A 57,671-nucleotide genomic window follows, 5' to 3' on the forward strand; every position below is an offset into this window, starting at 1 on the left:
ATTAGAAACAATTAACTTTAATATCAATATATCTAAAACCGACTGGGATTCTTTTGAAACTTCTTGGGATTTTAAATATCATCCATTTTTAAATCATATCGCTGAACATAAACAAAATTGGACTTTAGAAGCTGCTTATAAGCAATGGGAAAATGAAGCATTAGAGCGATTTAATCAATTAAAGTCTAACGAAGAAGAATTAAATCGTATTTTTATTGATCTTTATGGTTTGCAAGATGAATTAACTCCTGAAGAAGAAGACAAAGATGTATCTGTACGTAAAGCTGATCAAATTCGTGATGTAAAATCTTTTCTTTCTTATTTTATCGGGTGTGTTTTTGGACGTTATTCTCTTGATAATGAAGGCCTAGCTTATGCAGGTGGTGAGTGGGATGATGCTAAATATCAAACTTTTATGCCTAATGAAGATAACGTAATTGTTTTAACAGATGCCAATTATTTCCATGACCAACGTGATATTATTCAGCGTTTAGAAGAGTTCCTAACTGTTATCTTTGGTAAAGAGAGTTTATATCAGAATTTAGATTTTATTGCTAACACACTGGAGTCTAAGAAATTTGCGAAGGGCGTAGAAGCTACTGATATTATTCGACAATATTTTTTAAATGATTTCTTTAAAAAGGATCATTTAAAAATTTATCAAAAAAGACCAATTTACTGGGAACTAAATAGTGGACGTAATCAAGGATTTAAGGCACTATTTTATTTACATCGTTACAATCAAGATACATTGGCAATGTTTCGTTCTAGTTATTTGCACAATCTTCAAGAATACTATGAGAATACAATCAAAATGCGTCAGGAGCAGATGCAAATTGAAACCGATAAGAAGCAAATTAAGTTACTCAATAAAGAAATAACCAAATTGAAGAAACAAGTTGCAGAGATCATAAAATTTGATCCAATTTTACAGCATGTGGCTAATCAAAGTATTGCGATTGATTTAGATGATGGCGTAGTCATAAATCATCAAAAAATTCAGGCTGATACTAAAATCCTTACAGCTATTAGATAAAAAAAGATCCTCCTTAATTCATATAGGAATTAAGTGAAGGATCTTTTTTGTGCCAACAAAAGTGCCAAAAATTTTGTTTAAAAAGATTTATCTAAAATTGTAATAATTTTATCATTATCTTTGGCTTCTAGTTCTTTAATTATGTGTAGATAAGTGGATTGCGTAGTGGTTGTATTGCTGTGCCCAAGCCTTTTGGACACGGAGAGGACACTTACTCCCTTATACAATAAAATAGAGGCATGGGTATGTCTTAGTCCATGAAAAGTAATGCGCGGTAAATAGAGTGCATTCAATTTATTAGTTAGAAGATTATTAATTTGAGCACTATAGTAAATTTTACCGTGATGCTTGAAAATTAAGTCATCTGCTTGAATATTTTTAGTTTTAATATAATTTTCTAATAGGTGCAAAGTGTGATTGTCAATAGGGATTTTACGTCGAGAAGATTTATTTTTAGTATCTTTAAATCCAGTACGATATTTATAATCCCAGGTACGATTGATATTGATATAGCCATCGATCATATTGATATTATTAGGTGTTAAGCCTGCAATTTCACCATAGCGCATTCCTGTTAATGCGGCTAAATAGATCATTAATTCACCAGTGTGATTACAATTTAAGTTATTAATCAATTTTTGCCAATCTGTATAATTTAAGAATTTTTGTGCTGGCTGATAATCTTTGCCAGTAACCACTGCCTTTCTAGTTGGATCTTTAGTAATAATTCCTTCATCAATGGCATCCAATAAAGCAGCACGAATGTGTTTATGAAAGCAGGATACTGTTCTTTTGGCATGTGTTTTAGCAAAATTATTTAAGCATTCTTGATAAATATCTTTATTCAGGTCTTTTAGTCTAAGATTACCAAAATATTTGTGGATATGCTTGGCTGTGTTTTGATATTTCATAAAAGTAATGTTGGAAACATAATTTTGTTTATATAGCATTATCCAATGGTCAAAATATGATGCTAAGGTTTGGTTAGCAACATTATAACTTGAGAATAGGGGTTGAGTTGCTTGTACTTCTGAAGCGGCCAAAACTGCTTCAGATTTGAGTTTAAAACCTGATTTTCGATACTTTTTGTACTTGCCATCAACATCTTTATAAGATATTTCATATTGCCATACTTTTCCTCTTTTTTGATAACTAACCATAAATACACTCCATTTAGTTCAAATATTGAATTATTTTGCACAAATTTGGCACAATACTTTTCAGAATACCATAAATTAAGGAGGTGATAAATTATGTTCAGCGATATGATTCAAAAATGGATGACATTTAAAATCCCAAGAAGTTTCAAAAGAATCCCAGTCAGTTTTAGATATATTGATATTAAAGTTAATTGTTTCTAATATGTCTAATTCATTATTTTTCAATAAAGGGAACTTTTTAAGACTACCAACTGGTAGGTGTATAGTCGGATTAATTAAATTAAGTATATAATTACCTACACTTGAGTTTAATAATCCTAAAATATTAAAAAGCAATTTTTTATCTTGAATGTCAAATGTAAATGCACACATCCCTGTTACATCATGTATACTCCCTAAATTTCTATATCTAATAGAAAAATTTCCGCTAGTCACGTCAGACCATGTTATAGCTTCACGAAAGTAATATTTTTCATTTCTAACAACCGCCCTATTTCTACCATTAGGCCATTTGAAATTTCTAATATCATATCCATCATTTTCCCAATTAACAATATAATCATAATTTCCGTACCACTTTCTATATTCACCCCCCTTATTATGTGGAAACCATTTCTGTTTTGACTGTAATGCGTCTAATCTATTTACAGCATCAAATTTTATTTTACAATGTGCCACTTCAAACCATTGACGTAAAAATTTGTTATTATCACCAGTTTGTAGCCCAACTCGTGCATCCACAACATCTTCCATTTTGGTTCCTATTTCAAAATCATGAATTAAATTGGCACTAGCCCAATAGGCGATCGGACTGCCAGGAATTTTCGCAAAATTCGCTTGATTTGAACGATTATATCGGTTTCCTTGAATAGGTAAATTGCTAGGAACACTATTAGCTACATCTTTAGTTTTTATTTGATGGTAAGTTCCAATAAAGTTTAATGTCTTAATATTCCTTAAAATAGTAACTGCTGTGCCAAAAGCGATTCCCATGACATTGTTTTCCATATGCATTAGGTTAGAAATCGTATAATTATTTAATAATGAAATTCTCATTTTTTCAAAACTAGATAAAAACATCCATGATTGCATAGTTACCATAGAATTATATCCACCAGGTAATAGATAGCTACTCCATTTTTCTAAAAACATTGAAAATAAATCAGACTTTGAATTAGGAAAATTTTTCTTAGCAAATTTTGTTAATTCTTCATTCATTCTTGCTGATCCCATATATGGTGGGTTAGCAATAATAATATCAAATTTAGTTTTTAAAATTTTAGCAATTTTATAGTATTTTTTTATTAAAGAAATTAAATATATTGCTTCAAATGAAAGTTGGTCTTTTTGACCTTTTTCTAAGATATTAATGCTATCTTTTATTAATTCTAAATTAATATCATCAGCAATTATTAACGAACCTAGCGATGAATTATTATTGAATAGCATTAATATTTTTTTAGTTTCGTTATATTGTTCCGAATCTAAATAACTAGAAAGAATATCATCATAAGAAATTAAGTTTTGCGATGTGCTAGTAATATTAAATAGATTAATAGTATTAGTCTTTTTGAAAATATTTCTGTAATAACTCCTAGCTTTCATCATGATAGCAAAATACGACAATTGATAAGCACGATAATCAATATCCAATCCATAAAGATTATTTTTTAAAATATTTTTTACAGATTCACTGTTAGAGTATCCTTCTGATTTATATATCTGTATTAACAGATCGAAAGCATAGACCAGGATATGCCCTGATCCCATTGCTGGATCAATAAGTTTAATTTTTTGAATTGATAAATCAGCAATAGACTGATCAATACTTTTTATTAAAATACTAGTTTTTTCAGGTTGTGAGGCGTCCTCCATGTAGTATTTCCATTGAAAAGATTGAGCAATTTCCCTTTCACTTCGGGAGTCTCCAGAGGCTAACAAATGATGAATCCAATATTTACCCAAAGAATTTTGCACCATGTATTGAACAATCCAATCAGGAGTAAAGATTTGAGTAGCACTGGCTATTTGGCTTTGGCGATATTTATGAGATTTTGCTAAACTAATAACTTCGTCTTTAGGTTCCGTGTTATAAAATTGATACAGCCAGCCAATAATTTCCACTTGACCTTCTTGCTGCACATCAAAAAAACGTTCCGGAATTTGGTCAATTAAGTTTTTGATGACACCGGTATTATATCTGGGTGTGAACAATAATTTCAGATAATCGGAAGTTAGTTCAAATAATCCTGGAAGAATTTTATTAAGAGCATCAACTTGCTTAAAAAACAACATTTGATACATCTTATCTAAATCACTACCCAATTCGCTGCTCTTAGCTTGATAGATTAATTCCAAGTCACTTTCATCATGAATATTTAATTCTGCTTGCAAATCTACATCTTCAGCGTAATAAATTATATCTGGCTCATTTCGCCCTTCTTCACTTGAAAGTACACGTACACGACTAGGCAAATAGTCATTCACTTCCATAAAACGCACAGCAATTATCCGATTAAACCAAGTATAAGCTGCTTCTTCAACAATATCTTTAAATGCAGTTTGCCAATCAGTTTTTTGAGCATATTCATTTAAGCGTTTCACCAATTTATCACGCCAAACAATCTTGTCGCCCGTAATGCCGACATTATGTTCATCTTTATAAAATTTTATTTCATTAGTTGAACTAGGCAACTCATCTGCTACACCATTTTCGTCAATCCCTAAAAGGTTAGCTTCAATTATAATTTGATCAATTAAATCGCGTCTTGCTTGTATTGCAAACTTTTTTATAGCATTTTTATCCAACATTTGTTTTCCTCATTATCGGGTAATAATTATCTTATTTGATCCCTTTAATTTCTTCTTTAATGTTTCCTTTATCTTGTTCGTCAAATTGTCAATGTCAGCATCACTTTTAACTTCAATATTGTGACTTCCAACTATCTCTGTTGCTAAAAGTGAAATAGAAGTATATATATCTTCTTTTTTATTAATTGTGTTCTCATGTGTCTTTACAGTGACCTTGTTTTTCTGTTCATACTCTTGTACTTTATTTTCAATCTCATGACTGAAGGATTTTCCAATGTTTCTAACAGCTTCACTTCCCCAAACAATTATGTTGAGATCATTATTAGACTTTTCTTCTATTTCTGTTTGTTTATTCTGAATTTTAGAAATAATTCTTTTTTCTAATTCTCCATGAGTACTTGGATCTAGCTTAGCTTGCTCCAATTGGGTTTGCAACAATTGCTGTTGTTGCATACATAATTGTTTGAAGTCGTCCAATTTTTGATCTGCAAAATTATTAAACAATTTGATAAACTTTTCATGTAGTAATTTTAAAGAAGGAACACTATTTTTAGGATTATCTTGGTTAATTAATTCACGTTCTTGTTTAACTGTAGCTTCTAATTCGCTATTATTATTTGCAGCAACTTTAATAGGCTCGTATTTATCCAAATCACGTAAGGCACTATGCCAAATTTCTTGACTATTTTGATTATGATAAAAATCATCAAGGCCACGATCTTCCATCGTATCTTTCCAGTCATATAATTGTTCCAGCATTGAAGCAATTTGGTCGTAAAAACTGTCCTGACTAATAGCTTGTTTTAATTTTGTTAATAATTTAATACCTGTAGCTAAGTATTGATCTCCAGGAAAATCTTTTTGTTTAGTATAACTCTCCAACTGCTTAATTGTCTTATCAATTTCTTGATCAATGCTACTAAGAATTTTTTCCGGATCAGACTCTTCACGGACTATATATTTTTTACCCAATATTTCAGCAGCAAAGTCTTTGGCAGCTTTAATCTGTTTAATTGGTATTTCTTTTTTAGGTTGGAAAGTTATTTTATCCAGATATTGTTTTTTAGTAAAGTAACCCACAACATTCTGGGGGGCATCATGTGCCTTTTTTAAAGTCAGCTTATCGCCATTGACTTCAACTCGCAAATCACCATTAAAAAAACATTTAGCTATAATCCAAGCTATATCTTCATTTGTATAATGATAAGGAATCTTTTCAAATTTACTGATAATGCTCCGCAAAGAGACTTTACCTTCAAAGCCAGCAATTTCAATAATCTTATCTAAAACTGTTCTAACTGCCTGAGCATTATCGTTATCAACAATCAATTCTTTAGAATCAAATAAATGAATGATGTCTTTTTCATTTTTTGCAACATTAATGTAAGAAAGCTGTCGATAAGTGTCATCTACTAGCATTTGTTGAGCTTGTAATAAAGTATTAGCAAAATCTTTATTATGATCTAGCTTTTCTCCATTAACATAAATGTCACTCTCTTCTAACGCATTAACTATTAAATTTTTCACTGAATCTAAAATTTGAACACGCTCTTGGCCTTTACTAGAAATAATCTGTTCGCGCCGTTTATCAACATTACCAACGTTATTTTTTCGTAAGAATTTTGAAATTTGTTCTGCCCGTTTTAAATAGTTAATAAATTCAAAATTTTCACTAGCTAAATCAACTACTATTTTGGGTTTTTCAGGGGACAAGGAAATTCGGCGCAATTCGGATTCATCACCACTATATTGAATATTTAAAGGTGAATATACTTGAATGGTCAATTCATGATTAGAAGCGCCAATAGGAATTTCATCAATGATACGATTGAAATTGAATACATAACGTCCCTTTAATTTAGGATACGTAAACCTTTGGGAAATCATTTGATCGGTAAAGAGATAATTACTTCCTAAAAGCTTAGAAATTTCAGATTCACTGACTTCTTCATTCTTAATTTCATTGTTAACATCTTGTTCCGCATCTGTTAAGAATTCGTAGGTGTTTAGATTTTTTAATATATAGTTTTGACTTTCTAAATCTTTTAAAGCCTGTTGAACATGGGACTCCAATTCCTGGCGATCGGTATCGATCGAATTGAGCAATAAGGTAGTTAAATTATAAACTGTCGCGTCAAAGCCATCTACATATTTAACCATAAATAAAGTTTTCAAAACTTGAACAGCAAAGGGATTAACTTCTTGTTGGGGATTAATTATTTTATCTTCCCTTGCGCGTGTAATTGTCAAAATATGATTATGATCTAAAAATTGTGATAATCCTTCAAAAAATAAGCTAAAAGGAATTAAAGCGCCAACCTCTTGGTCCTCATAACTTTGAGCGGCTTCTTGGAAGGTAGCCAACATTGAACGTTCACCTTCAGATAAGTGCTTACCATCAGATCCATGTAAACGAATAGCATTTAAAACATCTTGCAAAAGATTAAATTGATAAGGAACAAAAGGATAATTAATTGCAAAGCTAGCAGGTGTATCATATTTAGGTCGTTTGATTCCGGAATCAAAATCAATTTTATTATTAATATTATGCCGGTTATCTTGATACAATTCTTCTAAACGCTGTTCACTGCTTTCCTTTTTTTGAAGTATTCGTTTTTTAATTACTTCGTCAACATTAGCAGAACTCATTGAAATACGCGTTTTAAAACGCCCTTGTATTTTAGAAAAATCTTGACCATTAAGATTATCTGTTACTTGATCTATTGCTTGTTGTGAAGTAACAATAACCCATGCTTTGCCCTGAGTTTTGGCGCCTAATTCTTCAACAATAGTTTGTAAATTCAGCATTCGATTAACATCATTGCCAATAAATTGGCCTACTTCATCAGCTAGAAAAACAACATGATGGTCATTACCCTTAGATTCAATATATTGATTTACTCGTTGGGCAAATTCTTCAATAGTAATTTCATAAGGAGTACTTAATAAATTTATGTATCCTTGCGCATTTTCTTCCGAAAGATAATTAATATCAACAAGTGCTTGTTTAATATTTGCTGTTTGAAAACGATAATGATTTACTCCGATTGACCAATCCATATCCGTTAACTCTGCAAACCTATTTTTAAACTGCTGATACATTCCCTTTTGATCTAATTCATGCTCCAAATCGGCAATATATGGACTTGCTGTTGAATAACCTTGCATCTCATTAAAAACTTTCAAAAAAACATTCAATATTGCATTGCGATCATCACCAGAATTACTATTTGCTTTAGAATCAATGTTAAATAAAATCACGTCTGTAGGTATCTGGGTTGCTTGTTCCATCTGTCCTAAGACAAAAGGATCAACAATTTTTTGATCATCCTTAAAATAATCTAAGGCCGTTTTACCAGATACTTCTTCATTGCCTAAAAGATAAGATAAAATTTTTAAAAAATGTGATTTACCGGAACCAAAAAAACCGTCAATCCAAACTCCCATATTATCCGTAGTACTATCAATGCTTTTTTGATATGCATCAAAAAAACTAGCGAAATGCTGTTGCAATTCTTTAGTAACTACATATTCTTCTAATTCTTGCTGTTTAATCGTTTCTTGAGTTTGTCCAACCTTTACTACTCCTTTAATATCACGATCAATTGATTTCTTAAAAATCTCTTTAATTTTCAATATATTTTCCTCCTTAAATACTAAATGCGCGGTAATAGTTACTATCCTCTACCTTACCAAAAGCTTTTAGGTTTAATCCATCATAATTTCCAGGATAAAACATAATAACAGGATACTGATCAATAATTTGTGTCATCGTATTTAAAATTTTATGAGCTCGCAATATGGGATAAATTTGTCCAATACCAGTTAAAAAAATAACTGACTTAGTTGATTGTAAATTACTATTAATATGCTGCACAATAATATTATTATCTTCATCCATTTCTAAAACATTATTAATTTGCACTGATACTTCATTTAAACCATCACTTTTTTCCATCTGGATTAAAGGTTGCTGATATTGAAAATGATTAATATAGTCCATTACAACCTCATAAATATTAAAAATTTTAATAGATAAAGAAGATGACATATTCTTTTGTAAATCTATAATCCGATCGCGCACTTCTAACTCTAACTTTGGATTATAAGTAAAGATATAATAACCTATCTCATTTGATAGGCCAGCATTATTTTGAAAATCTTCTTTTAATATTTTTTTTTCTAAACGCTCAAACTTGTCAGATAAAGTCTCGAATTCTTCCAAAATCATCCCTCCAAAGCACCTAATTCGTAACTTAAGTCCGCTGTTTTCATTGCTTGTACTAGAATAGGATTCAAAAACACAGGGGTGACCACATCAAATTTACGATTATGATCATCACGCACAAGTCCTGCTTCTCGCAAAAGAGATTTAAATGCTGCCTTGAGTCGATGAATTGTTACTTCATGCCATTGAGCAACCTGAGAACTTTCTTCTTGTTTACGAGTTAAAAACGCTTGGATCTCGGTATCCTCTAACCTACAATCACCTAAAATTATTTCATCACGATAAGTTTCATACATAAATTCTCGCAGTATTCGATAAACTAACATAATTCCCAAAAAATCCACTATTTTTTGATTACTAGTGTCTAATTGAAAATAAATGTTCAAAATATTATTAGGAATTGCCTCGATGCGTGTAGCTAAAGCCCTTGATAAGCGTAAAGCCCGGTTAGTAGAGCTTGCCTGAAAAATGTTCTTTTGATCACTTAATTGATTAATCTCTTTAAAAGTTTTTCCTTGATTCAAATGCGATAAATAAATGTCAAATTCATCGTACCATAAACTTTGAGAAACCAATCCCGATTTATAATTTTTCACATAATTACCTCATTGTTATTTATAAGTAGATTGTAACTTAAATATTATTGCCTTGTCTATCAAATCTTGTCAACGTAATAATACTCAATATAAGGTAAATTGCCTAAATCATATAATAAGAAATAGGAGTTGGTTATTATTGAACGATGCGGAACTTAGCTTGTTAATTTTTATGGTTATTTAATAGAAATTTTATTTTTACTGGAATACCTAAAGCGTGATATTGTAAAACCTTATTTATAGGGCAATCTAGGCAAACCAATACCATGAAAAATTTAGAAGTAGATTTCCAATACGTTTATGAAAGTACTGATCTTAATTCCCTCTAGTCCGCCATTTATCTTTTTCTATAGTATCTTTACAATCAAAAAAGCTTACAAAATATTAACTACTACCGGTGATCGGGGTTGATGTTCCTATGTGATTATTAGCTGTATTAATGGAGAGTCTATGAACTGCGTTATCCCAAATGAGTCCATGATTGCTATTAAAAAAATTGATTATATATGGTTTAAAAAATGGCGACATTGTAGTGTTTCAAGATGGTATTTCTATGTCAGTAAAGAAATTTCACAAAAATGATTTAAAACGTACGATTATCTTCTCGCCAGATGTTCGAATAATTGGTAAGGTTGTAATATATATAGTTGAAATATAATATTAAGTCCAAACACTGATCGACTTTAAAAGCTGTACATAATTGGAGGTTGTAACTAGAAATAATAAAGTATTATATTCGTAGATATGTAATAGGAGCTGATTATTATTGGATGATGCGGGACGTAGCTTATTAATTTTTATGGTTATTTTAATAGGAATTTTTATTTTTATTGGAATACCTATTATTATCGTTGTATCAACATATATGAAATCACGACCACCTAAGCAGGTAAGAGACTATCAAAGACAGCAAAAAATAAATTATCAACTACAAAACTTTAGACCACATTGTTTAAGATGTGGCTATCCACTTCTTTATAATGAGCAGTATTGCCCACAGTGCGGAATATTAATTCAATTGTCTCCCGAAGAAATAAATAGACAACAACAGCAGTATTTGCTAGAAAATAGTAAATTGTACAAATTTGGAATTGGTGCTCAATCATTTAGTAATCGCATGCAAAAAGTTGGTAATAGGATGAGTAAATTTGGTACAACTATGACTTTATGGGTTACTCTGCCAATTGTTATTTTATTTATAATTATATTTTTCTTACTTTAAACATAATAAAAAGCCACATCCCCCACTCGCCAAAGCCAAGGATGTGACTAACCGCAAAACACATACATAGAGTATGCCCTTTCGCATACTCAATTTTAATAAAAACAGGAGGTTAATGCAATGCCGATAACTAAGAAAAAGAACGGCAAATATCAGGCACGATTTTTTTATCGTGATGATGAGGGCAAAATTAAGTCCGGTGGCTCCCAAACTTTTGAGCGAAAACGGGATGCACAATCATGGTTACAGCAACAAAAAGATAAATTTAACAGTCAGGGCGAATTTAAGCGGGCTGATATGCCCTTTATAGATTTTTGGATGGATTTGGTTTAATACTTTTAAAAAGCCCTCGCTTAGACCAGTTACGGCTGATAAATGGCTTAATAGCTATTCTGTAATAAAGAAATATTGGAAAAATACACCTTTAAAAAATATGAATAAAACCTCATATCAGCAATTTATTAATTGGTACGGATCTAATCACGCCAAAACTTCCGTAGAAAAAGTCCATGTTCACGCTCATACTGCGATTAAAGCAGCCTATGAGGATAATTATATTGAAAAAGATTTTACACTTCGTCCTGCTCTTTCTGGAGGTGCTAGTAAACCGGATGCCTTAAAATATTTAGAATAGGAGGACTTTTTAAAACTATTAAATTATTTAAACATAACAAATAACGGCTTAAATATGTCTCGATTAATGATACAAATGGCTTGCTATTCTGGTGCTCGCTTATCAGAAATAGCTGGATTAACTATCGATGATATCGATCCCTTGCACGGCAAAATTAATATAGATAAAACGTTCGATTATCGCGATGGCGGATTTGCCCCAACTAAAAATCCACAGTCGATCCGTAAGATTGATATTGAAAAATCTTTTTTAAAACAATTACAGCCAATTGTTACAGAGAAAAAGTTAAAGGGGCAAAAACTGATTTTTGCTAAAGAAATTGATAATCGCCCTCCTTCAAGCAATGGTGTAAATAAGGAATTGAGATCAATACTTAAAAAATTAAACATTCAAAAAGATATTACTTTCCATGGATTACGTCATACACATATATCTTATTTGCTATCTAATGGAGTAGATGTGCAGTATGTCTCCAAACGCGCCGGTCATTCGTCTGTTATGACTACCCTCAAAATATATACCCATATCTTGCAAAAACGTGAGCGCCATGAAGTTAAACGTACTTTAGAATTATTTACTGGTTAGACCCCGTTTTTAGTTATAAATGAACCACCATCCCTACCATATCAATAATTTAGCTGTTAACACCGCTGTAAATACCGTGTTTTTGGTGTGATATTTTTTTAAAAGTGTTAACAAAAACTTTTTCTATAAGATTCTATAAGATTTTGACAAAGAAAAAAGCCTATATAATGGGCTTCCCACATTCTATAAGCTTCTCTAAGATACTCAATTAACATATATACTACCGGTGATCGGGGTCGAACCGATACTCCCTTAACAGGAACTGGATTTTGAATCCAGCGCGTCTGCCAATTCCGCCACACCGGCAAAACTATATCATTTGGCTAAAGCCAAAGGCGGTAACCGGATTTGAACCGGTGATGAAGGTTTTGCAGACCTCTGCCTTACCACTTGGCTATACCGCCAAAAAATTGGGTTAGCTGGATTCGAACCAGCGCATAATGGAGTCAAAGTCCATTGCCTTACCACTTGGCTATAACCCATTAATAAAAGGGCGGTATATGAGACTCGAACTCATGTATGCCGGTGCCACAAACCGGTGTGTTAACCAACTTCACCAATACCGCCAAAATAGTTAACAGGGATAGTAGGAATTGAACCCACACTGACGGTTTTGGAGACCGTAGTTCTACCTTTAAACTATATCCCTATTAAAATGGAAGGGAGTGGATTCGAACCACCGAACCCGAAGGAGCGGATTTACAGTCCGCCGCGTTTAGCCAGACTTCGCTACCCTTCCATAAATGGCGCGGGACAGAATCGAACTGCCGACACATGGAGCTTCAATCCATTGCTCTACCGACTGAGCTACCGAGCCATTATACGGTCCTAACCGGACTTGAACCGGTGATCTCCTGCGTGACAGGCAGGCGTGATAACCAACTACACCATAGGACCAATTGCGGGAGAAGGATTTGAACCTACGACCTTCGGGTTATGAGCCCGACGAGCTACCAGACTGCTCCATCCCGCGATAATATACAACTTCAAGACCCCGCAAAATCTAGTGGACCTTGTAGGACTCGAACCTACGACCGAACGGTTATGAGCCGTTTGCTCTAACCAACTGAGCTAAAGGTCCGAAATAGCGGCGAAGGGGATCGAACCCCCGACCTCCCGGGTATGAACCGGACGCTCTAGCCAGCTGAGCTACACCGCCACAATTAGCAGAATATATATGCTAATCGGGAAGACAGGATTCGAACCTGCGACCCCCTGGTCCCAAACCAGGTGCTCTACCAAACTGAGCCACTTCCCGATAATGCACCCAGTAGGAGTCGAACCTACAACCTTCTGATTCGTAGTCAGACACTCTATCCAATTGCGCTATGGGTGCATATTCATTATAATGCCGAGGACCGGAATCGAACCGGTACGGTAATCACTTACCGCAGGATTTTAAGTCCTGTGCGTCTGCCAGTTCCGCCACCCCGGCAAAATAATGAAAGCGGAAGACGGGATTCGAACCCGCGACCCCCACCATGGCAAGGTGATGTTCTACCACTGAACTACTTCCGCATTTTGTAAAACTGCTTTCACAGTAAATGAGTCGCGTGGGGCTCGGACCCACGACCCACGGCTTAAAAGGCCGTTGCTCTACCAGCTGAGCTAGCGACTCAACAATCATCAGGTCAACCTGACGACTGTTTAATTATAACAATTTAAAAATGAAAATTCAACTAAAAATAATATTTTACACAATTTTTCAAAAATTATTTATCCTCTGGACGTAAAGTGGGGAATAAAACTACGTCGCGAATAGAAGGCGCATCTGTTAGTAACATTACCAAGCGATCCACACCAATACCTAATCCCCCCGTAGGCGGCATGCCATATTCAAGGGCTTCTACGAAGTCTTCATCAACACTTTCTGCTTCATCATTACCAGCTGTTCTTTCTGCTGCTTGCGCTTCAAAGCGTTGACGCTGATCTATCGGGTCATTTAATTCAGTAAAGGCATTTGCGTACTCATTACCTAAAATAAACATTTCAAAGCGGTCGACAAAGCGCTCATCTTTTTCACTTTTTTTAGCTAGGGGTGAAATTTCGATAGGATGACCATAAATAAATGTTGGTTCTTTAATTGTATCTTCAACGAATTCTTCAAAAAAGGCATTGATAATATGGCCAACTTGCCAATAATCTTCATAGTGAACATGATGTTCATCCGCCAATTTTTGTGCCTGTTCTAAGCTCATTTGCGGCCAAAAGTCAACCCCTGTAACTTCTTTAATAGCATCGACCATATGAATACGTTTAAAAGGTTTAGATAAGTCTACTGGCTGTCCCTGATAAGTAAATTGTAAGGTTCCCAAAGCAGCCTGTGCCGCATACCGAAAAATTCCTTCAGTTTCTTGCATTACATCTTCAAAATTAAAATAGGCACTATAAGTTTCTAGCTCAGTAAATTCCGGATTATGCTTGGTGTCAATACCTTCATTTCTAAAAACGCGTCCCAATTCATAAACACGTTCCATTCCCCCAACAATCAAACGTTTTAAGTGGAGTTCCAAGGCAATACGTAAATATAAGTCAATATTTAAAGCATTATGATGGGTAATAAAAGGCCGTGCTGCTGCTCCTCCAGCTTGACTGTGTAAAACTGGGGTCTCAACTTCTAAAAAGCCATTTTCATCTAAATATTTGCGAATGGCTGCAACTATTTTGGTGCGTTTGATAAAGCGATCAAAACTATCCTGATTAGCAATTAAATCTAAATAACGTTGACGGTATTTTTGCTCAATATTGGTTAAGCCATGATATTTATCAGGTAAGGGCCGCAAAGCTTTAGTTAATAAGGTGACATGTTCAGCTTTGACTGTCAATTCGCCCATATCCGTTTTCATAACTGAACCTTCAATGCCGTAAATATCGCCTAAGTCAGCTTTTTTAAAAATTTGATAGTTGTCATCACCGACGGTATCCTTACGTACGTAAATTTGGATTTTGCCGGAGCGATCCTTAATGTCAGCAAAACCAACTTTACCTTTTCCACGCTTAGACATCATCCGACCAGCAATTTTAACCATAGCATTTTGATCGTTAATTTCATCCTTATCTAACGCACCATATTTTTCATGTAATTCTTGAGCAGTTGCAGTTCTTTGATAGCGATGCCCGAATGGGTCAATCCCCTTTTCTCGTAAATCTTCCATTTTCTGGCGTCTAACGCGCAGTTGATCATTCATTTCTTCTTCATTTTTAGCCATACAAATATTTCCTCCTTTAAAAAATTTATTTAGTTAATAATTTTATCAGCAAATTTATCTAATAACTGATCTACTTCTTGTTGTGTAGTAACTTCATTAATAGCTGCTTTAGTACGAGCTGAACGAGGGATGCCCTTCAGATAATAAGACGCCTGCTGCCTAAATTCTGGAACACCAATCCGTTCACCCTTAATTTGTACTAAACGTGCTAATTGTTTTTTAGCAGTTTGAATTTTTTGAATAGGCGTAGGCTCTGGCAACAATTCTCCAGTATCCAGGTAGTGGGCCATCGCCTTTAAAGCCCAAGGATTGCCAATTGCGCCGCGCGCAACCATAACAGCATCTGCCCCCACTTCCTCAATCATTTTTTTGGCATCTTGAGGAGTACGAATATCACCATTACCCATAAATGGAATACTTAAATGTTGAGCTACCTCATGCAATAATTCCCAATCAGCGTGGCCACTATACATTTGGGCACGCGTACGGCCATGCATGGCCACAGCATCAGCACCACCTTCTTGAGCCGCTAGTGCATTTTCCACAGCTAAGATATGATCTTGATCCCACCCAGTTCGCATCTTTACGGTTAAGGGCTTATCAATATTAGCCTTAAGAGCTTTGACTAAGTCATAGATACTATCGGGGTCTAAAAGCCAATGCGAACCAGCACCAGTTTTAACAACTTTTTTAACTGGACACCCCATATTAATATCAATAATATCAGCTTGAGTTTGTTCTGCAACATATTTTACAGCCGGCACTAATGTTTCTTTAGAACCGCCAAATAACTGAATACTGATGGGATGTTCCTGTTCATTAACATAGAGCATTGACAAAGTTTTTTTATTTTTATATAAAATTCCGCGATCGCTAACCATTTCGCACACAACCAAGCCGGCTCCAAATTCTTTGGCTGTCATCCGAAAAGAATAGTTGGAAATACCCGCCATAGGTGCAACTACCACCTGATTAGGAATTGTAACGTTACCTATTTTCCACTTCATTAAGTTCTTCCTTTCTCGTGGTGCTAGTTAAATACATAATAGCAAATCCACGCCCTAAGTTGCAATTACTTCTTCGTAATAATTTGCTGCAAATCAGCAGCACTAAACTGATACTTACGCCCACAAAATCTGCAAACCGTCTCAATTTCCTGCTGTTGCTCCAGTAAGGATTGAAGTTCCGAAGACGGTAATGATTGTAATGACTTAATAAAACGTTGTTTAGAACAGTCACAATTAAAAGCTACTGGTAAAGTTTGTAAAAATTTTACATTTGTTTGTGGAATAATCTTCTTTAAAATTATTTCGGGAGTATCTTTTTTGGTGAATATCCGTTTTAAATTAGGCAATTGCTGCAGTTGTTTACTAAGTTGTTCACTGTCATTAAGAGGGGTTCCAGGCAAAGCCTGAATTAAAAATCCACCAGCACTAGTTACACCATTTTTTTTGTTTAATTTGACCACAAGTCCCATAGCCGCAGGTATTTGTTCAGATTTAGCCAAGTAATAAGAATAGTTTTGCGCAATGTTGCTGCTAATTAAGCCCACTTTACCGGTAAAAGGTTGAGCCAGCTTTTGATCTTTTGTAACACTTAACATTCCTTGATTACCAATAGCGGAAGCAAGATCTACAGCAGCTAAGCCAGGGACCGAATTTTGTAAATAGCCTTTGACCTGGCCTTGAGCATTGCCATCAGCAATAATAGCACCCAAGGGTCCATTACCGACCAAGCGTGTAGTCATCATTTCCTCATTTTTTAATAAGGAAGTACTCAATAAAAGAGTAGCAATCAAGCTTTCACCTAAAGCCTCGGTTGCTAAAGGTGAAGTATGATGAAGCTTTTGGGCTTCTTCCACTAATTTTGTTGCTTTTACAACATAAACTCGAAAATTACCCTGATTAACGAGGGCTTTAACTAAATAGTCTTTCAATCTTAACTTCCTTTTCACAAATTTTTATAGTCATAAAGAAAGGATCTAGGATAAAATTTTTATCCCAGATCCCTACTATTATTAAATAAAATAATTAATTAGCTTAACATTATTTAAAAACCACAACTCACCAGAACATGCTCATTTTAGCTAATGTCAAGGATTAAACGAATCCTTGACATTCCAACCTTTAAAACTATGAGTATTCAATAAATACTATTCATCATCTGAAGTTGGTTTATCTTGATCATCATTGACGTCATCTGGCTGACCTTCTGGATATTCAGTCGTTGTCGGTGAAGATTCAGCCTCACTACTATGACCTTCTTGTGCCTGCTTACGTTCATCACGCAATTGAGCAAATTTCTTAGCTTCTTCAAAAGTCGAAGCTTTTTCTGAAGGAAATTCTTCCTGATTAGTTATAGGCATTTTCCCAGTTTTATATAAACTTAAGATTTGCTTTTCATCTAAAGTTTCATACTTCAACAAGGCCTCAGCGATTGCTTTATGTTGTTCACGATGACTTTGAATGATATCAACAGCAGTCTTATGAGCTTCATCCAAAATTTTTCGAATTTCATCATCGATGACAGTAGCAGTTTCTTGAGAATAATTAGGTTGCCCATAAGCTCCAACGGGTGCTCCGCCTTTTTCTAGCTGAACCATGCCTAAGCGCTCTGACATTCCATATTCCGTAACCATTGCCCGCGCAATTTGAGTAGCTTGCTCAAAGTCGTTAGATGCGCCTGATGATTGACTATGGAAAATAATTTCTTCGGCAGTCCGACCACCCATTAAACCTGCTACTTGTTCCATAAGATCTTTTTTAGTTAAAAGACTTTGGTCTTCTTTAGGTAGCATAATCGCATAACCGCCAGCTCGGCCACGAGGGATAATAGTGACCTTGCGCACTACCCGCGAATCGCTTAAAACTACACCGATAATAGCATGACCTGCTTCATGATAAGCAACCATTTTCTTCTCTTCAGGAGAAATAATTCGGTCTTTTTTGGCTGGCCCAGCAATGACGCGGTCTTCAGCCTCATCAATATCCGCAGCATCAATTTTAGTTTTATTACGTTCAGCAGCTACTAAAGCAGCTTCGTTTAAGACGTTCTCTAAGTCCGCTCCTACAAATCCAGGAGTTTGTTGAGCAATTACTTTTAAATCAATATCGTCGGCTAAAGGCTTATTTTTAGCATGAACTTTTAAGATAGCTTCGCGGCCCTTAACATCAGGCTGTCCTACTAAAATCTTGCGGTCAAAACGTCCGGGACGTAACAAAGCAGGATCCAAAACATCAGAACGGTTTGTCGCAGCAATGACAATAACCCCTTCTTTACCAGTAAAACCATCCATTTCAACTAACAATTGATTTAGGGTTTGTTCCCGTTCATCATTGCCGCCGCCGGTTTTACCATTGCCCCGTTGACGCCCAATAGCATCAATTTCGTCAATAAAAATAATAGCCGGAGCATTCTTTTTTGCATTTGTAAATAAATCACGCACTCTTGAAGCACCAACACCGACAAACATTTCAACAAAGTCTGAACCGGAAATGGAATAAAATGGCACTTTAGCTTCACCAGCAACAGCACGTGCTAATAAAGTTTTACCAGTTCCGGGAGGTCCCTCTAGCAAAACACCTGAAGGTATCCGCGCCCCTAAAGCTAAATACTTACGCGGATCTTTTAAGAAATCAACTACTTCAACTAACTCTTGTTTTTCCTCTTCAGCACCAGCTACATCAGAAAAACGTACTTTATTCTTTTTAGGGTCTACCGGCTTGGTCTGGGACTTACCAAAACTCATAATCTTACCGGCTCCACCGCCGCCTTGACCAGCTTGGCTCATCATCGAATAGAAGAAGAAGAAAACTATTAAGAATGGTACCACAGTAATAGCTAAATTAAGCCACATACCATTTTGTGACTCTTCATGAGTATTCATTTGGGTTTTAGTTTGCTGAGCCGCCTTGCTAATTTGCTGTAAAGAAGCATCATTAGGCAAAACTGTTGCAGAAAATTGCTTAGAGCTATTAGCTTGACTGGATCCACGGCCAAATAGACTCAAACTATTAGCAGAACCCTTAGTTTTTTCTGCTTTTTTCAGGTTACCAGTAACCTTATAAACACCGTTGGAAGGCTGAACAGAAAAGTCTTTCACCTTATTATCACGTAATCGCGCAATAAATTCGCTGGAAGACAGGTTTTCAACTGCTGAAGAACCCTGACCGCCAACAAACCAACTAGTTGCCAAGATTAGTAATATAAAAATAATGATATAAAACAGACTGTTATTTTTCAGTCCATTTCGATTATTTTTCAATCTAATTTTCCTCCACGTACATGACTTATATATATGTTAACACAATACCACAATAATTTATTTGCTTCTATAAATAAACTTCAGGTTTTAAGACCCCAATGTAAGGTAAATTACGATATCGCTCTTGATAATCCATACCGTAGCCAACAATAAATTCATCAGGACAACTCAACCCCACATAGTCCGCCTGAACGCTTTGATTACGATGAGCAGGTTTATCAACTAAGGAGACAATTTTAATGGAATTAGCCTGTCGGGTGGCGAATAAATCCATCAATGCCCGCAAGGTATTACCAGTATCAATAATATCTTCCACAAAAACAATATCACGACCCACTACCGAAACATCTAAGTCCTTAATAATTTTGACATCCCCAGAAGAAGTGGTTCCGCCATGATAACTGGAAACATCCATAAAGTCAATTTCTACGCTATCTGGTATTTGGCGGACTAAATCAGTCAAGAATAAAATGGCACCTTTTAATAAACATACAAATAGAGGATTTTTTCCTTGATAATCTTGGGCTAATTGTTGGCCTAAGCGCTGATTAGCTGCAGCAATATCTTGGGGAGTAAATAATATTTTTTGAATATCTGATTCCATGCTCATTTTTGTTCTCCTATTATAATTTCGAATAAATACGGTGTCGGATAAATTTGATAGCGATAAACACCCGGTACCCAAACAATTTCACCATCAAAAACTACTAACCACAGTTGATTCCGCTGCTTTTGTGGGATCTTTAAATCAATCAACCGCTGCTTTAATTTCTGATGTTGCCCATTTAACAAGCGGATCCGATCTCCCGGCCGTCGAGGGCGCACAATTATTTGTCGGGGTAAATGTTCGAAATAAAAAGTATGATTATTTTCTCGAACGGACTGTTTTATTGTAATCTTTTGTTGCTGATTTGCAAAGACCGTTTGATTTAATTTTAAATTAATTGCTGAAACTTTTTGCAATGAGTGGTCAAATTGTTGAATTATTAAAAGTTGATAACTTTTTTCTAGAATCCACTTATGAGCTAATGTTAATTGACCTTGAGCTCGATTTAATAATTGCTCTAGTTGCTCTAGTTGCCGTGCCTGCAAATCCAATTCCAAATGGCGGTGCAAAACAGATTGAACAAATAAGACAACTGCCTGAGAGCTAAGGTGGGTTAAGGATGATAAATTAATTTTAACTGTCTTAGCTGACACAATGACAGCCTGTTGGCTTAACTGCTGAAAATAATTTTGGGTTATCTGCTGCAATACTTGATTTTGCTGGGCAAATACCGTCCAATGCTGCTGCAGCCGCGGATTTTCAGACTTGAGCAACGGAATCACCTGATTACGCAAACGATTGCGCAAAGTAATATCTGTAAAGTTGGTCTCATCAACTGCAAAATCAATCTGTTGACGCTGTAAATAATTAATTAACTCAGTTTTAGAAAAAGCTAATAAGGGCCGAATAATCTCCCCCACTTGAAAAGGTCGACGAACTGCAATTCCTGTGCTTTCCCAGATACTGCCGCTGCGAATCAACTTCATTAAAATAGTTTCTATTTGGTCATCACCTTGATGAGCTGTCACTAACTTATTTAAATGCTGTTGTTGCATAATTTGTGCAAAAAATTTATAGCGAAACTTACGTGCCTGCAATTCCATCCCCGTAATCGGAGCTGGATGCTGCCAAATTGTCGTGTAAAAAGGCAGTTGGTGTTGCTGGCAAAAATGTTGCACCAACTGTACTTCATTGACACTTTGAGCTCTCAAGTCAAAATCTACGGTAGCTACAGCTATACGAATGCCTAAAGTTGTCGGTAAATGAAGCAATAACGCCAACAATGCCATCGAATCACTGCCGCCCGAAACAGCAACTAATACGCGGTCATTAGCTTGAAATAAATGCTGCTGCTGCACTTGCTGTATAAATTTAATTTCTGTTTGATCCATATTAAATTATAATAAAAAGGTTCGAGCTTAACTCGAACCTAACCGCGACGACCGCCACGGCCACCTCTTTTTCCTTCAGTATTTTTCTTTAATGTAGAGAGCCGATCTTGGCTTTCTTTCATAAAATCAGCCAACAAATCATCAAAGCCTTCAGTAATTGGCTTCTTAGCTGCTGGTTTATGCTGATGGTGATTATTACTGGTGTTTTTCGAAGCTGGGGCTTGTGCTTGTTTCATAGACAAAGCAATTTTACCGTGATTATCGCCCACTACTACCGCAGTAATAATATCACCCACCTTTAACTTATCGTGGATATCTTTAACATAGTCATTAGAAATCTGGCTAATGTGTACCAGACCGCTTTGACCATTACCAATATCAACAAAAGCCCCGAAATCTTTTATTCCGGTAACTTTACCTGTTACTTTTGTTCCTACTGATACGGTCATATTACTTACCTTACTCCTTAAAAATTAAGATTTTTGTTTGACTCATTCGGTATATTATAAATAATTTCACCATCATGCGAATAATTAAAACGATAACGGATTAAATTATCTAAATATTCTGGATCGTGTAGTTGGTGGATCTGATTGCGCAAATCCGTCCGCTGAGCTCGTGCTTGACGCAATTTGTGATGTTGTTGAACTAATTGAGTACGGGTTTGTGCATTAATCTGGTGAGCTTGATAAAGCTGTGAACCTAACAAAGCTGCCACCCCACCTAAAACTAAAAACAGAGCACTTAGTCGCCGCTGATGTACTTGACGCACTCGTTGTTTAAACTTTTTTTCAGCAGATAAATCATTATTATTTATATTTATCGAACGGACATTGTTTAAACGCTGAACTTGTGGCAACTTTATCCCCCCTCAAAAAGCTCCTAAGTTGAGTATAACAACAACAATATTAGCTGTCCAGGGTATATTGGGGTATTTACAGCGATTAATCTAGATTTTTATACATATCAGCAGCCGCGGCTTTTTTAACATTTTCCGCAACTTGCAAAACTTCTACATTCACTGTTTTATCACCATAATGGATAGTAATCCGATCACCAACTTGCACATCGGTAGAAGACTTAGCCACTTTATTGTTAATTTCAATTCGCCCTTTATCAGCAATTTCTTTGGCTAATGTTCTTCTTTTTACTAATCTTGAAATTTTTAGATATTTATCTAAACGCATTATGTTCTCCTAATTTATTTAAAATCCAATTACCGCCGGGAATTAAACGCCATTCCTGCAAAGTAAACAATTGCCATCGATAACTTAAAATTACCACAAAACCTACTGCTAATGCAATACTAATCAGCACTTCCCAAATTGATGTAAGCCGCTGCAGCGGTTCAATCAACCGCCAGCAATAATTCATTCCCCAAACTAAAACTGCTAATGCAACCAATAATTTACTTAGTTTTAAGAGAAAATGATTTGCGAATAAACACTCTCGCAATAAGGGCGGAGAATTATAATGGATTCCCACTGCTAGAACTATACTGGCAATTAAAGTGGATAAACTGGCTCCTAGTGTTCCATAGGTTTCAATCAGCCAGCAATTGCCAACTCCTTTTACAATTAAGGCAAACACTAAAATACTAAAATTTAATTTTTGTTGATGTTGGGCCTGCATAATTGTATTAGTAATTACCGCATAAGCAATAAAAATTACTGCTAAAACATAAATAGAAAGTGTTCCACTTAACTGGGCATCTTTAAACAAAAAAGTGTTAATCTGGGGCATTAAAGTAGCCATTCCCACCGCACAACAAGCTGCTAATGCTAATGCTACATGCAAAATTTGGCTGATAAGCGGCCACTGCTGAGAAGGTTTTTTATCAACTAGTTGGGGCAAAATTGAAGTAGCAAAAGCCACAGCTATTACAATTCCTAATTGCGCGAGCGGTTGGGCCCGATCGTAAATCCCCTTTAATATTTGTGGGTGAGGCCAATGATAATGAATAAGCAGTTGAACCATAGTAAACGAATCAATTGTTTGCAATAAAACTAAAAGTGCTCCAAATAAACTCAACAATAAGCCGTCAGTTAAAAAACGTCTTCCTAGTTGATACCAAGTATCTATAGTGACAGGAAAATTATCAGCCGGAGGAAGATGAAAACTTAGTAAAATAATAATTGCCATTACAGCCGCAATCGTCGCTCCCGCATGGGCCCAAGTACCCATTTTGTAGTAATCTGCACGCCAGACAATTGCAGCAGTAATAATAATACCTACTCGAATAATCTGTTCCATTACTTGCGAGATTGCCGTCGGCAACATTTGCAGATGGCCTTGATAAATACCGCGATAAACTGCTTCAATTGGTGCTAATAAATAAAATCCTGCTAAAACTAAAATTAAGGGTGCTAAACGCCTATCGCCCATCAAAATTGCTAATTGCGTTGCATTAACTCCCAATAATAGAGCACCCACTACACCTAATAGGAAAGCTGCTCTTACTAAAAGCCGCTGACTTATGAATGGATGCTTTTTATTTTCCGCTATTATCTGTGAAACAAACATTGGTAAACCTGTTAAAGCCACAGCAGTACATAATCCATAAAGCGGATACACTTGCTGATAAACGAAAAAGCCCCGATTACCAACAAGATTTTGTAAGGGTACTCGATAAAAAGCACTTAACACTTTCGTAATTAAAGAAGAGGCTGACAATATCCAGGTTTGCTGAAATAAAAATTGGCTTTTTTGTTTTGTCATAAGCTACCGTTTTTAACCTTCAGCAAAGCGGCTTGAGCCCAATGCTCTAGTACCTTATTGAGCTGTTGTAAATAATCTTTTTGCTCTTCTGGATCAAATGTAATAATGAAGTAGCCATGCTCATTAGCCACTTGGGCTTTCATAGAAGTTAACGATAAATCTTGGAAAATTTGTTCGCCCGATAAATATTTATTGGCTTGTGGGCTAAAGGTTAGCTGCAATTTTTGCCCTTGTTGTTTAATTTTGTCAATTAGTGCTTGGTCTGCTAATAACTTCAATCTAGTTAAAATTAAAAGATTTTTCACTTCTATTGGATATTTGCCAAAACGATCATGAAATTCCTGCTGTAAATCCATCAATTCGTCTACAGAATGCACTTGACGCAAACGTTTATACATTTCAATTTTTTGGCGCTCATCAGTAATGTAACTAGCAGGAATATATGCTTCTAGATTTAATTGAACTTGCGCATCAGTTTGGGGATGCTGTTGTTTTTGACCCCGTTTTTTATCCACAGCTTCTGCCAGCATTTGAGTATACAAGTCATAACCGACAGAATCAATAAAGCCGTGCTGCTGTTTGCCTAAAAGATTCCCAGCACCGCGAATTGCTAAATCACGCATAGCAATTTTAAATCCGGAGCCTAATTCCGTGAAGTTTTTAACGGCTTCTAAGCGCTTTTCTCCAACTTCACTAAGTGTCTTATCTTTGCGATACATAAAATAAGCGTAAGCTACACGGCTGGAACGGCCCACTCGCCCTCTTAATTGATAAAGCTGTGATAAACCATATCGATCGGCATTTTCTACAATAAGGGTGTTAGCATTAGAAATATCTACACCCGTTTCAATAATGGTAGTGGTAACTAAAACATCGTAATCGCCATTTAAAAAATCACTCATGACTCCTTCTAATTGAGCTTGGGTCATTTTACCATGAGCAACCGCAATATGGGCATCAGGTACCAGTGAAGCCAACAAATTAGCAGTTTGTTCAATGTCCTCTACCCGATTATGCAAATAAAAAACTTGGCCGTTACGATTTAATTCCCGTTCAATGGCACTGCGAACTACATCATAATTTTGCTCCATTACAAAAGTTTGAATAGGATAGCGATTGGGGGGAGCTGTCTCAATAACCGATAGATCCCGGACACCAATCATGGACATATTTAAAGTCCGTGGTATTGGCGTAGCTGTCAAGGTCAAGACATCAATTTGAGATTTTAATTGTTTTAGACGTTCTTTATGTTTAACTCCAAAACGCTGTTCTTCATCAACAACCAGCAATCCTAGATCCAAAAATTTCACATCTTTAGATAATAATCGATGAGTTCCAACTACGATATCGATTTTTCCCGTTTCTAATCCCTTTTTAACTTCCCGCTGTTGAGCCGGTGATTGAAAACGAGTCAGAATTGCTGCTTCGACAGGAAAACCAGCAAAACGCTCTTGCATCGTTTGAAAGTGTTGCTGGGCTAAAATCGTCGTAGGAGCCAAAAAGGCAACTTGCTTGCCGTCATTAATAGCTTTAAAAGCTGCTCGTAAGGCGACTTCAGTTTTGCCAAAGCCCACATCACCAACCAATAAACGATCCATTGGGTGAGGGCTTTGCATGTCACGCTTAACTTCAGCAATACTGCGGGTTTGATCAGGGGTTTCCACATAAGGAAATTGCGCTTCAAATTGATTTTGTAAATCATCATCCTCAGAAAAAGCATATCCTTTTTCTGCTTCACGTTTAGCGTACAACTGTATTAACTCATCAGCAATATCTTCAATATTTTTCTGAACTCGCTGTTTGGTCTTATGCCACTCTGTGCCCCCTAATTTATTTAATTTGGGAGCTTTACCTTGAGCCGAGACATATTTTTGTACCATATCTAATTGCGTGACTGGAATAAATAACTGACCTTGGTCACGATATTGAATTGTAATATAGTCTTGATGTTTGCCGTCAACTTCTAAAGTTTTAATCCCTAAAAATCGTCCAATACCATGATTAACGTGTACTACATAATCACCAGGCTTTAAGTCCGTATAACTCTTTAAGCGTTCGGCATTATTCATGTTCGTTCGCGTATGGCGTTTTTTAGGTTGTTTATTAAAGAGTTCTTTTTCAGTAATTACAACTAAACGTTCATCTGCCAATTCAAAACCCGTGTGCAAACCACCAGTTACTAATTGAGTTTGGCCGCTCTTAATATCTGTTAAGCTGCTAGTAATCGCCTCAATACCAAAATCGGCTAAGGTTTGCTGCATTTTTTGCAAACGGGCTGGTGCACTAATCAAAAGAACAATTGTTGACTGCTGTTTTTGCCAGCGCTCAATTTCTACTTTTAAAAGGGGCAAATTACTAAAAAATTGCTGAACTGAACGACTTGTAACATTCAACAACTGCTGCAAGCGTAAATGTTTAGTATTTCGCTGAAATATTGATAAAAAGACTTGGCTTTGCGGAATTGCTGCTAAGGCTTGTGCTAAAGTCCAACGAAAGGACAAATCCGGTAATAGTTTGCCAGTTTCAAACTGGCCACTAAACCAAGCCGAGTTTTCCTCTTCATTAGCCCGATCTTGTTCTTGAATGCGATCATAATCATCAAAAACCACACTACCCTGGTCGAAAAGATAATCAGTTAAATGGGCCGGCTGCTCATACAAAAAACTAACATAGGAGGCAAGATTATCAATCCGCTGGCCAGCCAAAAAACTATCAATATCCGCTTGATAATTATTTTGCAAAGCTTGGACAATTTGTTGGTCTTTGACTTTTTTTAAATGTGCTTGTAAATGCTGTTGTACTTTTTTACCCACAACCTGTAAATTTTCTGGGCTAATAATCTGATCACTAGCAGGACCTACAGAAATTTGGGTAACCTCATCTTGACTACGTTGAGTGTCTGGATCAAGGCTGTGGATTGCTTCAATTTCATCACCAAAAAAATCTAAGCGCCACGGATGTTCACTAGTTAAAGGATATATATCAAAAATATCACCTCTAATAGCGAATTCTCCCGGACTCGAAACTAAAGAATCACGCCGATAACCCATAGTTATCAGTTGTTGAGGCAGTTGTTGCAAGGAATAATCTTGGCCAACTTGAAAACGTAAATGATTTTGATCAAAGCTCGCTGCTGGTGGCAAAAAATACTCTAAGCCAGCTACAGAAGTTATAACAATTCCAGGCTGCTCTTGCCGCAAAAAATCCAGAGCTCGTAATCGCTGACTAAGGGACTCAGGCGAACTAACAGCAATTTGAGTAGCGATCGAAGCTTCTAATAAAAAAAGCTGCACTTGCGAATTAGGCAAAAGCTGCTCTAAGTCATCAGCCAGCTGAGTAGCATGATAAGAATCTGGTTCTATAACTAAAACGGGTTGTTGCTTTCTAATCACTAAATCCGCTAAGAATAATGTTTTTGCCGATCCAGTTAAGCCTGTCAACATCTGCTTAGTATTTGGCGCTAGCTGTTGAATAAAAGTTTGCAGCTGCTTATTTTGGTTTAAACAATCAATTAATTGCAATTTATCCTCCTAAATTAATTGAATCGATTCATGGTTTGAGCAAAATCATTATTTTCAACCCAATCTTCAACAGCTGAAGCTGCTTGATCAATACCGCTTAAGGCTAACGGTTGTTCGGTTGAATTAAAGGGAGTCAATACCCAATTAACTACTTGCTTTCTAGCAGGATGGCCAATGCCAATTTTGACACGTTTAAAAGTATCACTGCCTAAAGCAGCAATAATACTTTTTAATCCGTTATGCCCTCCAGCAGATCCCTTTTGGCGTAATCTAATTTTTCCAATGGGCAAATCTAAATCATCGTGAATAATTAGAATTTCTGCTGGTTGGATCTGATAATAACTCATGAGCATTTTAACTGCATAACCAGAATTATTCATAAACGTTAAGGGCTTTACTAAATAGATAGTTTCACCTTGATATTTAAAACGAACGTCTAATGCAGAGAACTCTTCTTTCTTAAGCTCAACTTGATAATGCTGGGCTAATTGATCAATTGTCATAAAACCCATGTTATGTTTTGTATGGTCATAACTTTGACCTGGGTTACCTAATCCAAAAATTGCTTTCATTAAAGTATCATCTCATTATTTAATTTTTATAAATTACTAGTATTTAAACTACTAATGCTTATTATACTAAATTATCGCTTGTCGATTATAACACAATTTCTAATCAAAATAGAATATAAGTCATATATTTGTGAAAATTTTCGCAAATATAATTGAAATTTTCAAATAAATAAAGCGTTTCCACTATCTTATTTAAATAATCCATGATAAAATAAATTTGTAAAAAGTTATTTAATTTTGAAGGGAGCAATACTAATGACCAGTATTACTGATAAGAACCATACTAAAGTTATCTTAGTAGGTGACGGAGCTGTAGGATCCTCTTTTGCTTATGCCATGACTTTACAAGGTGTTGCGAATGAAATTGGAATTGTTGATGTTGTGAAGGATAAAACTCGTGGGGATGCACTGGACTTAGCTGATGCCACACCCTTAAGTTATCCAGCCCACATTTATGCAGCAGACTACAGCGATGCTAAAGATGCTGATATTGTTGTTATTACCGCAGGAGCTCCACAAAAACCTGGTGAAACACGCTTAGATTTAGTTAATAAAAACCTTAAAATCATCAAATCTATCGTTCAACCAATTGTTGAATCTGGCTTTAATGGTATCTTTTTAGTCGTAGCTAACCCAGTTGATATTCTAACCTATGCAACTTGGAAACTTTCTGGCTTTCCAAAAGAACGGGTTATGGGCTCTGGTACTACTTTGGATACATCTCGTTTACACAAATTCGTGGCACAAGAACTAGATATTGATCCCCGCTCCGTTCATGGCTATATGTTAGGTGAACATGGTGATAGTGAATTTGCTGCTTGGTCACACTTAACTGTTGGTAGTTTGACCATGTCAGAACTGCAAAAAGTTTATCCACAATTTACAGACGAAAAATTAGCCGAATTAAACGATACCGTTGTTAATGCTGCTTATGAAATTATTAATACCAAAGGTGCCACTTATTATGGTGTAGCTACTGCAGCTGCTCGGATTTGTCGAGCAATTTTAAGAGATGAAAATGCAGTCTTATCCTTATCAGTTTACATGGATGGTCAATATGGTGTTAAAGACCTATTCTTAAGTTCCCCAACAATTATTAATCGTAATGGTGTTCGTCAAACCTTAGAAGTACCGTTAAACGATGATGAAAAAGAAAAAATGGCTAAATCAGCAGCTCAATTAGCTAAAGTAGCTAAAGATGGTTTTTCAGCTGCAGGCATTGAATAATCACTAATAAATCTTAAAATCAATTCTTAAATAAATATTTTACCTTCAATAAAACAGGTGCTGGAACACATAATGTTCCAGCACCTGTTTTTATTAAGCAGCCTAAATTACAATGCTTAATATGCTGTTTTATCAAATACAACACGACTTAAAATTATTAACTCCGCAGCAGCTAAAATCAATAAAATTATAAAAGCATGATAGCTGCCCTTAGCTGTAGCAGAAGCAATATTTACATGTCCTTGAGTTTGACTCTGCGCAATAACAGCTGCCACAATAGAGGTTCCTGTAGCACCAGCAAATTGTTGTAATGTTGTTAAAATGGCATTACCATCAGCCTGTTGATCAACAGACAAATTTTGGAGTCCATTAGTCATAATATTTCCAAAAGCAAAACCACATCCTGCCATGTAAAGCAAATAAATAACAAGAATTAAATATGAACTAAGATGACGGCTAAAAATCGTAAATAACAATAAGGAAATAAAAGCTAAGCAAGTTCCCATTAAAATAGGTTTGCGAGCACCAAATTTATCAAGAATTTGGCCGCTAAAAGGAGCTAAAATAGCTCCTAATGTCGCACCCGGTAAAACTATTAGCCCTGCAATAGTTGCTGACTCGTGATTAACTAATTGAATGTAATTAGGCAAAATAAAAGAAATCCCTAAACTACATAATTGAAAGAAAAAATAACTTACAGCATGACCACTGAATTTCAAATTTTTCAATACATCTAAATTTAAAATTGGCGTAGCTATTCGATTACGATATATCAATAAAATCAAGCCACATAAGCCTATCATCCATGCACCTAAAACTTCAAAACTAATTAGTTTTTGAGAACCAAGGTTACTAAAACCAATAATTAATCCACTAAATAATATAATAATACTAAATAAACTCAAAATATCTAGTGGGGTTCTCTTAATCGTATTAACTTGTTTTATTGAATATGATCCTAAAATTAATGAAATTATCAAAATAGGAAGCAATAAAATAAAAATATAACGCCATCCAAGACTATTAACTATCAAGCCACCATAAGTTGGGCCAATTGCTGGAGCAATAGCTGTAATTAATGAACCAATTCCCATCATTAAACCAATTTTTCTAGCAGGTATCTGCTCTAAGATAATATTAAACATTAACGGTAAAGCTAAACCTGTTCCGACACCTTGAACCATTCGTCCAATTAATAAAAGTGCAAAATTAGGCGTATAGGCGTCTATAATTACTCCTAGCATAAACAAAATATTTGCGGCAAAAAAGAGCATCTTATTTGAAAAATTTTTCTTTAAAATTGCCGATAATGGAACTACTATTGCTACTACTAATAAACATCCGGTAGTCATCCATTGAACAGTAGAGGTATTGACATTAAATTCTTTCATTAAAGTAGGAAAAGTTATATTCATTGCTGTTTCCACAATAACTCCACAAAAAGACATCAATCCAGCAGCTATAATAGCCGCTATAATCTTAAATGTAATTGGTTTTTCTGACATTTTTCCACCTACATATTTATATAATAATTTAAAATTTTTTCAAAATTTTCCAATTCACTCTTTGAAAATTTTTCTTGTAATTGTTGTTCTTGCCGTTGCATATATTGTCCAACTATGCCTACTAATTTTTCACCCTTGGTAGTTAAAAATACAGCTTTTTGACGGGCATCGATTATTGACGTTTGTCGTTTAATAAGTTGCTTTTTTTCCATTCTCTGCAAAATTAAAGTTGCCGTGGAGCGGCGAATATTAAATTCATTCTCTAAATCACGTTGAAGAACTTCTGTAGTCTCCCGCCCTAAATGATCAATAATTGACATTTGCGTTGCTGTTAAACCATAGTGACGAGCAAATTTATCAAAATTTTTAGTTAACTGACGCCCAGCAATCTTTAATAGACGTCCAGTATCATTATTCATTGACTATTATCTCCTTTATTCGGTAGTTAACTAACGATTTTATCAAATAACTTAATCCTACTTTTAACTTTTGTCAACAGTAATTTCTGCGTACGATAAAATTTCCATGCTAAAATGGATAAAGAGGTGGCGGATATGATAATAAATTTACTTTTTGCTATTAATGATCATTATTTACAGCATCTAAAAACTACATTATGGTCGATTCATTGCAACACTAAGCCAAACATTGAATATCATATTTATGTACTACAACAACCACTTTTGCAACGAAATTTAGAGTTAAAAAAATTTTGTCAGCAGCTACACATGCAGTATTATCCTATTATTATTAATGATCCTGAATTCTTTGCAGAAGCCCCTGTCTCGAAGCGTTATCCCCTGACGATTTATTATCGACTTTTAGCACACCACTATTTACCAACTCACTTACAACGGATTTTATATATGGATGCTGATATTTTGTGCATCAATGACTTTTCACAACTATATCAACTTGATTTAGAAAATAATTACTATGCAGCCGCTATACACTCTGGCCTAACTGACCTTACTAATGTATTTAATAAAATGCGTTTAGACACTTACGAGAGTGATGGCTATTATAACTCTGGCTTATTATTAATGAATCTACCCTTGATCCGCCAACATGTCCATGCAGAGGAAATATTTCAAACTATTAAAAATTTTGGCAAATTCTTTTTACTGCCCGACCAAGACATTTTAAATACTCTTTATAGCAAGCATATTTTGTCAATTCCCGATGAAATTTATAACTATGACACCCGTAAAAAATTAATTTATGAAACTACTAGTGGTGGGCAATTTAACCTTAATTGGACTATTGAAAACACCGTTTTTTTACATTATTGTGGGAAGGATAAACCCTGGCAACTCAGTTATAAAGGCAACTTTCGAGAATTATATCTTCACTACCAGCACCAAATGTTAAACCTAACAACTTATTAATTACAATCTTCACATGAAACCATTTACAATCAATTATTGAAAGAATAATATTATTATGTAGTTAATTTTGCTTAGAAAGGAAACTATTATATGAATATTAAAGATTATCATCAAGAAGATTTAACAAGTAGTCAAGACATTGATACTACGGTTACTGATTTAGAAAAAAGCGCTGCTGATTGGGTTGAACAAGCTGCCAAAAAAACTCATGCAGTTAGTGGTTCCACTTATGTCAAATTAGATCGTGGGGTTATGACAGTTGATCAATTAGATGCTTTCTTAAAAGCGCTGCCTTTAGAATTATCTTTTGTTGACGAAAACAATCAGTTCCTCTACTATAACCAGCAAATGTCAGGCGATAAAATGCTGGCTAAGCGCTTTCCCCAACAGGTAGGTAATCCCTTATCTGAAGTCCACCCACCACAAGCATTAGAGCATGTTAAACAAGTAGTCAACAAATTGCGCCAGGGACAAGAAACAATTGTTAAATTGCCAGTTCCTGGTTATGATGAGAATCATTTTGAAGTTCATTACTATGGTGCCATGCATGATAAGGACGGTGCCTATCGTGGTATTAACGAGTGGGTAGTAGATTTAATGCCCACGATTAAATGGTATTTACAACAAACCGGCCAAAAACTTGTTCCTGATGAAAATAAAACAGTGGATACTACTACAGGAGCCTCTCAACAACTAAAAACTCAAGAAAGTGAACAGCCCGATGCTAATACTGGAGCCTCTCAACATCAATAATTATTAAAAATATCTTTTCAAATTGTTTTGAAGTTAAGTACTAAATATTTTAATGGTAAACATCATCAAGCATAATTTCTCACACGTTCATTGTACAGTAATAAGGGTCTGGAACAAGCATTTGTCCCAGGCCCTTAAATTTATCCTTTATTTCAGATAATATTTGGGGGAAGATTTTATTAATATTACCCTTTATATACTTTGGCTAATTTTTCAAAACTCATACAGATATTGTTCGATAACTCAAAATCAAATTAATTTATATACTGAGACCATTTTTTACAATTTTACTAACGTGTATTAAAACCTGCTTCTTCTAAAACTTGCCTTACTTCTACTCCATCTTGTGGGTCAACATGAATTTCAACAACTATTTCGCCCAAGTGACGCGTAACCATTAAAGTTTGAATATTTAAATTATTTTTAGCTAACACCTCCCCAATTTTAAAAATCACGCCCGTTTTATCATGCTCAATAACTATTTGTACTACTTGTGCTTTTTGAAAATAATCCGTAATATCTAAAAAAGCATCCAAAATATCATTATTAGTAATCATTCCTACCACATTGTGATCTTTCATCACTGGCAATACTCCAATTTGATGCTGACGCATTTGATAAATTGCATCCTCTAAAGAAGCATCAGCTGCAATGGTCAAGACTTTTTTCGTCATAATTTGGGCAACTGTCATTTTGTTAAATAAATAATTCACTTCATAAATAGATAAACTAGTTGCAGATGATGGTGAAGCATGGGCAATAGTCCCAGAAGTGACCAACCCGACTAATTGATTGCCATCAATCACCGGCAAGCGGTGAATCTGATTATCTTTCATTAAACTAACTGCCTCATTAACTTTAGTCGTGGGGCGAACAGTAATTACATCTTTAGTCATATAATCAGCGACTGTCATTTCTCATCCTCCTAAATATGCCTTTTGTACGGCTGGATTAGCTAATAGTTCTTGCCCCGTACCACTAATAGTGACATGCCCCGCGGCTAAAACATAGGCCCGATTAGCAATTGCTAGTGCTTGACGAGCGTTTTGCTCAATTAATAAAACTGTTGTTCCTTGCTTTTGAATGGCCTGTACAATGTCAAAAATTTCTTGAATAAAAATCGGTGCTAATCCCATTGAAGGCTCATCTAGTAAAAGTAATTTTGGTTGGGACATCAAAGCACGCGCCATTGCTAACATTTGTTGTTCTCCACCAGACAAGGTGGCGGCGTCTTGATTTTGGCGTTGTTTCAAAATTGGAAATCGTTGATATACTTCCTGCAAGGAATCAGTAATGCTTTTGCGGTTTCGCCGTAAAAAGGCACCCATCTGTAAATTTTCCGCAACGGATAATCCTGCAAAAATATGACGGCCCTCAGGAACTTGGGCAATACCTGCAGCGACAATTTCAGGAGCTTTTTTTTGTTGGAGATTTTTCTGCTCATACAAAATACTGCCACTGGTAGGTTTTAATAATCCCGAAATAGTTTTAACAATCGTCGTTTTACCAGCACCATTTGCGCCAATTAAAGCGACAATTTCGCCTGTATTAATATTTAAGCTGACATCTTTAACCGCTTGGATGGCACCATAGTTCACTACTAAATTTTTAATTTGCAGCATTGTCATCCTCCTCGCCTAAATATGCTTTAATAACCGCTGAATTTTGTTGTATCTGAGATGGTGTTCCTTGAGCTAATAAAGAACCTTGATCTAAGACATAAATTTTTTCTGCTAAATTCATAACTAATGACATATCATGTTCAATTAATAAAATAGTAATATGAAAGTCACGCTGAATCATCTTTATTAAATCCGACAAATCAGCAGTCTCTTCAGGATTCATCCCTGCTGCTGGCTCATCTAAAAATAAAATTTGCGGCTTGGTGGCCAATGCTCGAACAATTTCCAAACGTCGCTGAATTCCATAAGGTAAGTTGCGTGCTAATTGATCAGCTTGCTGATCTAATTCAAAAATTTTCAATAAATGTAATGCAGCTTCGCGCATTTGCTGCTCTGCATGATAATACTTAGGCAAGCGCATAATAGAAGCAATAAAGCTTTCTTGATATTGATTAGTCAAGGCGATGAGGACATTTTCTAAAACACTTAAATCGCTAAAGAGACGAATATTTTGAAAAGTACGTGCCAAACCTAAATTGGCAATTTGCGTTGCCGACTTATTATTCAAGGAAATAGTACCATTGTCACCATGAAAAATGATAGCTCCTGAACTCGGTGAGATAACACCAGTTAGTAAGTTGAAAAGTGTAGTTTTACCAGCGCCATTAGGGCCAATAAGTGCGACCAATTCATTATTATCTAAAGTTAAAGAAACATTGCTAACAGCCGTTAAGCCACCAAAATTTTTGACTAAATTATCTACTTTTAAAATGGTAGTCATGATTTGGCCTCCTTTTTACGAGCAAATATTCGAGGTAAAGATATTTCATATCTACCCAACAAGCCAGTAGGTTTAAAGACCATAATTAAAATCAAGGCTAACGAGTAAATAACCATCCGTAAAGGACCAAAACTTTGCAAGGCAGTATCAATGACTCCAAGAACAATGGCAGCAACAAATGTACCCGTTAAGCTGCCGATACCGCCTAAAACAACAATAATTAAAATCGAAATTGATTCCATAATTCCAAAATTATTTGGAGTAATTGTCTGCAGATAAGAAGCATCTAAAGAACCTGCCACAGCCGCTGTAGCTGCACCTAAAACAAAGGCTGCTAATTTCCAAAAAGTTGTTTTAATTCCAAGAGATTCTGCAGCAATTTCATCTTCACGAACAGACTTAATTGCTCGTCCGGCGCGGCTATGAACAAAGTTAGCAATTATAATAGTAGTAATACAAACCATTACATATACCACTGGCCAAGAAGCAAATTTGGGAATATTAAACATTCCCGAAGGTCCGTTGGTAATTTTCAGATTATTAATAATAATCCGAATAATCTCTGCAGCTCCCATCGTTGCAATAGCTAAGTAATCGCCATGCAAACGCAAAGTCGGTACACCCACAATAATTGCTGCAATAATAGCAATGATTATTCCCACGATAATTGACAAATAGAAATTCAATGTATTGGGATGCTCCGAGGTAATAATTGCTGTAGCATAAGCACCAATTGCCATAAAGCCAGCATGGCCTAAGGAAAATTGTCCTGAAAAACCCACTACCAAATTTAAGCCCAAGGCTAAGATAATATTAATTCCAATAACTACTAACATATTTTCCAAAAATGAGTCAATAATGCCGACCAGTATTAAGGTATTCATTAGGATGAAGCCGACAACCATTAAACTCAGCCAAATTATATTGTACTTAAAATTTGCTTTCATCTGCTTACCCTTATACCTTTTCTTTAATATTTTTGCCCAAAATTCCTGCTGGTAGTATTAACAAAATAACGATTAAAACTAGATAAACTGCCGCATCTTTGTAGGCGGAAAGACCGACTGATTGCACCAATGTTTCCAAAAGGCCAATTAAAAATCCACCAATTGTTGCTCCGGGAACCGAACCAATCCCACCAACTACAGCAGCGACAAAGGCCTTAATACCTGGAGTCATCCCCATTAAGGGATCAATAGAGTTATAATACAAACCAATCAAAACTCCGGCAGCCCCTGCTAGAGCAGAACCAATCGCAAATGTAAAAGAAATTGTCTTATTAAGGCTAATACCAACTAATTCTGCTGCATCAGCATCTACTGATACCGCCCGCATCGCGGTGCCCATTTTGGTTTTTTTAATAATAAACTGCAAAGCTACCATTAGAATAGCTGCAGTGGCTAGAATCAAAATTTGAATATTAGAGATTAAGACGCCACCAAAATTATAGTTAACTTGTTTAATAACTTGGGGAAAATCACGCGCCGTCGAACCAAAGAGATAAGACATGCCATTTTCTAGGAAAAATGAAACCCCAATGGCGGTAATAAGCGCGGTAATTCTAGGAGCCTGACGTAAAGGCCGATAAGCAAAATACTCAATAATTACACCGCTAGCTGCGCCCACAATCATGGAAGAAAGTAGAGCTTCTAAAAAGTTAAAATGCCATAAATTGATGGAATAATACCCCCAAAAAGCTCCTAACATATAGATATCACCATGAGCAAAATTAATTAATTTAATAATGCCATAAACCATAGTATATCCAAGCGCCAGCAATGCATAAATACTGCCAAGTGATAAGCCATTAATTAGTTGCTGCCAAAAAGTTTGCACATCAGACTCCCCCTTCAATAAGCGTTTCTTTAAATTTTTATTTAATTGCGATAGAATTAGCTACTTTACCATTTTTAAGACTTTCAATAGCAATTGGTTTGGTTGCATTATGATGCTTATCGATTGTAATGGAACCAGTAACGCCATCATAATTCTTGATTTTGGCCAATCCAGCAGCAATTTTAGTTGAATCTGCCGATTTTTCTTTTTCAATTGCTTCCTTAATGATATACACAGAGTCATAAGCTAGAGCTGAAAATGTTGGTGCTTTTTGGTGGTAACGTTTTTGATAAGCAGAAATGAACTTACGTGCAGTAGCACTTTTACTTGCCTGACTAATAGAAAATGGTGTGGTGTAATAAATATTAGAAGCATTTTGTGCACCAGCAATTTGGGCCAATTTTGGATCAGCCATACCATCCGTACCAATAATAGGAACTTTAATTCCAGCTTGACGTGCTTGCTTAATAATCAAACCTACTTCGGAATAATATCCTGGTACATAAATTGCATCGACATTTTTACTCTTAAAAGAGGTCAAAACAGCATTAAAATCTTTATCACCGGCCGAAAAGGCTTGACTAGCTACAACTTTTCCCTTAAATGCATGCTTGAAGGACTTTGCCAGACCGGTACCATAGTCAGTGGAATTATCATAGAATACAGCAACTTTTCGCGCATTGAGGTTGTTATAAGTGAACTTAGCGGCAGTTGCACCTTGGAAATTATTTTGATAACAAGCTCGAAAAACATAAGGCTGTACTTTACCATTTTTTTGCATGGTAAATCCGGGATCAGTAGCTGAAGGACTGACAGCAGGAACGGCTGCCTTGGTAATATTCGGTGTTTGGGCAGTACCAGCATTAGTAGTCGCTGGCCCCACAATTGAAGTTACTTTGTCATTATTAGTAAGTTGAGCGGCAACAGATGCCGAGGTACTAGTGGCAGTTTTATTATCTTTAATAATAAGTTTGATTTTTTTCTTTTTATTGCCAACTTTAATACCACCATGTTGATTAATTTCATCTACTGCCAATTGAATACCCTGTTTTTGTTGATTACCATAGCCGCCCGCACCGCCTGACAATTCCATGTTGACGCCAATTTTGACATTATTTCCAGTTGCTTGAATACCTTTACTACCGCTAGAAGCAGTACTACATCCAGCCAAAGCCCCTACTGTTAGCATTATTGTTGCGATACTGTTAATAATTTTTTTATGCATGATTCTTCCTCCCAAATTGAATTATTAATAAATTTAATATAAAGAAAAACCCCATTCTTTAATGAATGGGGTTTGAAAAAACTATTGCGTTAAGCCCCATCATTAAAAACCAAAATAAGGACTTAACGAATATTTCACATCAATGTCAGGTCCTGGTATTTAATAATAAGGCTAAATCTTGACGAACGGCGGTTACAATCTCACTAATAGTAACTTGATAACTAATAACTGTCATGATTGTAACCTCCCTTAAAATTTATTAATTAATGGTACCAAGTATAAATAAATTCTCATTAACTGTCAAGAGTTTTTTAATTTTGTTTAATATAATTCGATAATCCAATTATCATCATGATCAGAATTATTAATCTTTTCTGGATGATCTAATAAATCAACATTAACTTTAGCTACCTTACCAGCAATAGGAGCTTCTAATTCGGTAACGGATTTGGCACCTTCTACTGAAATAATTGGATCTCCTTTTTGAACTTCTTTTAAATCATCAGGAAAATCTACAAATGATACTTCCCCTACTTCGTCCTGTCCTTCAGGACTTAGGCCTAAACGAATATGATTATTTTCTAATTTTTCCTGCCAAAAATATTGTTGCTCAGAATTATTTGTCAACTGAATCTTCTCCTTTAGTTTGTAGTTGTGGATGATGTTGAGCATATAGCTTTAAAATTTTCTGTACCTTTATTAATACATTAGGAATATGCTCAATACTTGGTGTCATAATCGTTTGTAACTCTTGAGTTGACAGTACTTGCGTAATTTTTGGATTGTTTTTAAGAACAGTACTTAAGTCCTGTTGTTTTTTATCTGCCAAAACTCGTACTTGATACAAAAGATCATGTGCCTGTTGGCGGCCACTACGTGGCGACATCGCCATCATCAAAGTACCTGAGAACATTGTACCATCATCTAATTGCAAATTGGTAAACATTTTCTTAGTATTAAAAGTTCCTTTGGTCAACAAAACTAATGCATAATTTAGTTGTCCGGAAAGATACATATTCATAGCTGGTAACCATGTCACACCACAAAAAAAACTGAAAATAAGAATCTCAAAGATTAATATTTTCAGTTATTATTAATTATTCACCTAAATAAGCAAAGGCTTGCTGCTCATTATATAAATATAGTATTTTCCCATAAACAAATCGAGATGCTACTGCTGCTATAATTGGGATAATAAACCAAACTAAAGCCGCTATTAGGATATTAATACTTAAATCACCTACATCTAGTGAAGCCAAGGGCCCTACTAATCCTACTAGACCAAAGCCGGCTGAAGCTGGAGTGCCAGCTACCTGGAACAAAGCCACTGGAATAGCTGAAATAATTGCCGTTGTCATAACCGGTAAAAGAATAATTGGATAGCGGAATAAGTTGGGAATCATCATTTTCATTGCACCTAAAGCAACCGCTAAGGTTACACCAGACTTGTTAGTTTTCCAAGAATGAACGACCAATACAATTGTTGTAGCTGCCACGCCCATTGCTGCCGCACCTGCAGAAATGCCATTTAATTGAATAGCCATCCCAATAGCAACAGTAGAAATTGGTGTGATAATGAGTAATGCAAACATGCAAGAAATTAAAATACACATGACGACAGGCTGGAAATTAGTAAACGAGTTGACTAAATCACCAATCCAAGTAGTGATTCTAGCCACATAAGGTAAAAGTAAATAGCCAATCCAACCTACTCCACCACCAATAATAATCGGTCCTAAAACAATTTTTACTGAGCCTAACTTACTGCCAATTAATAATGTTACCCACACTGCTAAAGCCGCAGTAATCATCGTATTAATCAAGTCACCTGTTCCTGAAGAAACATAAACTCCATTAATCTTAGTTGCTGGATTAAATTTAGTAACCCCCGAACCAACATAGGCGGCAGCTGCTACGGATGCAATATCTACAGGCAACAGCTTAAATTGGTAAGCCACCAATGCTCCAATTAGTAATGGCGTGGCACATTGAAAGATAATTAAAGCATGACTTAACGATAAAACCCATGCACTTTGTCCAAATAATTTTAAAACAGCCGAAATAACGGCGTTAGGAATTAATCCAACAATAATTCCTGTTGCTGTACCTGCAAGCACATTATTAAAAAATATTTTAGCCGAGCTTTTTGGAGAAGCGGTTGATATACTCATAATCTTTCTCCTTATTTATTAAGCAGTTGCTCCTTGGCATGAATCAGCTGGGTAATTAAAGCACAATAAGGAGTAGCTACTCCGTATTCTTGTCCCCGACGCCAGACAGCACCATTAATAAAATCAACTTCAGTTTGGCGATGATTTTTAATTAAGTCTTGATACATAGATGGATAGTGATCGGCAATATCACCATTAAAGGTTTCCGCAACATGTTGATAAACTTCGGCTTGATCTAATTCAATTCCTTCATGGGATGCAACCGCAGCAAATTCAGCAATAATCGTTTTTAATAGATCCTCTGCCTCTTTAGTTTGTCCCAATTCACCGATGTTGCAATCTAAAATGGAGCATAAAGTATTTAAAGTTCCATTTACACAAGCCTTACGCCAGATCGAATAACGTGCATTTTCGCTATATTTAGGATATAAACCGGCTTTTTCAAAGACTTTTTCAACCTCTAAAGTAAATTCTTTGCCAGCGGGATCATAATTTTGTAATTCGACATTACCGGTTCCAAATAAGGTTGCATTACCCGGTCCTGCTAAGCCGGCAGTCCACATAGTAATTCCTAAGATGAGACGTTGTGCTGGCACATATTTTTTCAAAATTTCTTCATGGCCCATTCCATTTAACAGACATAAAACATAGGTATGAGGTCCAATTAAATTTTGTACTTTGCTAAACGCGTCATCTAATTGATAAGACTTCGTAAATGCAATCATTAAATCTGGCTGATAATCCGGCAGTTTTTGTGCCTCTTCTAATGAATAAATTGGCATTTTATCAGCGACATGCTTACCATTAAGGTTAGCTTGAACGCCATTTTGTCGAATAGCTGCTAAATTCTCATCCCAGCCATCAATTAACACCAGGTCGTTTCCGCTTTTATGTAACTCTAAAGCAAACCGACTACCCATAGCTCCAACACCAACCATTGCAATTTTCATTTTTATTCCTCCTTAATATTAAACAATTAATTAAAATTAATTATTTCTAATCTAAATTAAAATATATTTTAACAGGTAATTAATAATTGTCAATCGTTTATTTGCCAAAAATTCAATATATTAGCAACTAAAATGATAATTTACAACTTTTTAGTATCAATTTACAATGATGGTGTTTAATTAATATTTAATTTAAAAAACCTCATAATCATTAGGCAATTGCTAACAATTATGAGGTAATTAATTAGTTCAGAAGTAATCAAAATATCTAATTATTAAAATTCTTGCCAAAATGCTTGTGCCAAGGCTTGATAAAATTGGCAACCCCGAAGATATTTGGCAACTGTTACATACTCATTTGGCTGATGATCAGTGGTGCCGTCAGCTGGTCCAACAATAATGATTGGTAAATTTTGAACTTGATGGTATTCGGAAGCATCAGTTGCACCCACCCCAGCAGTGAGGTTGCCACTTAAATGAAATTGCTCCTGCAGTACATGACTGGCCAACTGGGCTAAGCGCGTATGAGCTTGGGTAGGTAACGGTGGTTCTGGATAGCTATAGGTTATCTTTAATTGAGCCCCAGAAGCATTTAATTGCTGGACAATTTTATCTAATTGCTGCATCACCAATTCATTAGAATAAGCGGGTATTGTCCGAATATTGCCTGTCAGCCAAGCATGAGCGGGAACTGTATTAATTTGAGAACCGCCTTGGATTTGACTGATAACATGTGTCAATTTCCCTAAAGTGGAATCTACTTGATTATCAGCTGCCAATACAATTTGCGCTTGATGAACGAATTCAATCAAAGGTAAAATCGCATTTTTACCAAGATCGGGCTGTGAAGAATGCACGCTTTTACCGAGGGACTCTAATTTATAATCGATTACTCCCTTATGAGTTACCCGAACTTGTAAATCAGTTGGTTCACCGATAACTAAGCCTTGTAAATCACTCGCATATCCTGCTTGTGTTAATTGTGCCGCACCGTATTCACCTGTTTCTTCACCAACTGAAGCTAATAATCGAATGCGTCCCGCTAAGGGTTGACCATTATTTAATAAATCTAACATAGCAACTATCATTGCTGCTAATCCCGATTTCATATCGCTAGCCCCACGACCATAAAGTTTGCCATCTTTGATCGTTGCACTAAAGGGTGGATAATCCCAATCCTTATTAGAATCAACCGCCACAACATCTTCATGCCCCGAAAATCCTAGCAATGGACCCTTTTCACCAATTGTGACCACTAGATTGTCACGTCCCGGTGCATAGCGTACTCGCTGCACTTGTGCTGGATAATCGGCAAATAATTGTGCTATATAATCGGCTACTTGAGCTTCTTGATCATTAATTGACGGAATGGCAATTAAATCTGAAAGAATTTTTAAAGCCTGTTGTTTTTCCATGGTTTTCTCCTATGCCTCCAAAATCTTTGCTAAAAAGTCTTTAGCTCTAGCAGTTTGGGGATGGGCAAAAAATTCTTGCGGTTTATTAGTTTCTTGAATATAGCCGTCGGCCATGAACCAAACTTGATTAGCTACATTTTTAGCAAAGCCCATTTCATGAGTTACCACAACCATAGTCATTCCTTCGGTCGCTAAGTCTTGCATTACCTTTAACACTTCTCCTACCATTTCTGGATCTAGAGCCGAAGTTGGTTCATCAAATAACATTACTTTAGGATTCATTGCTAAAGCCCGCGCAATTGCTACCCGTTGCTGTTGACCACCTGAAAGATTATCTGGAAAGGCTTCTGCTTTATCTGCTAAACCAACTTGAGCAAGTAATTTTTCTGCTAGTTGGGTTGCTTCCTGATCAGAAAGTCCTTTTACCTTCATCGGCGCCATTTTCAGATTTTCTAGTACATTTTTATGAGGAAATAAATTAAAACTCTGAAAAACCATACCCATTTGTTGACGAAGTTGATCCAAATGCTGATCATCTAAAGCTGTCAATTCATCACCGTCAAAGAATACCTGACCATCGGTAGGCTTATCCAATAAATTCAAACAACGTAAAAAAGTACTCTTACCAGCTCCCGAAGGCCCAATCAGACAAATCACTTGGCCATCATAGACATTTTCAGTAATATCTTTAAGAACTTCATTTTTACCAAAAGCTTTTTTTAAGTGTTTAACTGCAATCACTGGCTTATTTTCTTGTGTATTCTTATTCATGTGACATATCTCCTTCAAAATGTTTCATTAACCGTGAAATTCCAAATGTGATTATAAAGTAAAGAATCATAGTAATTACTAATGGCATTACTCCCCGATAAGTATCCGCTTGAACAATTTTTGATTGATAGATCAAATCCTTGACACCAATAACTGATACTATTGAACTTTCCTTAATTAAGGAAATAAATTCATTACCTAAGGCTGGCCAAATATTTTTCATTGCTTGCGGTAAGATAACATATTTCATAGTCGTAGAGCGTGACATTCCTAAAGACCGTGACGCTTCCGTTTGCCCAATAGGAATTGAATTAATTCCTGACCGTATAACTTCCGCCACATAGGCAGCAGAATTTAAGGAGACCGCTATGATCCCAGATAACAAAGCCGGAATATTGACCACTAAACCTAAACCAAAGTAAACAAACAATAATTGCACCATTAGCGGTGTTCCCCGCACAAATTCAATATAAGCTGTCCCAATGGCATGAGCTATTTTGTTATGGCTTAACCGCATTAAAGCAAAGATAATGCCTAATAAAAATCCGAAAAATACTGAAATTGCCGAAATTAATAAGGTATAACCTAAGCCAGCTACAAAAAAGTCTTTATAAGCCCACATTGAATTGCTGGATTTATTACTTTTAGCTTTTTTGTTTTTAGAACCCTTAAAACTACCAGTAGTCATATACTTACCAGCTTCGGGTAAGTATTTTTTAGAAATTAAATTTTTAGCTTTAATTTCTGAAATGGATTGATTAGCGGCATTAACTAAAGACTGTGAGCCCTTGGGAAACGCAATTGCTGTTCCTGGAACTTTAATCTTAAATTTGGCATCAACAGCTATTAAGCCGTTAGTATTATTGGCATAGGCCTCAGCGGAAGCTTGATCCAAAACCACTGCGGCAACTTTATGCGTTTGTAAAGCTAATATCAAATCAGTAATCTTATCCATACCCTTTAAAGTTGACTTTTTGGCTTGATCTTTCACTAAGTTATATTGAATAGAACCAGTTTGAGCACCAACAGCCTGTCCGGCTAAATCTTTATAGGTCTTGTATTTATTTTTATCAGCTTCATGGATGACCATATACATTCCACCGTGAAAATAGACATCACTAAAGTCTACACTTTGGGCCCGTTTTGCAGTTTTACTCATCCCAGCCATGACCATATCAACCTTGCCAGTTTGTAAAGCTACTAATAATGAATCAAAATCCATCGACTTAATTACTAATTTAACACCCATATTTTGGGCAATTTTCTGCGCAATAGCTACATCCATCCCTACAATCTTGGATTTGCCATGAGCCATAAATTCATAAGGGGGGAAATCTGGACTCGTGCCCATCACCAAAGTACCCTTATCTTTTACCTTTTGTAAATATTGATCACTAGCGGGTGCAGGTGCATTATCCGCTGCTTGTACCAAAGCACTTCCTGTACTACTGATAAATAATATTGTTGCTAACATAATAGTTAGCCATTGCCAAATTTTTTTCATTTTGCTTGCTCCTTTATATTTATGTTATTTAACATGTGCTGTCAGGTGGATTTGCATGATTTGCTTCATAAATTACCTCAGCTTTCTAAAAAATAAAAAGGGAAAGCCCACAATGAGACTTCCCCAATTACCAAAAGAAAAAGCCTGCATGTGAGAATCCATGCAGACTTAGATTTACTAGAGAATGAAGTCGGCATGAACACGAACTGACGTCTCAGGTCGTATCCATCCAAAACGGAATCAACCCGAGTATTACCGGCTTCGCAGGCGAATATTTAACTGTGATAAGTATGAGTTAATCATAGCCCTTTCTCCTTAACTTTATCTAATTGATTTTTAATTTTACATAAAGCAAATGACTCTGTCAAGCAATTTTTTAATATAACTTTTAAGAGAGGGCTTATACATTCTGAAGCTACTTGTCGGAGCGTTAGTTCTTAGATATAATTAAAAAGGTATAATTAAAGATATTAACCTAAACCCTGTACATTAAAAATTAAATTAAAGGATTAAAAGAGGTGATATCAACATGAAAAATGGTAGTAAAATTGCTGCAGTTTTATTAATTTCACTAGGATTAATGGGCTGCCAACAATCCAAAACTAGTTCAAGTAGCAATGTTAATAAAGAGCAAACTACTCACATTAAAAGCACTAACAAAACTAAACAGCCCCATAAAGCTACATCATCAACTAAACATGTGGATCATCAACAAACTGCTGAACAACCCCAAAGTACTCCATCTCTTAACCAACAATCAAATAATCAGCCAGCTGTTCCTAAAGAAAGTACTGTTAACACCAACGCCGACCATAATTCTACTACTAGCAATCAAAAACCAGCATCAACTCCACAAACACCTGCTGAAAAATCAACATCAGAAACACCCGTGGTACAAAATTTTGAACAAGCTACTACAATCTTAGAAAATTATTTAGGAAATCAATATAATTATGTCTTTAATGGTACCCAAACTTACAATAATCAACCAGCTTATTATATTAACATTTATCAACAAAATGATGACCACCCTTCCGGTGGCTATCTAGTATTGGCTAGCGGAAAAATTATTAGAAGTTGGTAAAATATCTATTAAGCTTAAAAACCAAAGGACAACAAGAGGCATTCTAATATTTTTAGAATGCCTTTTGTAATACATAAATAGATAAGGTGGATAAGTTTTATCTGTTCAGAGCAAATCGTGTTTTAAAAATAGTTATAGTAGTAATTACCTATAAATTCCCACCTTATCTATCATAATTACTATACAAAACATTCCCAATCACACGTATTTACGGTTGCAAAATCAATTATTTTGGACACCAGCCAATCTTATAAGTAGATAATCACTTAAAAATATAAAAAATAAGAGAAGATATCTCCATCTTCTCTTATTAACCGTTGTTATAGATTTTTGTAATATCTATGGTTTTAAAACTAAATGCTGATTAACAAAAGCTTCGATACCTAAGGAACTAAGTTCACGTCCGTAACCAGAATTCTTAATCCCACCAAATGGCATATCTGGTGTGGAAGACCAACCAGAGTTAATAAAGGACATTCCAGTTTCAATTTTAGCAGCAACTTTGGCAGCATGCTCCACATCGCTAGAAAAGACCGTTCCACCGAGGCCGTAGCTCGAATCATTAGCTAATTGAATTGCCTCAGCTTCATCATGAACGCGATATACGGATGCTACCGGGCCAAATAATTCTTGATTAAAAATCGGATTATCGTGATCAATATCTGTTAAAATCGTTGGTTGGAAAAATTGTCCTGGTAAATCTACAGGCTCATTACCATAGTACACCTTAGCTCCACCAGCAATAGCATCATTAACCTGAGATTGCAATTTATCTTTAGCACTTTTAGAAGATAAGGGAGCTAAAGTAGTGCTTGAATCCATAGGATCTCCCATTTTAACCTGACTAAAAGCATTCTTTAATAGTTCTAAAAATTGATCATACATACTATCCATGACAATAAAACGTTTAGAAGAAGTGCAGACTTGGCCTGCATTATAAAGACGTGCTTGAGGAACTACTTCCTTTAATTCGTCCCAATTGGCATCATCTAAAATAATAAAGGCATCATTGCCGCCCAATTCCAAAGTTGATTTCTTCAAAGCCTTGCCAGCTGTTGCTGCGATTGATGTACCCGCACGCTCTGAGCCTGTTAAGCAAACCCCGGCAACGCGTGGATCTTCGATAGCTTTAGCTACTTGATCATAATTAATAAAGAGATTTGTTAAAGTCCCCGCCGGCGCTCCGGATTCTGCTACCAAATCAGCAAACATCTGCACTGACATTGGACAAATAGAAGCCGACTTTAAAATCATCGGATTACCAACCATAATATTAGGAGCCAAAACCCGCATTATCTGATACAATGGGAAATTCCAAGGCTCAACTGCTACAATCACGCCCGTAGACTGCTTTAGATAATAAGCATTACCCTGCTTGGTTTTTAGAGGAACTGGTTGCAATAATTCTGCTCCATGCTCTGCATAATATTGTGCAATCCAAATACATAAATCCACTTCACCTTGAGCCTCAGTTAAAAGCTTACCCATATCATAGGTCATTGCGCGCGCCAAATCATCGCGCTTTTTTTGCATTAAATCCGCAATATTTAATAAAATCTGACTGCGATTTTGCGGATCATCCTGACGCCACTGTTGATATAACTGATGTCCTGCTGTTAAGGCTTGTTCTAAGTCAGCATCAGAAGCATTATCATACTCTTGCATAACTTCATTATTATAAGGATAAATTGTTTTATATGCCATTATTTTTCTCCCTTGTTAAACTTCAAACATTGGTATGACCGTTAGTTTAATTGTTTCGTACCAATTACTAAATTCATTATATTATGCAAACGTTTAAAAGCAAATTATTGTGCTTGTTAACTAGCTAACTAATTCTCAGCAAAATAATCATATAATTGTTCGGTAGTTAATTGAGCTTTGTCCGAACCAGAAAAATCAGCTTGCACTTGTCCATCTTTTAAGACCAATAAGCGATTACCATATTGTAGAGCATCTTCTAATTGATGAGTAATCATCAAAGCTGTTAGCCGATCTGCTTGGATATGTTGATTAGTAGCCTGTAATAAAGCTTCACTAGTATGGGGATCTAAAGCGGCTGTATGCTCATCTAATAGGATAATATCCGGACGCTTGAGCACCGCCATCAAAAAGCTGAGGGCCTGGCGTTGCCCGCCTGATAGCGCTCCAGTAGCAGTATTTAAATGTTCTTCTAAACCATTATTCATACTAGCAGCTAGATCTTTAAATTGGGGTAAATAATTCTTTAAATGTCGGGAACGTAAAGTTCGCCTTTCCCCTCTTTTCAATGCTAATAACAGATTTTCAGCAACAGTCATTCGCGGAGCCGTTCCCATTTTGGGGTCTTGAAACACACGACTCAAAAACTGGGTATGCTGTTCTTCTGACATGTTGGTAATATCTTGGCCATTATGAAAAATTTGGCCTGCACTAACTGTTAATAAGCCACTAATAACATTGAATAGGGTCGATTTACCGGCACCATTAGTACCAACTACAGTAATAAAATCACCTTGGTTAATCTGCAAATTAATCTGCTTTAAAATTTGGGTTTCTTGCGCTGTTCCTTGATTAACAGCTGTACTGACATTTTTTAGTTCCAATATTGGACTAGTCATAATGTTGTACCCCCTTCAACAATGTTTTTCGTAGGCGCAAATGTTTTTCTAATTGCGGCAACATCATACAAAATGCCAAAACTAAAGATGATAATAAGTTCAAATCATTGGCATTAAAGCCTAATTGTAAGACGGCTAATAATAATAAACGGTAAATAATACTACCTAACGTGACTGCTACTAAACGTTGATTTAAAGTTAATTCACCAAAGACTACTTCGCCAATAATAATTGAAGCTAAGGCAATAACAATGGTTCCAATTCCCATATTAATATCAGCATAGCCGTTGCTTTGGGCAATTAAAGCGCCGCAAACACCGACTAATCCATTAGAAATCATCAGCCCCATAATAATCATATTGTCAGTTTTAATGCCTAAAGATTTCGCCATTTGTGGATTATCTCCAGTAGCAATAAAGGCTTGTCCCCATTCAGTTTGTAAGATAAAAATTAAAACTACAGTAATAATTAAAATGACTAAAGCCCCAATTAGCACGCTATCAAAGTACTGAGGCAAGCCTTGTAAAAATTTGCTGCTAAATAAAGTTTTTTGGCCCAATAATGAAATATTGGATTTACCCATAATCCGTAAATTAATTGAATATGCAGCTGTCATCACTAAAATTCCTGCTAATAAGCTTGGAATTTTACCTTTTGTATACAACAAGCCAGTAATTAAACCTGCCACTAAGCCAGCGCCAAAAGCTAATAAAGTCGCTAACAGTGCAGAGCAGCCATGTGTTAATGCCGTTACTGCTACAGCAGCTCCTAGCGGAAAAGTTCCTTCGACTGTCATATCAGCAAAATTTAATATTCTAAATGTTAAGTATAGCCCGAGGCCTAATAAAGCCCATAAAAGTCCTTGTCCAATTGCCGAAACCATTAAATTCATTATTTAAAAACCTCCCCTTTACTTTGAGCTTCATGTAAGAAGCGTGAAGGTACTTTAATACCTAATTTTCGAGCTTGTTTGAGATTAACCACTGGATCTCCATGACGGACATATTCAATGGGAGTAGTTGCTGGCTGTTTTTGCCCCTTTAACAAAGCCGCTGTTAAATGTCCCCCCATTATCCCCAGTTTATATTGATTAATACTATAAGTAGCCACGCCTCCTTGCTTCACCATAGTATCAACAGCAGGAAAAACTGGTTTATTGACAGCATCAGCATTCTTAACCAAAGTTTGCATAGCCCCAGCAATTACATTATCTGCTGGTACTATCACTGCATCCACTTGCTGCAGCATTTGCTGAGATACTTGATTTAAGTCGTTACTGTTAGAAATTGAGTAAGACTTTAATGAAATATTCAACTGGCGCGCTTTTTTGACTATTAGCTTATACTCAGCTACTGCAGAGCTATCACTGGAGGTATAAATCACCCCTAGAGTTTGTAAATGGGGCATAAATTCTTGAATGAGCCGCAATTGCTCAGCTACCGGTGACAAGTTAGATACACCAGTGATATTACCTCCCGGGTGTTGAAAATTCTTTACTAATCCAGCCGTTTTTGGATCCGTAACTGCTCCTAAGACAAGGGGAATTTTTTTAGTAGCATTAGCCAACGCTTGAGAGGCTGGAGTAGTAATACCCACAACAACATTGGAATTTTCATTGACAAGCTTAGAGGCCATGGTTTTCAGGTTGCTTTGATCACCTTGAGCATTTTGATAGTCTATCTGAATATTTTTGCCATTATGATAGCCTTTTTCGGCTAAGCCAGCCGTAAATCCCTCTTGAATCTGGTCTAAAGCTGGATGATGCATTAAAGTTAAAACACCAACTCGTACTTGTGACTGGGATGTTAAATGCTTATTTTCGCTAAAAAAAGCCACTATTAAAAACATTACTAAAATACTAATAAATGCCACCATACGTTTCATCGAAATAACCACCCTTCAACAATTAAAAAAAGAGGAACCATTTTTAGGCTCCTCTTCATGACAAAAGAAAAAGCCTGCATCAAGATTTCATGCAGACTTCTAAATATTAGAAATGAGCCGGCATGAATACGAACTGAATTACTCAGGCCGCATCCATGACGGAATTAACCCAAGTTACCGGCTTTGCCAACGAATATTCAACTGTAAGCTTGAGTTAGTCATCATTTTCTCCTTCTGTCATCTAAATTAAGTAAAATTATAAAGATAAAATTTGCCAGTGTCAACTAGTAATTTATTTATCTAAACTATTATAATGTTCATCACTGACAGGCTCCAACCATTCTGGAGTACCAGCAGTTATTGCCAGGTGTGAAAACCAACTATCTTTAGTGGCACCATGCCAATGCTTGATACCATCATGAGTTACCACTACGTCACCTGGCATTAAATGTTGAGCAGGTTTGCCTTCTTCTTGATACCAGCCTTCACCGCCAGTCACTAATAATATTTGATAACCGTTATGATGAATATGCCAGTTATTACGGCATCCCGGTTCAAACGTTACATTACCGACGCCCACATTGACATCAGGATCATTAACCAAATTATTTAAATAGCTTTGTCCAATAAAATATTGCGCATAAGCGTCATTTTTTGCGCCAAGAGCAAATATACCTTTTTTAACTGCTTCATTCTTTGCCATTTCGATTACTCCTTAATTTTAATATTGTGGGGTATCACCATTTGTACCCGGCTGATCAATTCCTAAACTACTGTATTCATATTGCTGAGGATTTTGACAAATTTTAACAATCAAATCAGCAATGCTGGCACGCGAGACAATTGTACCTTTAAATGGTTCTGACTTCGTGGTTAATTCATAATCAATCTTAGGATTATTATTCATATAGGCAGCTCGAATAATCGTATAGTTAAGAGTTGACTCTTCTATAATTTTGGCAGCCCGCCTCGTATCTTCCATGACTTCATGGCCTACAGAACGTTCTAGCCACTCCCCAAACTTTCCCGGCACTTCGTGATATAGCCCTAAGCCTGTTACATAAATTAATCGTTGAACATTTTGAGCAGTCATTGCTTTAACAATATTAACGGCTAAAGGTTCAAAAACTCCACCTAAATTAGCATAGACCAAGTCTTGCTTAGCAATTGCTGACTCTAATATCTCATAGTCACGGACATCCCCCTCAATTACAGTCTCTCTGTGGACATCAGTAACACTTAGGCGGTGAGCATTCCGCAAATATAGGGTCAAATGTGCATTTGTTTCTGCTAACAGGCGCTGGCGTACTAATTGTGCAATTTGTCCATACGCACCTAAAATCAAAATATTCATGGCTATCCTCCTTTTAATTATAAGCTTATGACTTCGTGTTAACTCGAAGTCAAGGATAATTTAAAGGAATTTTTGTAAATAGTTGGCAAAAGATTCACTAGCAGCAATAGTGCAATTCAGTTTGCCATTGTACCAATCAATTTTATGATTTACGATCTCAAGACTATGCTGTATTTCATTAATTTGATCGAGTGCACGCTGTCGAACATGTTCTAATAGTTGTTTACGGGCGGGAATCGTTTTGTCACCTTGAGCTCGCAACTGCACATATAGGTGCATTTCATTCATGGTCATACCAGTCCCTTTTAAATGCAATAAAAATCCTAGCCAACCAAAATCTTTTTCTGTATAGTAACGACGATTGGCACTGTCACGCTGAAGAATAATTAATCCTTCTTGTTCATAAAAGCGCAACGTATAAGTTGACAGTCCAACCTTTTGTGCAAATTCTCCTATTGTAAAAGTTTGTTTTAATTCAGACTTGGCTGTAAGCGACATGACTTACCCTCCTTTATATATGATTTTACGACTTAGAGTTGACTATAAGGCAAATAGAATATGTAAAATATAATTATAGTTTAATTTTTACCCGTATCTTTAAATAGATATAATATTACTCCTACCTAATACTGCAGTAACTGTACATCATATCAAGAACCTTAAATTGTAGTCGATTTAAATCTATAGTATCAATTCTAAATGAATAAGTGCTTATATTTTAACTTTTCTATTCAATATTTAGTCTTCGTAGATATATGTATACTCAGCAATCGAATGATATAAAGAGCTGAGATATATTTAATTTTACAGTCGCTATTCAATAGTATTTTTGCGAAAATACTAAATTTGACACTTTATATAACGCAGATTCTCTAATTAAACCGAACAGCATTAATCTTAAAAAACCAAAGTAATTCCTTTGCAATGGTAGTTAACTCAACAGCTATGAAAGAAAGATTATTTTGCGAACTATCACTTTATGACTGCGGAGTAATAGCCATTTTACACCATCAAAGCAAAACTCAACAACAAATCGTTGCTGCAGTTGGCGTAGCCAAGTCCACTATTGTACTGAATTACAACGGGTGCAATCTTATGATCCACGCATGGCGCAACAGGATACCGATCAGAAAAGAAAACACAGTGGTCTTAAAACGATGCTAGATGATCTGCTTAAGTAATGGCCGCTAAATTTCAGCTAGTGACAGCTTCAATTTATAACTGCTTGAGTCAGGCTCAATTAGTTTTGGATCTTCGGTACTTGCCAGACCGCAATCAGAGTAAGCAACACAGCTAAGAAAAGCATGGACAATATCAAACTGGTACCACCAGTATTGAACATCAACCAGCAACTGTCAATCAGCATACAGAGCTTGATCATTGAGAAGTAGATACGGCTTTATTCGGTAGTGAACAATGTAAGGCGTGTTTGTTGAACTTTGTGGAATGGCACAGTAAAAAGTATTACGGTGGAGTATGACAAAGAGTTTCCCAGTACCAAAACTTAAAACGGCGCCATAACTTAGTTACTTATTTCTACCATCCTTATTTTCCTTGTAAACAAGGCAGCAATAATACTTTAGCTGCAAGCTAGCTGGTTATTTTCTAAGAAACTGACTTTAATCAAGTGGTAAAAGTAATTAATCTTATCAATAATCGGCAATCGGCCTTTAAAACTACACAAATTATCGTATTTCCATTGAAGTTTTTAGAGCTTGTTCGGATTAAACTTGTAATCTGCAATTAAAAAATCATCTTATAATTATTAGAGTTTAAATAATGATTATAAGATGATTAATTGTAAAAATATTTATTCTTATTAATTGTTTAATATTAATTTACATTATTACAAATTATTAATAAGTGGTAATTATTTTAATTTTTTGCGTAATGTTGCTTCTATTTCTTCTAAAGAGCGATTACGTGTTTCAAATACATATTTGTAAACAAACCATATAGCAACAAAACAAAGTATTCCATATATAATAAATAAACTTCCTGTTCCAAAAAAGTCTAAAAGACTAGGAAAAGTTAAAGAAACAATCATATTTGCGGTCCAATTGATAACACTAGAAAAAGAATTTCCCAAACCTCTTATATTCAAAGGAAATACTTCTCCTATCATTACCCACATTACAGGTCCCCAAGTAGCTGAGAAAAAGGCTATATAAATTGTCAATGCAATAACACAAATAATAGCAGCACTACTAGATTTACCAGAAAATTTCATAGCAAAGCTCATTATAAAAAGAGAAATACCCATACCAACAGCACCAATAGTAAGCATTTTTGTACGATCTACTTTATCCATAATTGCTACAGCGATAGCGGTTACAATAACATTAAATATACCAATACCAATATGCGCTAATAAAGCAGCGGATACTCCAAATCCTACATCTGTAAAAATAGTTGGTGCATAGTATAAAACAGTATTACATCCCATCACTTGTTGAAATACGGCTAAACCAATTCCAATAATCAACGCTGGACGAGCAAACTGGCTAAAAAGTTCTAACCAACCACCACTTTTAATCTTAGCTTGCTCACTAATCTGTTTTAACTCATCGTTAACAGCATTCACATTGCCCTTGTTCATGTTTAATAAAACCTGTTTAGCTTCTTCCATTTTGTTTTCTTTAACCAAAAAACGTGGACTTTCAGGCAAAATTAGCCCACCAAAAAATAATAAAATTGCTGGAATAGCTGCAAAGCCTAGCATCCATCTCCAACCGGTATACATTCCTGAAAAAGTATAATTAGTAATATATGCAAGTAAAATTCCAGTCATAACCATTAGTTGAAACAAGCTCGATATTCCTCCGCGCTTATTTGCCGGTGCTAATTCAGCTAAATAAGTTGGTATTAAAGCGGAGGCGGCGCCTACAGCCATTCCCAAAATCACTCTAAAAATAATAAGAGTCCAAAATTCTGGAGCAAACGCTGAACCAATAGCTCCAATAAAGAATATTATTGAGGATAATAATAATAACTTTTTACGTCCATACTTATCAGAAGAAGGTCCAATTATAGCAGCTCCTAAAATGGCTCCCAGCAAAACCGCACTCACTACCCATCCCTGCTGCCAAGATCCTAAATGTAATTGTTTTTGAATAAATAATATAGCACCTGAAATAACACCAGTATCATAGCCAAAAAGCAACCCACCTAATGCACCAAAAAAGTAAATAAAACCTGTAGAAATTTTTTTCATACTCATGTTCTCCTTAATTATGAAATGTTAAATATTTATGGTAGGTTGGTTTAATATAACAACTAATATAAGTATATTAACACATATTTTTAAAAACAACACTAAAATTGATGCATTAGATCACTATTGATTTTTAGCATTTTATGTTTATAATCATATGTAGGTTGGTTGTATAAACAAACTAATTATAGATAATAAAAAGGAGAAATTGCAATGTCATATTGGAATATTGATAAAATTAATTATATTGGCCCACATAAAAGTTTAAAGTCTACTTCAGGCTTTCAATATTATAATCCCGATGAAGTTATTGGTGGTAAAAAAATGCGTGATTGGTTACGATTTTCAGTAGCCTATTGGCATACATTTGATCAACGTCTAGTCGACCCATTTGGTGATGGCACCGCCATACGTCCGTATGATAAATACAGTGATCCTATGGATCAGGCTTTAGCAAAAGTAGACGCAGCTTTTGAATTTTACGATAAATTAGGTGTAGACTTTTTTGCTTTTCACGATCGTGACTTAGCTCCTGAAGGCGATACCTTAAGGGAAACTAATCAAAATTTAGATAAAGTTGTTGATAAAATTGTTGAATATCAAAAAACTACTGGTATGAAAGTTTTGTGGAACACATCTAATTTGTTTAATAATCCACGTTTTGTAGCTGGAGCAGCCACCTCACCTTATGCTGATATTTTTGCGTATAGTGCTGCTCAATTAAAACATAGCCTAGAAATTGGTAAACGTGTTGGTGCACAAAATTATGTCTTTTGGGGTGGACGTGAAGGTTATGAATCCCTTTGGAATACCGATATGAAGCGAGAACAAGAACACGCCGCTAAATTCTTCCATTTGGCAAAAGACTATGCTAAAGAAATTGGATTTGATGCACAAATGCTTTTAGAACCTAAACCTAAAGAACCAACAACTCATCAATATGATTTTGATGCTGCTACCACAATTGCTTTTATGAAAGAATATAATTTAGATAAAGACTTTAAGTTAAACCTAGAAGGAAACCATGCTAACTTAGCTGGTCACACTTATCAACATGAAATTCGTGTTGCAAGAGATGCTGGTTTATTAGGATCACTCGATGCCAACCAAGGTGATAAGTTAATTGGTTGGGATATTGATGAATACCCATCTAACCTCTATGAAACAGTTGCCGCAATGTATGAAGTAGTCCAACTTGGTCAAATTGGCCCACGTGGTGGCTTGAATTTTGATTCTAAACCAAGACGTTCATCATTTGAACCTAATGATCTCTTTTATGGTCATATTGTAGGAATGGATAGTTTTGCTGCTGGATTAAGAGTAGCTTTAAAATTGAAAGAAGATAAAGTTTTGGAGAATCTTGTCAGTGACCGTTATAGTTCTTACAATAGTGGTATCGGAGCTCAAATTGAGGCCGGAAAAGTCAATTTCAAAGACATGGAAGACTATATTATTGACAAAACCCAAGCAGAATTAAGAGCTGCAACTCATTCTGATCATTTGGAACAAATAAAAGACACAATTAATCACTACATTGTTGAGACTTTAAGTAAATAAAAATAGGTGAATTATGGAAGAATTCGTTTTAGGAGTGGATCTTGGGACTAGTGCGGTAAAAGTTTCGGCCGTTAATAAGTCAGGACAAATTATTGCACAACAAAGTTGCTCTTATCCCTTGTCTCACCCACAAATAGGCTTTAGTGAGCAGGATCCTAATGATTGGGTCCAGGGAACTACTACTGCAATTCAACAACTACTAGAACATGGTCATATACAAGCAGAACAAATAGCTGGTATTAGTTTTTCAGGACAAATGCACGGACTTGTTTTATTAGATCAAAATCAACAAGTTTTACGTCCTGCAATTCTTTGGGATGACACTAGAACTACTAT

At 35.7% G+C, this 57,671-nt stretch carries 49 protein-coding genes, 16 tRNA genes and 2 pseudogenes (1 of these 67 running past the window's edge); 11 read left to right on the forward strand and 56 right to left on the reverse strand.

The genetic code is table 11. The features are described 5' to 3' along the window. Window positions 1-1,036: pseudogene (locus EQ827_RS00795) on the forward strand (BREX-1 system adenine-specific DNA-methyltransferase PglX); the annotation flags it as partial. 77 nt (window positions 1,037-1,113) lie between these two features. On the opposite strand, the gene EQ827_RS00800 reads toward EQ827_RS00795, so the two are convergent. The 5 genes from EQ827_RS00800 to EQ827_RS00820 all read right to left on the reverse strand — a co-directional run bounded on the left by EQ827_RS00800 (window position 1,114) and on the right by EQ827_RS00820 (window position 9,831). Then, entirely contained in the window at window positions 1,114-2,196 is a 1,083-nt protein-coding gene (locus EQ827_RS00800) for a site-specific integrase (RefSeq protein ID WP_181189089.1), read from the reverse strand. A gap of 75 nt (window positions 2,197-2,271) precedes the next feature. Next, window positions 2,272-5,007, reverse strand: a complete 2,736-nt coding sequence (gene pglX / locus EQ827_RS00805) for a BREX-1 system adenine-specific DNA-methyltransferase PglX (RefSeq protein ID WP_181189090.1) — start codon at window positions 5,005-5,007, stop codon at window positions 2,272-2,274. Between the two features lie 12 nt (window positions 5,008-5,019). Next, entirely contained in the window at window positions 5,020-8,643 is a 3,624-nt protein-coding gene (gene brxC / locus EQ827_RS00810) for a BREX system P-loop protein BrxC (protein ID WP_181189091.1), read from the reverse strand. 13 nt (window positions 8,644-8,656) lie between these two features. Beyond that, window positions 8,657-9,232, reverse strand: coding sequence for a DUF1788 domain-containing protein (locus EQ827_RS00815; RefSeq protein WP_258231764.1), 576 nt, complete (start codon window positions 9,230-9,232; stop codon window positions 8,657-8,659). Between the two features lie 2 nt (window positions 9,233-9,234). After that, a complete protein-coding gene (locus EQ827_RS00820) occupies window positions 9,235-9,831 on the reverse strand; it encodes a DUF1819 family protein (protein ID WP_181189093.1) in 597 nt (198 codons plus the stop codon). Between the two features lie 766 nt (window positions 9,832-10,597). Between EQ827_RS00820 and EQ827_RS00825 the strand changes: the two genes are divergently transcribed. From EQ827_RS00825 to EQ827_RS00840, 4 genes and pseudogenes are all read left to right on the forward strand, one after another. Next, window positions 10,598-11,053 (forward strand): hypothetical protein, encoded by a 456-nt coding sequence (locus EQ827_RS00825; protein WP_181189094.1) that lies wholly within the window; start codon window positions 10,598-10,600, stop codon window positions 11,051-11,053. Between the two features lie 120 nt (window positions 11,054-11,173). Further along, on the forward strand, window positions 11,174-11,386 hold the full coding sequence (locus EQ827_RS00830) for a hypothetical protein (RefSeq protein ID WP_181189095.1): 213 nt from the start codon (window positions 11,174-11,176) through the stop codon (window positions 11,384-11,386). After that, window positions 11,376-11,687, forward strand: a complete 312-nt coding sequence (locus tag EQ827_RS00835) for a phage integrase SAM-like domain-containing protein (RefSeq protein ID WP_309109318.1) — start codon at window positions 11,376-11,378, stop codon at window positions 11,685-11,687. Before EQ827_RS00830 ends, EQ827_RS00835 begins: the two co-directional genes overlap by 11 nt. Before the next feature lie 27 nt (window positions 11,688-11,714). Next, window positions 11,715-12,272, forward strand: a pseudogene (locus EQ827_RS00840) (site-specific integrase); the annotation flags it as partial. A 221-nt stretch (window positions 12,273-12,493) separates the two neighbouring features. Here EQ827_RS00840 and EQ827_RS00845 read toward each other — a convergent pair. From EQ827_RS00845 to pth, 28 genes are all read right to left on the reverse strand, one after another. Beyond that, a tRNA-Leu gene (locus EQ827_RS00845) sits at window positions 12,494-12,578 on the reverse strand. 27 nt (window positions 12,579-12,605) lie between these two features. Then, window positions 12,606-12,676 (reverse strand) — tRNA-Cys (locus EQ827_RS00850). 6 nt (window positions 12,677-12,682) lie between these two features. Beyond that, window positions 12,683-12,754, reverse strand: a tRNA-Gln gene (locus tag EQ827_RS00855). Window positions 12,755-12,764: 10 nt separating this feature from the next. After that, a tRNA-His gene (locus EQ827_RS00860) sits at window positions 12,765-12,838 on the reverse strand. A gap of 12 nt (window positions 12,839-12,850) precedes the next feature. Continuing rightward, a tRNA-Trp gene (locus EQ827_RS00865) sits at window positions 12,851-12,921 on the reverse strand. A 7-nt stretch (window positions 12,922-12,928) separates the two neighbouring features. Beyond that, window positions 12,929-13,011 (reverse strand) — tRNA-Tyr (locus EQ827_RS00870). 5 nt (window positions 13,012-13,016) lie between these two features. Beyond that, window positions 13,017-13,089 (reverse strand) — tRNA-Phe (locus EQ827_RS00875). A gap of 6 nt (window positions 13,090-13,095) precedes the next feature. After that, a tRNA-Asp gene (locus tag EQ827_RS00880) sits at window positions 13,096-13,169 on the reverse strand. 2 nt (window positions 13,170-13,171) lie between these two features. Beyond that, window positions 13,172-13,245 (reverse strand) — tRNA-Met (locus EQ827_RS00885). A 34-nt stretch (window positions 13,246-13,279) separates the two neighbouring features. Beyond that, window positions 13,280-13,353 (reverse strand) — tRNA-Ile (locus EQ827_RS00890). A gap of 4 nt (window positions 13,354-13,357) precedes the next feature. Continuing rightward, window positions 13,358-13,431: transfer RNA gene (locus tag EQ827_RS00895), tRNA-Met, on the reverse strand. Between the two features lie 25 nt (window positions 13,432-13,456). Then, window positions 13,457-13,530 (reverse strand) — tRNA-Pro (locus tag EQ827_RS00900). 4 nt (window positions 13,531-13,534) lie between these two features. Next, window positions 13,535-13,608 (reverse strand) — tRNA-Arg (locus EQ827_RS00905). 13 nt (window positions 13,609-13,621) lie between these two features. Next, window positions 13,622-13,707: transfer RNA gene (locus tag EQ827_RS00910), tRNA-Leu, on the reverse strand. A gap of 11 nt (window positions 13,708-13,718) precedes the next feature. After that, window positions 13,719-13,790: transfer RNA gene (locus tag EQ827_RS00915), tRNA-Gly, on the reverse strand. A gap of 27 nt (window positions 13,791-13,817) precedes the next feature. Beyond that, window positions 13,818-13,890, reverse strand: a tRNA-Lys gene (locus EQ827_RS00920). A gap of 94 nt (window positions 13,891-13,984) precedes the next feature. Beyond that, window positions 13,985-15,481, reverse strand: coding sequence for a lysine--tRNA ligase (gene lysS, locus EQ827_RS00925; RefSeq protein WP_181189097.1), 1,497 nt, complete (start codon window positions 15,479-15,481; stop codon window positions 13,985-13,987). Window positions 15,482-15,510: 29 nt separating this feature from the next. Further along, entirely contained in the window at window positions 15,511-16,488 is a 978-nt protein-coding gene (dusB, locus tag EQ827_RS00930) for a tRNA dihydrouridine synthase DusB (protein WP_181189098.1), read from the reverse strand. A 65-nt stretch (window positions 16,489-16,553) separates the two neighbouring features. Next, entirely contained in the window at window positions 16,554-17,417 is an 864-nt protein-coding gene (gene hslO / locus EQ827_RS00935) for an Hsp33 family molecular chaperone HslO (protein ID WP_181189099.1), read from the reverse strand. A gap of 216 nt (window positions 17,418-17,633) precedes the next feature. Next, on the reverse strand, window positions 17,634-19,745 hold the full coding sequence (gene ftsH / locus EQ827_RS00940) for an ATP-dependent zinc metalloprotease FtsH (RefSeq protein WP_181189100.1): 2,112 nt from the start codon (window positions 19,743-19,745) through the stop codon (window positions 17,634-17,636). A 67-nt stretch (window positions 19,746-19,812) separates the two neighbouring features. After that, the gene (hpt, locus tag EQ827_RS00945; RefSeq protein WP_181189178.1) at window positions 19,813-20,349 is read right to left on the reverse strand and encodes a hypoxanthine phosphoribosyltransferase; all 537 of its coding nucleotides are present in this window, start codon (window positions 20,347-20,349) and stop codon (window positions 19,813-19,815) included. Between the two features lie 2 nt (window positions 20,350-20,351). Next, entirely contained in the window at window positions 20,352-21,683 is a 1,332-nt protein-coding gene (tilS, locus tag EQ827_RS00950) for a tRNA lysidine(34) synthetase TilS (protein ID WP_181189101.1), read from the reverse strand. A 38-nt stretch (window positions 21,684-21,721) separates the two neighbouring features. Further along, window positions 21,722-22,132, reverse strand: coding sequence for a S1 RNA-binding domain-containing protein (locus EQ827_RS00955; RefSeq protein WP_181189102.1), 411 nt, complete (start codon window positions 22,130-22,132; stop codon window positions 21,722-21,724). Window positions 22,133-22,149: 17 nt separating this feature from the next. After that, window positions 22,150-22,542: an FtsB family cell division protein gene (locus tag EQ827_RS00960; protein WP_181189103.1), complete on the reverse strand. Its 393-nt coding sequence runs from the start codon at window positions 22,540-22,542 to the stop codon at window positions 22,150-22,152. A gap of 85 nt (window positions 22,543-22,627) precedes the next feature. Next, the gene (locus EQ827_RS00965) at window positions 22,628-22,870 is read right to left on the reverse strand and encodes an RNA-binding S4 domain-containing protein (protein ID WP_181189104.1); all 243 of its coding nucleotides are present in this window, start codon (window positions 22,868-22,870) and stop codon (window positions 22,628-22,630) included. Next, window positions 22,857-24,401: an oligosaccharide flippase family protein gene (locus tag EQ827_RS00970; RefSeq protein WP_181189105.1), complete on the reverse strand. Its 1,545-nt coding sequence runs from the start codon at window positions 24,399-24,401 to the stop codon at window positions 22,857-22,859. The genes EQ827_RS00965 and EQ827_RS00970 overlap by 14 nt, the downstream gene beginning before the upstream one ends. Continuing rightward, window positions 24,398-27,922, reverse strand: coding sequence for a transcription-repair coupling factor (gene mfd, locus EQ827_RS00975; RefSeq protein ID WP_181189106.1), 3,525 nt, complete (start codon window positions 27,920-27,922; stop codon window positions 24,398-24,400). The genes EQ827_RS00970 and mfd overlap by 4 nt, the downstream gene beginning before the upstream one ends. A 14-nt stretch (window positions 27,923-27,936) precedes the next feature. Next, window positions 27,937-28,494: an aminoacyl-tRNA hydrolase gene (pth, locus tag EQ827_RS00980; RefSeq protein WP_181189107.1), complete on the reverse strand. Its 558-nt coding sequence runs from the start codon at window positions 28,492-28,494 to the stop codon at window positions 27,937-27,939. A 255-nt stretch (window positions 28,495-28,749) separates the two neighbouring features. On the opposite strand from pth, the gene EQ827_RS00985 reads away from it, so the two are divergent. Beyond that, window positions 28,750-29,721 carry an L-lactate dehydrogenase gene (locus EQ827_RS00985; RefSeq protein ID WP_181189108.1) on the forward strand — a complete coding sequence of 324 codons (972 nt, stop codon included), beginning with the start codon at window positions 28,750-28,752 and terminating at the stop codon, window positions 29,719-29,721. A 116-nt stretch (window positions 29,722-29,837) separates the two neighbouring features. On the opposite strand, the gene EQ827_RS00990 is transcribed toward EQ827_RS00985, so the two are convergent. Both EQ827_RS00990 and EQ827_RS00995 read right to left on the reverse strand, forming a co-directional pair. Further along, window positions 29,838-31,226, reverse strand: coding sequence for an MFS transporter (locus EQ827_RS00990; RefSeq protein ID WP_181189109.1), 1,389 nt, complete (start codon window positions 31,224-31,226; stop codon window positions 29,838-29,840). 8 nt (window positions 31,227-31,234) lie between these two features. Next, window positions 31,235-31,645 (reverse strand): MarR family winged helix-turn-helix transcriptional regulator, encoded by a 411-nt coding sequence (locus tag EQ827_RS00995; protein ID WP_181189110.1) that lies wholly within the window; start codon window positions 31,643-31,645, stop codon window positions 31,235-31,237. A 126-nt stretch (window positions 31,646-31,771) separates the two neighbouring features. Between EQ827_RS00995 and EQ827_RS01000 the strand changes: the two genes are divergently transcribed. Further along, window positions 31,772-32,614 (forward strand): glycosyltransferase family 8 protein, encoded by an 843-nt coding sequence (locus EQ827_RS01000; RefSeq protein ID WP_181189111.1) that lies wholly within the window; start codon window positions 31,772-31,774, stop codon window positions 32,612-32,614. Window positions 32,615-32,704: 90 nt separating this feature from the next. After that, on the forward strand, window positions 32,705-33,367 hold the full coding sequence (locus tag EQ827_RS01005) for a PAS domain-containing protein (RefSeq protein ID WP_181189112.1): 663 nt from the start codon (window positions 32,705-32,707) through the stop codon (window positions 33,365-33,367). A 290-nt stretch (window positions 33,368-33,657) separates the two neighbouring features. Here the strand turns inward: EQ827_RS01005 and EQ827_RS01010 are convergent, their stop codons facing one another. The 13 genes from EQ827_RS01010 to EQ827_RS01070 form a co-directional block, all read right to left on the reverse strand. After that, on the reverse strand, window positions 33,658-34,281 hold the full coding sequence (locus EQ827_RS01010) for a CBS domain-containing protein (protein ID WP_181189113.1): 624 nt from the start codon (window positions 34,279-34,281) through the stop codon (window positions 33,658-33,660). 3 nt (window positions 34,282-34,284) lie between these two features. Beyond that, window positions 34,285-34,989, reverse strand: coding sequence for an ABC transporter ATP-binding protein (locus EQ827_RS01015; protein ID WP_181189114.1), 705 nt, complete (start codon window positions 34,987-34,989; stop codon window positions 34,285-34,287). Continuing rightward, window positions 34,976-35,770 (reverse strand): ABC transporter ATP-binding protein, encoded by a 795-nt coding sequence (locus EQ827_RS01020; protein ID WP_181189115.1) that lies wholly within the window; start codon window positions 35,768-35,770, stop codon window positions 34,976-34,978. Before EQ827_RS01020 ends, EQ827_RS01015 begins: the two co-directional genes overlap by 14 nt. Next, window positions 35,767-36,717, reverse strand: coding sequence for a branched-chain amino acid ABC transporter permease (locus EQ827_RS01025; RefSeq protein WP_181189116.1), 951 nt, complete (start codon window positions 36,715-36,717; stop codon window positions 35,767-35,769). Before EQ827_RS01025 ends, EQ827_RS01020 begins: the two co-directional genes overlap by 4 nt. A 10-nt stretch (window positions 36,718-36,727) precedes the next feature. After that, window positions 36,728-37,606 (reverse strand): branched-chain amino acid ABC transporter permease, encoded by an 879-nt coding sequence (locus EQ827_RS01030; protein WP_181189117.1) that lies wholly within the window; start codon window positions 37,604-37,606, stop codon window positions 36,728-36,730. Window positions 37,607-37,643: 37 nt separating this feature from the next. Then, window positions 37,644-38,831 (reverse strand): ABC transporter substrate-binding protein, encoded by a 1,188-nt coding sequence (locus tag EQ827_RS01035; protein WP_181189118.1) that lies wholly within the window; start codon window positions 38,829-38,831, stop codon window positions 37,644-37,646. Between the two features lie 321 nt (window positions 38,832-39,152). Beyond that, the gene (locus EQ827_RS01040; RefSeq protein WP_258231765.1) at window positions 39,153-39,458 is read right to left on the reverse strand and encodes a glycine cleavage system protein H; all 306 of its coding nucleotides are present in this window, start codon (window positions 39,456-39,458) and stop codon (window positions 39,153-39,155) included. Continuing rightward, window positions 39,448-39,870, reverse strand: coding sequence for a hypothetical protein (locus EQ827_RS01045; protein WP_181189120.1), 423 nt, complete (start codon window positions 39,868-39,870; stop codon window positions 39,448-39,450). The genes EQ827_RS01040 and EQ827_RS01045 overlap by 11 nt, the downstream gene beginning before the upstream one ends. A gap of 58 nt (window positions 39,871-39,928) precedes the next feature. Next, entirely contained in the window at window positions 39,929-41,002 is a 1,074-nt protein-coding gene (locus EQ827_RS01050; protein ID WP_181189121.1) for a PTS sugar transporter subunit IIC, read from the reverse strand. Window positions 41,003-41,013: 11 nt separating this feature from the next. Next, window positions 41,014-41,952, reverse strand: a complete 939-nt coding sequence (locus EQ827_RS01055) for a 2-dehydropantoate 2-reductase (RefSeq protein WP_181189122.1) — start codon at window positions 41,950-41,952, stop codon at window positions 41,014-41,016. Between the two features lie 275 nt (window positions 41,953-42,227). Continuing rightward, on the reverse strand, window positions 42,228-43,367 hold the full coding sequence (locus EQ827_RS01060; RefSeq protein WP_181189123.1) for an ArgE/DapE family deacylase: 1,140 nt from the start codon (window positions 43,365-43,367) through the stop codon (window positions 42,228-42,230). A gap of 9 nt (window positions 43,368-43,376) precedes the next feature. Further along, window positions 43,377-44,138 (reverse strand): amino acid ABC transporter ATP-binding protein, encoded by a 762-nt coding sequence (locus tag EQ827_RS01065; RefSeq protein ID WP_219912603.1) that lies wholly within the window; start codon window positions 44,136-44,138, stop codon window positions 43,377-43,379. Then, on the reverse strand, window positions 44,131-45,642 hold the full coding sequence (locus EQ827_RS01070; RefSeq protein ID WP_181189124.1) for an ABC transporter substrate-binding protein/permease: 1,512 nt from the start codon (window positions 45,640-45,642) through the stop codon (window positions 44,131-44,133). Before EQ827_RS01070 ends, EQ827_RS01065 begins: the two co-directional genes overlap by 8 nt. A 529-nt stretch (window positions 45,643-46,171) precedes the next feature. Between EQ827_RS01070 and EQ827_RS01075 the strand changes: the two genes are divergently transcribed. Beyond that, window positions 46,172-46,726, forward strand: coding sequence for a hypothetical protein (locus tag EQ827_RS01075; RefSeq protein WP_181189125.1), 555 nt, complete (start codon window positions 46,172-46,174; stop codon window positions 46,724-46,726). 339 nt (window positions 46,727-47,065) lie between these two features. Here the strand turns inward: EQ827_RS01075 and EQ827_RS01080 are convergent, their stop codons facing one another. The 8 genes from EQ827_RS01080 to EQ827_RS01115 all read right to left on the reverse strand — a co-directional run bounded on the left by EQ827_RS01080 (window position 47,066) and on the right by EQ827_RS01115 (window position 55,778). Beyond that, entirely contained in the window at window positions 47,066-48,430 is a 1,365-nt protein-coding gene (locus tag EQ827_RS01080; RefSeq protein ID WP_181189126.1) for an NAD-dependent succinate-semialdehyde dehydrogenase, read from the reverse strand. A 128-nt stretch (window positions 48,431-48,558) separates the two neighbouring features. Continuing rightward, on the reverse strand, window positions 48,559-49,326 hold the full coding sequence (locus EQ827_RS01085) for an ABC transporter ATP-binding protein (protein ID WP_181189127.1): 768 nt from the start codon (window positions 49,324-49,326) through the stop codon (window positions 48,559-48,561). Continuing rightward, entirely contained in the window at window positions 49,319-50,218 is a 900-nt protein-coding gene (locus EQ827_RS01090; protein WP_181189128.1) for an ABC transporter permease, read from the reverse strand. Before EQ827_RS01090 ends, EQ827_RS01085 begins: the two co-directional genes overlap by 8 nt. Next, window positions 50,218-51,210 carry a tryptophan ABC transporter substrate-binding protein gene (gene trpX / locus EQ827_RS01095; protein WP_181189129.1) on the reverse strand — a complete coding sequence of 331 codons (993 nt, stop codon included), beginning with the start codon at window positions 51,208-51,210 and terminating at the stop codon, window positions 50,218-50,220. The genes EQ827_RS01090 and trpX overlap by 1 nt, the downstream gene beginning before the upstream one ends. Window positions 51,211-51,502: 292 nt before the next feature. Further along, complete coding sequence (locus EQ827_RS01100) at window positions 51,503-51,913, reverse strand: cupin domain-containing protein (RefSeq protein ID WP_181189130.1); 411 nt, start codon at window positions 51,911-51,913, stop codon at window positions 51,503-51,505. An 18-nt stretch (window positions 51,914-51,931) separates the two neighbouring features. Beyond that, complete coding sequence (locus tag EQ827_RS01105; protein WP_181189131.1) at window positions 51,932-52,564, reverse strand: NAD(P)H-binding protein; 633 nt, start codon at window positions 52,562-52,564, stop codon at window positions 51,932-51,934. Window positions 52,565-52,624: 60 nt separating this feature from the next. After that, the gene (locus EQ827_RS01110) at window positions 52,625-53,062 is read right to left on the reverse strand and encodes a MerR family transcriptional regulator (protein WP_181189132.1); all 438 of its coding nucleotides are present in this window, start codon (window positions 53,060-53,062) and stop codon (window positions 52,625-52,627) included. Between the two features lie 1,372 nt (window positions 53,063-54,434). After that, window positions 54,435-55,778 (reverse strand): sugar porter family MFS transporter, encoded by a 1,344-nt coding sequence (locus EQ827_RS01115; RefSeq protein ID WP_181189133.1) that lies wholly within the window; start codon window positions 55,776-55,778, stop codon window positions 54,435-54,437. Between the two features lie 213 nt (window positions 55,779-55,991). Here EQ827_RS01115 and xylA point away from each other — a divergent pair, with 213 nt between their 5' ends. Next, window positions 55,992-57,335, forward strand: a complete 1,344-nt coding sequence (xylA, locus tag EQ827_RS01120; protein ID WP_181189134.1) for a xylose isomerase — start codon at window positions 55,992-55,994, stop codon at window positions 57,333-57,335. Window positions 57,336-57,348: 13 nt separating this feature from the next. After that, on the forward strand, window positions 57,349-57,671 hold the 5' end (the start) of the coding sequence (gene xylB / locus EQ827_RS01125; RefSeq protein WP_181189135.1) for a xylulokinase. 1,189 nt of this gene lie beyond the right edge of the window; 323 of the gene's 1,512 nt are visible here — the first part of the coding sequence; it begins with the start codon at window positions 57,349-57,351; the stop codon falls past the right edge of the window.

The sequence above is a fragment of the Bombilactobacillus bombi genome, assembly GCF_013607485.1.
Lineage (GTDB): Bacteria > Bacillota > Bacilli > Lactobacillales > Lactobacillaceae > Bombilactobacillus > Bombilactobacillus bombi_A.

Excerpts from the sequence above, each read along its gene's own strand:
- EQ827_RS00800 (WP_181189089.1), bottom strand. The coding sequence starts at position 2,196 with ATGGTTAGTTATCAAAAAAGAGGAAAAGTATGGCAATATGAAATATCT.
- pglX (WP_181189090.1), bottom strand. The coding sequence starts at position 5,007 with ATGTTGGATAAAAATGCTATAAAAAAGTTTGCAATACAAGCAAGACGC.
- EQ827_RS00830 (WP_181189095.1), top strand. The coding sequence starts at position 11,174 with ATGCCGATAACTAAGAAAAAGAACGGCAAATATCAGGCACGATTTTTT.
- lysS (WP_181189097.1), bottom strand. The coding sequence starts at position 15,481 with ATGGCTAAAAATGAAGAAGAAATGAATGATCAACTGCGCGTTAGACGC.
- dusB (WP_181189098.1), bottom strand. The coding sequence starts at position 16,488 with ATGAAGTGGAAAATAGGTAACGTTACAATTCCTAATCAGGTGGTAGTT.
- hpt (WP_181189178.1), bottom strand. The coding sequence starts at position 20,349 with ATGGAATCAGATATTCAAAAAATATTATTTACTCCCCAAGATATTGCT.
- tilS (WP_181189101.1), bottom strand. The coding sequence starts at position 21,683 with ATGGATCAAACAGAAATTAAATTTATACAGCAAGTGCAGCAGCAGCAT.
- EQ827_RS00955 (WP_181189102.1), bottom strand. The coding sequence starts at position 22,132 with ATGACCGTATCAGTAGGAACAAAAGTAACAGGTAAAGTTACCGGAATA.
- EQ827_RS00965 (WP_181189104.1), bottom strand. The coding sequence starts at position 22,870 with ATGCGTTTAGATAAATATCTAAAAATTTCAAGATTAGTAAAAAGAAGA.
- EQ827_RS00970 (WP_181189105.1), bottom strand. The coding sequence starts at position 24,401 with ATGACAAAACAAAAAAGCCAATTTTTATTTCAGCAAACCTGGATATTG.
- pth (WP_181189107.1), bottom strand. The coding sequence starts at position 28,494 with ATGAAAGCAATTTTTGGATTAGGTAACCCAGGTCAAAGTTATGACCAT.
- EQ827_RS00985 (WP_181189108.1), top strand. The coding sequence starts at position 28,750 with ATGACCAGTATTACTGATAAGAACCATACTAAAGTTATCTTAGTAGGT.
- EQ827_RS00990 (WP_181189109.1), bottom strand. The coding sequence starts at position 31,226 with ATGTCAGAAAAACCAATTACATTTAAGATTATAGCGGCTATTATAGCT.
- EQ827_RS00995 (WP_181189110.1), bottom strand. The coding sequence starts at position 31,645 with ATGAATAATGATACTGGACGTCTATTAAAGATTGCTGGGCGTCAGTTA.
- EQ827_RS01005 (WP_181189112.1), top strand. The coding sequence starts at position 32,705 with ATGAATATTAAAGATTATCATCAAGAAGATTTAACAAGTAGTCAAGAC.
- EQ827_RS01010 (WP_181189113.1), bottom strand. The coding sequence starts at position 34,281 with ATGACAGTCGCTGATTATATGACTAAAGATGTAATTACTGTTCGCCCC.
- EQ827_RS01015 (WP_181189114.1), bottom strand. The coding sequence starts at position 34,989 with ATGCTGCAAATTAAAAATTTAGTAGTGAACTATGGTGCCATCCAAGCG.
- EQ827_RS01020 (WP_181189115.1), bottom strand. The coding sequence starts at position 35,770 with ATGACTACCATTTTAAAAGTAGATAATTTAGTCAAAAATTTTGGTGGC.
- EQ827_RS01025 (WP_181189116.1), bottom strand. The coding sequence starts at position 36,717 with ATGAAAGCAAATTTTAAGTACAATATAATTTGGCTGAGTTTAATGGTT.
- EQ827_RS01035 (WP_181189118.1), bottom strand. The coding sequence starts at position 38,831 with ATGCATAAAAAAATTATTAACAGTATCGCAACAATAATGCTAACAGTA.
- EQ827_RS01050 (WP_181189121.1), bottom strand. The coding sequence starts at position 41,002 with ATGAGTATATCAACCGCTTCTCCAAAAAGCTCGGCTAAAATATTTTTT.
- EQ827_RS01055 (WP_181189122.1), bottom strand. The coding sequence starts at position 41,952 with ATGAAAATTGCAATGGTTGGTGTTGGAGCTATGGGTAGTCGGTTTGCT.
- EQ827_RS01060 (WP_181189123.1), bottom strand. The coding sequence starts at position 43,367 with ATGGAAAAACAACAGGCTTTAAAAATTCTTTCAGATTTAATTGCCATT.
- EQ827_RS01065 (WP_219912603.1), bottom strand. The coding sequence starts at position 44,138 with ATGAATAAGAATACACAAGAAAATAAGCCAGTGATTGCAGTTAAACAC.
- EQ827_RS01070 (WP_181189124.1), bottom strand. The coding sequence starts at position 45,642 with ATGAAAAAAATTTGGCAATGGCTAACTATTATGTTAGCAACAATATTA.
- EQ827_RS01075 (WP_181189125.1), top strand. The coding sequence starts at position 46,172 with ATGAAAAATGGTAGTAAAATTGCTGCAGTTTTATTAATTTCACTAGGA.
- EQ827_RS01080 (WP_181189126.1), bottom strand. The coding sequence starts at position 48,430 with ATGGCATATAAAACAATTTATCCTTATAATAATGAAGTTATGCAAGAG.
- EQ827_RS01085 (WP_181189127.1), bottom strand. The coding sequence starts at position 49,326 with ATGACTAGTCCAATATTGGAACTAAAAAATGTCAGTACAGCTGTTAAT.
- EQ827_RS01090 (WP_181189128.1), bottom strand. The coding sequence starts at position 50,218 with ATGAATTTAATGGTTTCGGCAATTGGACAAGGACTTTTATGGGCTTTA.
- trpX (WP_181189129.1), bottom strand. The coding sequence starts at position 51,210 with ATGAAACGTATGGTGGCATTTATTAGTATTTTAGTAATGTTTTTAATA.
- EQ827_RS01100 (WP_181189130.1), bottom strand. The coding sequence starts at position 51,913 with ATGGCAAAGAATGAAGCAGTTAAAAAAGGTATATTTGCTCTTGGCGCA.
- EQ827_RS01105 (WP_181189131.1), bottom strand. The coding sequence starts at position 52,564 with ATGAATATTTTGATTTTAGGTGCGTATGGACAAATTGCACAATTAGTA.
- EQ827_RS01110 (WP_181189132.1), bottom strand. The coding sequence starts at position 53,062 with ATGTCGCTTACAGCCAAGTCTGAATTAAAACAAACTTTTACAATAGGA.
- EQ827_RS01115 (WP_181189133.1), bottom strand. The coding sequence starts at position 55,778 with ATGAAAAAAATTTCTACAGGTTTTATTTACTTTTTTGGTGCATTAGGT.
- xylA (WP_181189134.1), top strand. The coding sequence starts at position 55,992 with ATGTCATATTGGAATATTGATAAAATTAATTATATTGGCCCACATAAA.